Annotated in this window: 69 protein-coding genes, 1 rRNA gene and 1 other annotated feature (1 of these 71 cut by a window edge); of the genes, 2 read left to right on the top strand and 68 right to left on the bottom strand. The window is 50.5% G+C overall.

Annotated elements, in window-relative coordinates:
- Positions 1 to 161, top strand: partial view of a hypothetical protein gene (locus ABID47_RS33240; RefSeq protein ID WP_354503397.1) — the 3' portion only. It extends 73 nt beyond the left edge of the window; only the last 161 of its 234 coding nucleotides appear in the window; its start codon lies beyond the left edge, outside the window; the stop codon is at positions 159 to 161.
- A 111-nt stretch (positions 162 to 272) separates the two neighbouring features.
- Here the strand turns inward: ABID47_RS33240 and rpsI are convergent, their stop codons facing one another.
- The 59 genes from rpsI to ABID47_RS32945 form a co-directional block, all read right to left on the bottom strand.
- Complete coding sequence (rpsI, locus tag ABID47_RS33235; protein ID WP_076176762.1) at positions 273 to 665, bottom strand: 30S ribosomal protein S9; 393 nt, start codon at positions 663 to 665, stop codon at positions 273 to 275.
- Between the two features lie 19 nt (positions 666 to 684).
- The gene (gene rplM, locus ABID47_RS33230) at positions 685 to 1,122 is read right to left on the bottom strand and encodes a 50S ribosomal protein L13 (protein WP_076176761.1); all 438 of its coding nucleotides are present in this window, start codon (positions 1,120 to 1,122) and stop codon (positions 685 to 687) included.
- A gap of 135 nt (positions 1,123 to 1,257) precedes the next feature.
- Positions 1,258 to 2,082 (bottom strand): tRNA pseudouridine(38-40) synthase TruA, encoded by an 825-nt coding sequence (truA, locus tag ABID47_RS33225; RefSeq protein ID WP_354503393.1) that lies wholly within the window; start codon positions 2,080 to 2,082, stop codon positions 1,258 to 1,260.
- A gap of 260 nt (positions 2,083 to 2,342) precedes the next feature.
- Positions 2,343 to 2,708: a 50S ribosomal protein L17 gene (rplQ, locus tag ABID47_RS33220; RefSeq protein WP_076176759.1), complete on the bottom strand. Its 366-nt coding sequence runs from the start codon at positions 2,706 to 2,708 to the stop codon at positions 2,343 to 2,345.
- Between the two features lie 33 nt (positions 2,709 to 2,741).
- A complete protein-coding gene (locus tag ABID47_RS33215) occupies positions 2,742 to 3,686 on the bottom strand; it encodes a DNA-directed RNA polymerase subunit alpha (RefSeq protein ID WP_076176758.1) in 945 nt (314 codons plus the stop codon).
- A gap of 135 nt (positions 3,687 to 3,821) precedes the next feature.
- Positions 3,822 to 4,217, bottom strand: a complete 396-nt coding sequence (rpsK, locus tag ABID47_RS33210; RefSeq protein WP_009589209.1) for a 30S ribosomal protein S11 — start codon at positions 4,215 to 4,217, stop codon at positions 3,822 to 3,824.
- 19 nt (positions 4,218 to 4,236) lie between these two features.
- Complete coding sequence (gene rpsM / locus ABID47_RS33205) at positions 4,237 to 4,605, bottom strand: 30S ribosomal protein S13 (RefSeq protein WP_076176757.1); 369 nt, start codon at positions 4,603 to 4,605, stop codon at positions 4,237 to 4,239.
- Positions 4,606 to 4,626: 21 nt separating this feature from the next.
- Positions 4,627 to 4,740: a 50S ribosomal protein L36 gene (rpmJ, locus tag ABID47_RS33200; RefSeq protein ID WP_026688601.1), complete on the bottom strand. Its 114-nt coding sequence runs from the start codon at positions 4,738 to 4,740 to the stop codon at positions 4,627 to 4,629.
- Positions 4,741 to 4,895: 155 nt separating this feature from the next.
- A complete protein-coding gene (gene infA / locus ABID47_RS33195) occupies positions 4,896 to 5,111 on the bottom strand; it encodes a translation initiation factor IF-1 (protein WP_017692098.1) in 216 nt (71 codons plus the stop codon).
- A gap of 2 nt (positions 5,112 to 5,113) precedes the next feature.
- A complete protein-coding gene (locus ABID47_RS33190) occupies positions 5,114 to 5,422 on the bottom strand; it encodes a KOW domain-containing RNA-binding protein (protein ID WP_116234496.1) in 309 nt (102 codons plus the stop codon).
- A 10-nt stretch (positions 5,423 to 5,432) separates the two neighbouring features.
- Entirely contained in the window at positions 5,433 to 6,185 is a 753-nt protein-coding gene (gene map, locus ABID47_RS33185; RefSeq protein WP_094600163.1) for a type I methionyl aminopeptidase, read from the bottom strand.
- 5 nt (positions 6,186 to 6,190) lie between these two features.
- Positions 6,191 to 6,835 (bottom strand): adenylate kinase, encoded by a 645-nt coding sequence (locus tag ABID47_RS33180; RefSeq protein WP_354503387.1) that lies wholly within the window; start codon positions 6,833 to 6,835, stop codon positions 6,191 to 6,193.
- An 86-nt stretch (positions 6,836 to 6,921) separates the two neighbouring features.
- Complete coding sequence (secY, locus tag ABID47_RS33175) at positions 6,922 to 8,220, bottom strand: preprotein translocase subunit SecY (protein ID WP_354503386.1); 1,299 nt, start codon at positions 8,218 to 8,220, stop codon at positions 6,922 to 6,924.
- The gene (gene rplO, locus ABID47_RS33170; protein ID WP_076176752.1) at positions 8,220 to 8,660 is read right to left on the bottom strand and encodes a 50S ribosomal protein L15; all 441 of its coding nucleotides are present in this window, start codon (positions 8,658 to 8,660) and stop codon (positions 8,220 to 8,222) included. The genes secY and rplO overlap by 1 nt, the downstream gene beginning before the upstream one ends.
- 47 nt (positions 8,661 to 8,707) lie before the next feature.
- Positions 8,708 to 8,893 (bottom strand): 50S ribosomal protein L30, encoded by a 186-nt coding sequence (gene rpmD, locus ABID47_RS33165; protein WP_076176751.1) that lies wholly within the window; start codon positions 8,891 to 8,893, stop codon positions 8,708 to 8,710.
- Positions 8,894 to 8,905: 12 nt separating this feature from the next.
- Positions 8,906 to 9,403 carry a 30S ribosomal protein S5 gene (gene rpsE, locus ABID47_RS33160; protein WP_094600165.1) on the bottom strand — a complete coding sequence of 166 codons (498 nt, stop codon included), beginning with the start codon at positions 9,401 to 9,403 and terminating at the stop codon, positions 8,906 to 8,908.
- A gap of 26 nt (positions 9,404 to 9,429) precedes the next feature.
- Positions 9,430 to 9,798 carry a 50S ribosomal protein L18 gene (gene rplR / locus ABID47_RS33155; protein WP_076176749.1) on the bottom strand — a complete coding sequence of 123 codons (369 nt, stop codon included), beginning with the start codon at positions 9,796 to 9,798 and terminating at the stop codon, positions 9,430 to 9,432.
- Positions 9,799 to 9,882: 84 nt separating this feature from the next.
- Positions 9,883 to 10,425: a 50S ribosomal protein L6 gene (rplF, locus tag ABID47_RS33150; protein ID WP_076176748.1), complete on the bottom strand. Its 543-nt coding sequence runs from the start codon at positions 10,423 to 10,425 to the stop codon at positions 9,883 to 9,885.
- Between the two features lie 30 nt (positions 10,426 to 10,455).
- Positions 10,456 to 10,854, bottom strand: a complete 399-nt coding sequence (rpsH, locus tag ABID47_RS33145; protein WP_076176747.1) for a 30S ribosomal protein S8 — start codon at positions 10,852 to 10,854, stop codon at positions 10,456 to 10,458.
- A 33-nt stretch (positions 10,855 to 10,887) separates the two neighbouring features.
- Entirely contained in the window at positions 10,888 to 11,073 is a 186-nt protein-coding gene (locus ABID47_RS33140; RefSeq protein ID WP_074961883.1) for a type Z 30S ribosomal protein S14, read from the bottom strand.
- Between the two features lie 46 nt (positions 11,074 to 11,119).
- Complete coding sequence (gene rplE, locus ABID47_RS33135; RefSeq protein ID WP_076176746.1) at positions 11,120 to 11,662, bottom strand: 50S ribosomal protein L5; 543 nt, start codon at positions 11,660 to 11,662, stop codon at positions 11,120 to 11,122.
- Positions 11,663 to 11,693: 31 nt separating this feature from the next.
- Entirely contained in the window at positions 11,694 to 12,047 is a 354-nt protein-coding gene (rplX, locus tag ABID47_RS33130; RefSeq protein WP_076176745.1) for a 50S ribosomal protein L24, read from the bottom strand.
- A 76-nt stretch (positions 12,048 to 12,123) separates the two neighbouring features.
- The gene (rplN, locus tag ABID47_RS33125; protein ID WP_076176744.1) at positions 12,124 to 12,492 is read right to left on the bottom strand and encodes a 50S ribosomal protein L14; all 369 of its coding nucleotides are present in this window, start codon (positions 12,490 to 12,492) and stop codon (positions 12,124 to 12,126) included.
- A 36-nt stretch (positions 12,493 to 12,528) separates the two neighbouring features.
- Positions 12,529 to 12,795, bottom strand: a complete 267-nt coding sequence (rpsQ, locus tag ABID47_RS33120; protein WP_025336666.1) for a 30S ribosomal protein S17 — start codon at positions 12,793 to 12,795, stop codon at positions 12,529 to 12,531.
- A 44-nt stretch (positions 12,796 to 12,839) separates the two neighbouring features.
- Positions 12,840 to 13,037 (bottom strand): 50S ribosomal protein L29, encoded by a 198-nt coding sequence (gene rpmC, locus ABID47_RS33115; protein WP_076176743.1) that lies wholly within the window; start codon positions 13,035 to 13,037, stop codon positions 12,840 to 12,842.
- On the bottom strand, positions 13,027 to 13,461 hold the full coding sequence (gene rplP, locus ABID47_RS33110; RefSeq protein ID WP_076176742.1) for a 50S ribosomal protein L16: 435 nt from the start codon (positions 13,459 to 13,461) through the stop codon (positions 13,027 to 13,029). Before rplP ends, rpmC begins: the two co-directional genes overlap by 11 nt.
- A 2-nt stretch (positions 13,462 to 13,463) precedes the next feature.
- Positions 13,464 to 14,129 carry a 30S ribosomal protein S3 gene (gene rpsC, locus ABID47_RS33105; RefSeq protein ID WP_076176741.1) on the bottom strand — a complete coding sequence of 222 codons (666 nt, stop codon included), beginning with the start codon at positions 14,127 to 14,129 and terminating at the stop codon, positions 13,464 to 13,466.
- Positions 14,130 to 14,142: 13 nt separating this feature from the next.
- On the bottom strand, positions 14,143 to 14,475 hold the full coding sequence (rplV, locus tag ABID47_RS33100; protein ID WP_076176740.1) for a 50S ribosomal protein L22: 333 nt from the start codon (positions 14,473 to 14,475) through the stop codon (positions 14,143 to 14,145).
- Between the two features lie 35 nt (positions 14,476 to 14,510).
- Positions 14,511 to 14,789 (bottom strand): 30S ribosomal protein S19, encoded by a 279-nt coding sequence (gene rpsS / locus ABID47_RS33095; protein WP_076176739.1) that lies wholly within the window; start codon positions 14,787 to 14,789, stop codon positions 14,511 to 14,513.
- Between the two features lie 70 nt (positions 14,790 to 14,859).
- Positions 14,860 to 15,690: a 50S ribosomal protein L2 gene (gene rplB, locus ABID47_RS33090; protein WP_076176738.1), complete on the bottom strand. Its 831-nt coding sequence runs from the start codon at positions 15,688 to 15,690 to the stop codon at positions 14,860 to 14,862.
- Positions 15,691 to 15,702: 12 nt separating this feature from the next.
- Positions 15,703 to 15,996, bottom strand: coding sequence for a 50S ribosomal protein L23 (gene rplW / locus ABID47_RS33085; protein ID WP_076176737.1), 294 nt, complete (start codon positions 15,994 to 15,996; stop codon positions 15,703 to 15,705).
- Complete coding sequence (gene rplD, locus ABID47_RS33080; RefSeq protein WP_076176736.1) at positions 15,996 to 16,619, bottom strand: 50S ribosomal protein L4; 624 nt, start codon at positions 16,617 to 16,619, stop codon at positions 15,996 to 15,998. The genes rplW and rplD overlap by 1 nt, the downstream gene beginning before the upstream one ends.
- A 26-nt stretch (positions 16,620 to 16,645) precedes the next feature.
- Positions 16,646 to 17,269 (bottom strand): 50S ribosomal protein L3, encoded by a 624-nt coding sequence (rplC, locus tag ABID47_RS33075; RefSeq protein ID WP_076176735.1) that lies wholly within the window; start codon positions 17,267 to 17,269, stop codon positions 16,646 to 16,648.
- A 36-nt stretch (positions 17,270 to 17,305) separates the two neighbouring features.
- The gene (gene rpsJ, locus ABID47_RS33070; protein WP_005544556.1) at positions 17,306 to 17,614 is read right to left on the bottom strand and encodes a 30S ribosomal protein S10; all 309 of its coding nucleotides are present in this window, start codon (positions 17,612 to 17,614) and stop codon (positions 17,306 to 17,308) included.
- Positions 17,615 to 17,937: 323 nt separating this feature from the next.
- Positions 17,938 to 19,128 carry an elongation factor Tu gene (gene tuf / locus ABID47_RS33065; protein ID WP_116234493.1) on the bottom strand — a complete coding sequence of 397 codons (1,191 nt, stop codon included), beginning with the start codon at positions 19,126 to 19,128 and terminating at the stop codon, positions 17,938 to 17,940.
- A 119-nt stretch (positions 19,129 to 19,247) separates the two neighbouring features.
- Positions 19,248 to 21,329, bottom strand: a complete 2,082-nt coding sequence (gene fusA, locus ABID47_RS33060; RefSeq protein ID WP_354503375.1) for an elongation factor G — start codon at positions 21,327 to 21,329, stop codon at positions 19,248 to 19,250.
- Between the two features lie 48 nt (positions 21,330 to 21,377).
- Positions 21,378 to 21,848 carry a 30S ribosomal protein S7 gene (gene rpsG, locus ABID47_RS33055; RefSeq protein WP_076176732.1) on the bottom strand — a complete coding sequence of 157 codons (471 nt, stop codon included), beginning with the start codon at positions 21,846 to 21,848 and terminating at the stop codon, positions 21,378 to 21,380.
- Positions 21,849 to 21,892: 44 nt separating this feature from the next.
- Entirely contained in the window at positions 21,893 to 22,315 is a 423-nt protein-coding gene (rpsL, locus tag ABID47_RS33050) for a 30S ribosomal protein S12 (protein ID WP_076176731.1), read from the bottom strand.
- Between the two features lie 144 nt (positions 22,316 to 22,459).
- Positions 22,460 to 22,711, bottom strand: coding sequence for a ribosomal L7Ae/L30e/S12e/Gadd45 family protein (locus ABID47_RS33045; RefSeq protein ID WP_105441902.1), 252 nt, complete (start codon positions 22,709 to 22,711; stop codon positions 22,460 to 22,462).
- A 159-nt stretch (positions 22,712 to 22,870) separates the two neighbouring features.
- Complete coding sequence (gene rpoC / locus ABID47_RS33040; RefSeq protein WP_076176729.1) at positions 22,871 to 26,485, bottom strand: DNA-directed RNA polymerase subunit beta'; 3,615 nt, start codon at positions 26,483 to 26,485, stop codon at positions 22,871 to 22,873.
- An 82-nt stretch (positions 26,486 to 26,567) separates the two neighbouring features.
- The gene (gene rpoB / locus ABID47_RS33035) at positions 26,568 to 30,113 is read right to left on the bottom strand and encodes a DNA-directed RNA polymerase subunit beta (protein ID WP_354503371.1); all 3,546 of its coding nucleotides are present in this window, start codon (positions 30,111 to 30,113) and stop codon (positions 26,568 to 26,570) included.
- 357 nt (positions 30,114 to 30,470) lie between these two features.
- The gene (locus ABID47_RS33030; protein ID WP_105441904.1) at positions 30,471 to 31,076 is read right to left on the bottom strand and encodes a class I SAM-dependent methyltransferase; all 606 of its coding nucleotides are present in this window, start codon (positions 31,074 to 31,076) and stop codon (positions 30,471 to 30,473) included.
- 136 nt (positions 31,077 to 31,212) lie between these two features.
- The gene (rplL, locus tag ABID47_RS33025) at positions 31,213 to 31,578 is read right to left on the bottom strand and encodes a 50S ribosomal protein L7/L12 (protein WP_076176726.1); all 366 of its coding nucleotides are present in this window, start codon (positions 31,576 to 31,578) and stop codon (positions 31,213 to 31,215) included.
- Positions 31,579 to 31,643: 65 nt separating this feature from the next.
- Positions 31,644 to 32,147 (bottom strand): 50S ribosomal protein L10, encoded by a 504-nt coding sequence (gene rplJ / locus ABID47_RS33020; RefSeq protein WP_076176725.1) that lies wholly within the window; start codon positions 32,145 to 32,147, stop codon positions 31,644 to 31,646.
- A gap of 112 nt (positions 32,148 to 32,259) precedes the next feature.
- Positions 32,260 to 32,416, bottom strand: a sequence feature (ribosomal protein L10 leader region).
- Positions 32,417 to 32,488: 72 nt separating this feature from the next.
- Entirely contained in the window at positions 32,489 to 33,181 is a 693-nt protein-coding gene (gene rplA / locus ABID47_RS33015; protein ID WP_076176724.1) for a 50S ribosomal protein L1, read from the bottom strand.
- A gap of 83 nt (positions 33,182 to 33,264) precedes the next feature.
- Positions 33,265 to 33,690: a 50S ribosomal protein L11 gene (gene rplK, locus ABID47_RS33010; protein ID WP_076176723.1), complete on the bottom strand. Its 426-nt coding sequence runs from the start codon at positions 33,688 to 33,690 to the stop codon at positions 33,265 to 33,267.
- A gap of 66 nt (positions 33,691 to 33,756) precedes the next feature.
- The gene (nusG, locus tag ABID47_RS33005; RefSeq protein ID WP_076176722.1) at positions 33,757 to 34,290 is read right to left on the bottom strand and encodes a transcription termination/antitermination protein NusG; all 534 of its coding nucleotides are present in this window, start codon (positions 34,288 to 34,290) and stop codon (positions 33,757 to 33,759) included.
- Between the two features lie 22 nt (positions 34,291 to 34,312).
- Positions 34,313 to 34,501 (bottom strand): preprotein translocase subunit SecE, encoded by a 189-nt coding sequence (secE, locus tag ABID47_RS33000; RefSeq protein ID WP_076176721.1) that lies wholly within the window; start codon positions 34,499 to 34,501, stop codon positions 34,313 to 34,315.
- A gap of 21 nt (positions 34,502 to 34,522) precedes the next feature.
- Positions 34,523 to 34,672, bottom strand: coding sequence for a 50S ribosomal protein L33 (rpmG, locus tag ABID47_RS32995; protein WP_076176720.1), 150 nt, complete (start codon positions 34,670 to 34,672; stop codon positions 34,523 to 34,525).
- Positions 34,673 to 35,076: 404 nt separating this feature from the next.
- On the bottom strand, positions 35,077 to 35,721 hold the full coding sequence (gene sigH, locus ABID47_RS32990; RefSeq protein WP_076176719.1) for an RNA polymerase sporulation sigma factor SigH: 645 nt from the start codon (positions 35,719 to 35,721) through the stop codon (positions 35,077 to 35,079).
- A 161-nt stretch (positions 35,722 to 35,882) separates the two neighbouring features.
- The gene (locus ABID47_RS32985; RefSeq protein ID WP_076176718.1) at positions 35,883 to 36,404 is read right to left on the bottom strand and encodes an NYN domain-containing protein; all 522 of its coding nucleotides are present in this window, start codon (positions 36,402 to 36,404) and stop codon (positions 35,883 to 35,885) included.
- 5 nt (positions 36,405 to 36,409) lie between these two features.
- The gene (gene rlmB / locus ABID47_RS32980; protein WP_354503367.1) at positions 36,410 to 37,156 is read right to left on the bottom strand and encodes a 23S rRNA (guanosine(2251)-2'-O)-methyltransferase RlmB; all 747 of its coding nucleotides are present in this window, start codon (positions 37,154 to 37,156) and stop codon (positions 36,410 to 36,412) included.
- Positions 37,157 to 37,199: 43 nt separating this feature from the next.
- Complete coding sequence (locus ABID47_RS32975) at positions 37,200 to 37,664, bottom strand: Mini-ribonuclease 3 (RefSeq protein WP_251679237.1); 465 nt, start codon at positions 37,662 to 37,664, stop codon at positions 37,200 to 37,202.
- Entirely contained in the window at positions 37,661 to 39,067 is a 1,407-nt protein-coding gene (gene cysS, locus ABID47_RS32970; protein ID WP_116234486.1) for a cysteine--tRNA ligase, read from the bottom strand. Before cysS ends, ABID47_RS32975 begins: the two co-directional genes overlap by 4 nt.
- A 38-nt stretch (positions 39,068 to 39,105) precedes the next feature.
- Positions 39,106 to 39,786 (bottom strand): serine O-acetyltransferase, encoded by a 681-nt coding sequence (gene cysE, locus ABID47_RS32965; RefSeq protein WP_116234485.1) that lies wholly within the window; start codon positions 39,784 to 39,786, stop codon positions 39,106 to 39,108.
- A 601-nt stretch (positions 39,787 to 40,387) separates the two neighbouring features.
- Positions 40,388 to 41,848: a glutamate--tRNA ligase gene (gene gltX / locus ABID47_RS32960; RefSeq protein WP_354503363.1), complete on the bottom strand. Its 1,461-nt coding sequence runs from the start codon at positions 41,846 to 41,848 to the stop codon at positions 40,388 to 40,390.
- 75 nt (positions 41,849 to 41,923) lie between these two features.
- Positions 41,924 to 42,412 carry a 2-C-methyl-D-erythritol 2,4-cyclodiphosphate synthase gene (gene ispF, locus ABID47_RS32955; protein ID WP_105441910.1) on the bottom strand — a complete coding sequence of 163 codons (489 nt, stop codon included), beginning with the start codon at positions 42,410 to 42,412 and terminating at the stop codon, positions 41,924 to 41,926.
- Positions 42,409 to 43,119: a 2-C-methyl-D-erythritol 4-phosphate cytidylyltransferase gene (ispD, locus tag ABID47_RS32950; protein WP_374954596.1), complete on the bottom strand. Its 711-nt coding sequence runs from the start codon at positions 43,117 to 43,119 to the stop codon at positions 42,409 to 42,411. Before ispD ends, ispF begins: the two co-directional genes overlap by 4 nt.
- Before the next feature lie 54 nt (positions 43,120 to 43,173).
- Entirely contained in the window at positions 43,174 to 44,250 is a 1,077-nt protein-coding gene (locus tag ABID47_RS32945; protein WP_116234483.1) for a PIN/TRAM domain-containing protein, read from the bottom strand.
- A gap of 227 nt (positions 44,251 to 44,477) precedes the next feature.
- Here ABID47_RS32945 and ABID47_RS32940 point away from each other — a divergent pair, with 227 nt between their 5' ends.
- Positions 44,478 to 44,873, top strand: coding sequence for a nucleoside triphosphate pyrophosphohydrolase family protein (locus ABID47_RS32940; RefSeq protein ID WP_354503358.1), 396 nt, complete (start codon positions 44,478 to 44,480; stop codon positions 44,871 to 44,873).
- A 106-nt stretch (positions 44,874 to 44,979) separates the two neighbouring features.
- Here ABID47_RS32940 and pssA read toward each other — a convergent pair whose 3' ends face one another.
- The 9 genes from pssA to rrf form a co-directional block, all read right to left on the bottom strand.
- Positions 44,980 to 45,711 (bottom strand): CDP-diacylglycerol--serine O-phosphatidyltransferase, encoded by a 732-nt coding sequence (pssA, locus tag ABID47_RS32935; RefSeq protein ID WP_354503356.1) that lies wholly within the window; start codon positions 45,709 to 45,711, stop codon positions 44,980 to 44,982.
- Between the two features lie 54 nt (positions 45,712 to 45,765).
- A complete protein-coding gene (gene disA, locus ABID47_RS32930; RefSeq protein ID WP_076176708.1) occupies positions 45,766 to 46,842 on the bottom strand; it encodes a DNA integrity scanning diadenylate cyclase DisA in 1,077 nt (358 codons plus the stop codon).
- 13 nt (positions 46,843 to 46,855) lie between these two features.
- Positions 46,856 to 48,223 (bottom strand): DNA repair protein RadA, encoded by a 1,368-nt coding sequence (radA, locus tag ABID47_RS32925; RefSeq protein WP_089549786.1) that lies wholly within the window; start codon positions 48,221 to 48,223, stop codon positions 46,856 to 46,858.
- Between the two features lie 227 nt (positions 48,224 to 48,450).
- On the bottom strand, positions 48,451 to 50,901 hold the full coding sequence (clpC, locus tag ABID47_RS32920; RefSeq protein ID WP_354503352.1) for an ATP-dependent protease ATP-binding subunit ClpC: 2,451 nt from the start codon (positions 50,899 to 50,901) through the stop codon (positions 48,451 to 48,453).
- A gap of 77 nt (positions 50,902 to 50,978) precedes the next feature.
- The gene (locus tag ABID47_RS32915) at positions 50,979 to 52,037 is read right to left on the bottom strand and encodes a protein arginine kinase (RefSeq protein ID WP_116234482.1); all 1,059 of its coding nucleotides are present in this window, start codon (positions 52,035 to 52,037) and stop codon (positions 50,979 to 50,981) included.
- Between the two features lie 28 nt (positions 52,038 to 52,065).
- Positions 52,066 to 52,590, bottom strand: coding sequence for a UvrB/UvrC motif-containing protein (locus ABID47_RS32910; RefSeq protein WP_076176704.1), 525 nt, complete (start codon positions 52,588 to 52,590; stop codon positions 52,066 to 52,068).
- 29 nt (positions 52,591 to 52,619) lie between these two features.
- Positions 52,620 to 53,081, bottom strand: coding sequence for a CtsR family transcriptional regulator (locus tag ABID47_RS32905; protein WP_076176703.1), 462 nt, complete (start codon positions 53,079 to 53,081; stop codon positions 52,620 to 52,622).
- Positions 53,082 to 53,485: 404 nt separating this feature from the next.
- Positions 53,486 to 54,673, bottom strand: a complete 1,188-nt coding sequence (locus ABID47_RS32900) for a GNAT family N-acetyltransferase (RefSeq protein ID WP_354503349.1) — start codon at positions 54,671 to 54,673, stop codon at positions 53,486 to 53,488.
- A 383-nt stretch (positions 54,674 to 55,056) separates the two neighbouring features.
- Positions 55,057 to 55,147 (bottom strand): 5S ribosomal RNA (gene rrf / locus ABID47_RS32895); the annotation flags it as partial.

Below are 55,147 nucleotides of genomic sequence, written 5' to 3'. Positions count from 1 at the left end.
ATCAGTTCAATGTATGGTGGACGGACGGGAAAAATGATGATGGCCTGGACTACTGCAACATTCATGTGGAATGCGCCATCTGTCACAATGAGGTGTTTCACAAGTCGGCCGTGGGGGATATTCATAATTTGGACGACGCGATTAACGTGCTGAGCCAATAAAACGGCTGAGAGCACTTTAGGCGTAGCGGGATTGTGCATCCATACGTAAAGACAACAAAAAATCGCCCTAGACCAGTAATGGCCAGGGCGATTTGTACATAAAAGTAAATATTAACGTTTCGAGAACTGTGGCGCGCGACGAGCGGCTTTGAGACCGTATTTTTTACGTTCTTTCATCCGTGGGTCACGAGTCAGGAAGCCTGCTTTTTTCAGAGCTGGACGGTATTCCGGATCTGCTTTCAGCAGAGCGCGGGAGATCCCGTGGCGAATGGCTCCGGCTTGGCCGGAAATGCCGCCGCCGTTGGCAATAACGAGCACGTCGTATTGTCCCAGCGTTTCAGTCAAAGTCAGTGGTTGTTTTACGATCAGTTTGAGGGTTTCCAAACCGAAGTATTCGTTGATATCACGTTTATTGATGACAATGCGTCCTTCACCCGGTACAAGGCGAACACGAGCTACCGAATGTTTACGACGACCTGTCCCATAGTATTGTACTTGTGCCATGAAACTGTCCTCCTTTTAATTAGCCGCGAAGTTCGTAAACTTCTGGGTTTTGTGCTGCATGCGGATGTTCAGTACCTGCGTATACTTTCAGTCTCAGCTTCATTTTCTCGCCCATGCGAGTTTTAGGAAGCATACCGTGAACAGCGGATTCCAATACACGTTCTGGCTTACTGTTCAGCAGATCCTGAGCGTTTGTCACTTTCAAACCACCTGGATGCAGGGAGTGACGGTAGTATTTCTTGTTCTGAAGCTTCTTGCCTGTCAGGTGAACCTTCTCAGCGTTGATGATGACAACGAAGTCACCTGTGTCAACATGAGTGGTGAATTGAGGCTTATGTTTACCGCGGATCAGGGCCGCAGCTTCGCTCGCCAGACGTCCGAGCGTTTTGCCTTCGGCATCAATGATGTGCCATTTGCGCTCTACTTCATTTGGCTTGGCCATATAGGTCGTACGCATGAATAGTTCCTCCTTGGTTTCGTCCGAAAATCATTTATCTTCGTTCAATTGTCATTGTTAAAAAGTTAATTTTCATGTTAGGAATGTGAATCTCTTAACTGGGGCTGTGGGAAAGCCATTAAGAAAACACAACTTTTATTCTACAGTAAACCCAGGCAAATCGCAAGCTGATTTTAAATTATTTTCATCAGCCGCTTCATACTCGACGTTCCATAAAATCAGTCCCTTGGCGACGGCTGTAGGCCCCGCTTTGGACCGGTCTTTGGCTTCCAGGATCGCCGGCATATCTCCGGGCTTCTTGCGGCCTTTCCCGATCTCCAGCAGCGTCCCCACGATAATGCGGACCATATGCTGAAGAAAGCCGCTCCCTGTGACGTAGATATGGATTAGCCCCTGATCCCGAGTCCCTGGACGGCACATGGAATCATCTACCACGAGCTCGGCCTCATACAGTGTCCGGATATGGGAAGGCTTCGTAGAATGGCGCGAAGCAAAGGAAGTAAAGTCATGAGTCCCGATCAGATGCTTCAATCCTTCCGCCATTGCCGCAATGTCCAGCTTGACGGGATGATGGAATTGGGTTCGTCTCTGGAACAGATCCGGAAACTGGTTGGCATTGATGGTATACCGGTACGTCTTCCGTTTGGCCGACCTTCTGGAGTGGAACTCCAGCGGAACTTCCGCCGCCTCCCAGACGATAATGTCTTGGGGCAGCCTTGAGTTGAGGGCGATGCACCAGCGCTCGACGGGAATCTCGGAAGAAGTGATGAAGTTAAACACCTGGCCGCGAGCATGCACACCGGCGTCTGTTCGCCCGGAAGCATGGATCTTGACCTCTTCCCCTGTCAGCAGCTTGATCGCCTTCTCCAGGGCATCCTGGACCGTGCTGCCGTCCGGCTGGGTCTGGAATCCGCAGTAATCTGTACCGTCATAACTGACCTTCATGCATAGGTTGCGCATTTCTTAAACCTCCTGAATCCGATACCGCATGGTTTCCCGATGAACGGGGAATCCTATCCACTCGTACGTTTTTACACAAAAACGGCCCCACCGCGATATCACGGCGGAGCCGTTCCTGTATTCTGGCTCGGATGAACCGGCTGCTTCTTTTCAGAAAAAGAAGCTCCCTTCAGGAGCTCCTTAGACACGTCCCTAGAAGTGAAAAAAAGGGTTTGATCAGAATCATGGATTCCTTCCACCCTTTCCTCATCCTCATCAGTTTACGCGCGGTCAACCAGTTCCAAATAAACCATAGGCGCGGAATCACCGCGACGAGGTCCGAGCTTCAGGATACGTGTGTATCCGCCTGGACGCTCAGCGTAACGTGTAGCCAGCTCGCTGAACAGTTTTTGGATTGCATCTTGCTCCCCATCTACCGTTTCACGACGAACGAATGCTGCCACTTGGCGACGGGCATGAAGGTCACCCTTCTTTGCTTTCGTGATCAGCTTTTCAGCGATCGTGCGAACTTCTTTCGCTTTCGCTTCTGTCGTTTGGATACGCTCGTATAAGAACAGGTCGGTTACCAGGTCACGGAACAAAGCTTTACGTGCGCTGGAATCGCGGCCCAACTTTTGGTATGCCATGTTTTCCCCTCCTTCGCTAACAATCCTAAGATGCTATTCTTCTGTACGGAGTCCCAAACCGAGCTCTTCGAGCTTCTCTTGAACTTCCTCCAAAGATTTGCGGCCCAGGTTGCGGACTTTCATCATATCTTCTTCGGTTTTCGTGGTCAGCTCTTGCACCGTATTGATACCGGCACGTTTGAGACAGTTGTAAGAACGTACGGAGAGATCCAGCTCTTCGATTGTCATCTCAAGCACTTTTTCTTTTTTGTCTTCTTCTTTTTCGACCATGATTTCCGCATCTTTCGCTTCGTCCGTGAGACCCACGAACAGCATCAAATGCTCGGTCAAAATTTTGGCGCCGAGGCTAACCGCCTCTTCTGGTCTGATGCTGCCATCAGTCCATACTTCAAGCGTCAATTTGTCGTAGTTGGTCACTTGACCAACCCGCGTATTCTCCACGCCGTAATTCACGCGGCTAATCGGGGTATAGATAGAATCGACCGGGATGACGCCAATGGGTTGATCATCACGTTTATTCTTATCTGCTTGGACATAGCCACGACCGCGGTTAGCAAAAATACGCATATGGAGTCTCGATCCAGGACCCAGTGTGGCAATATGCAGGTCCGGATTAAGAATTTCCACATCGCTGTCCGCCCGGATGTCTCCTGCCGTCACGACCCCTTCGCCCTCAGCATCGATTTCGAACACTTTCTCTTCGTCCGAATGAATTTTCAGGGAAAGAGCCTTCAGGTTCAGAATAATTTCCGTTACGTCTTCCATGACGCCCGGAACCGTTGAGAATTCATGAAGCACACCGTCAATCTGAACAGATGTAACGGCCGCGCCAGGCAGCGAGGAGAGCAGAATCCGGCGAAGTGAATTCCCCAGAGTCGTTCCATATCCTCGTTCCAGCGGCTCTACCACAAATTTTCCATAGGCTCCGTCTTCACTGACGTCTACGGTCTCAATTTTCGGCTTTTCGATTTCAATCACGCAAGTACCCCTCCTTCAAACGTCGCTCCTATATGAAACTGTCACCTTGTTCAAGTGTATCCATGTAGTATGCCTAAACAACCATTATTAGCAGATTGTGCCGGTTTTATACCACATTCCCAGGTTGACTATCAATTAGACACGACGACGTTTTGGCGGGCGGCAACCGTTGTGAGGAATTGGAGTTACGTCTTTGATCAGGTTGACTTCCAGACCAGCAGCTTGCAAAGAACGAATCGCTGCTTCACGGCCTGCACCTGGACCTTTAACCATAACCTCAACTGCCTTCATACCATGTTCCATTGCAGCTTTGGCAGCTGTTTCAGCAGCCATTTGCGCAGCAAACGGAGTGGATTTACGGGAACCTTTGAATCCGAGGCCGCCGGAGCTTGCCCAAGAAATTGCGTTACCGTGAGGATCCGTGATCGTTACGATCGTATTGTTGAACGTGGAACGGATATGAGCCACGCCAGATTCAATATTTTTACGGTCACGACGTTTAGTACGTACGACTTTTTTCGGTTTAGCCATTGTCTTTTATCCCCCCTTATTATTTCTTCTTGTTCGCTACAGTACGACGAGGGCCTTTCCGTGTACGAGCATTGGTTTTAGTACGTTGTCCACGAACCGGCAGACCGCGGCGATGACGCACACCACGATAGCATCCGATTTCAACGAGACGCTTAATATTTAAGGAAATTTCACGACGCAGGTCACCTTCAACCTTAACCCCTTTGTCGATCGTTTCACGCAATTTGCTGACTTCATCTTCCGTCAAATCACGAACACGAGTGTCCGGATTGATGCCTGTTTCGCTCAGAATTTTCTGGGAAGTCGTTTTACCGATTCCGAAAATATAAGTCAAGGCGATCTCAACGCGTTTGTCACGTGGCAAATCCACACCAGCTATACGAGCCATTTTACGCTACACCCCCTTCTCTTAACCTTGTTTTTGTTTGTGCTTCGGATTTTCACAGATAACCATTACAGTACCTTTGCGACGAATGACTTTGCATTTTTCGCACATAGGCTTTACAGAAGGTCTTACCTTCATGTTCATTACCTCCCTAAAGTTTTGCCAAGCAAAACTCTCTTCGTAGGATGACTCGGAGTCAACCGGACCAGGTCCGGATAAAATGTTCACTACGTTAATTGCTGCAAACGGGATGTTTAACATCCTGAACGTTTCCCCTAAAGGAAACGGAATTGCTATTTACGATAAGTTATACGACCTTTGGTTAGATCATAAGGCGATAACTGAACGACCACTTTGTCGCCTGTCAGAATACGGATAAAGTGCATCCGCAGCTTACCGGAAACATGGGCAAGAATCTGATGACCGTTCTCCAGTTCGACCTTGAACGTTGCATTCGGCAATGGTTCAAGAACCGTGCCTTCCACTTCAATAACATCTTCTTTGGCCACAGTCAGTCTCCTTTCTCTTCAGCTTGGGATTCGGTGGACTTCATAAACTTCATCACTGCATAACGCAGCTTTCCGTTTGTGACCCGACCGCTTTCTTTTAAACTGTTAACAACCTCACTGCTGATAAACTTTTGGGGTTCCAGATGCAATAGATTCTTCTTCTTGCACTGGTCAAACTTTCGTTTGTCCCCGTCAGCTATATACACAAATCTGCTGTCAGCTATGGATACGACCACGGCGAGCTGTCCGGCATCCTTGCCTTTCAGGATCTTCACAATTTGACCGATTTGCGGGCTGCTTTGATTGCTCAAGAACGATCACCTACACATCCAGTTTTGTGAAAATCTCCATGCCGTCCGGCGTCACAGCCACCGTATGCTCGAAATGGGCACACAGGGAGCCGTCAACCGTAACGACCGTCCAGTTGTCTTCCAGCGTCTTAACATACCTTGATCCGGCATTGACCATCGGTTCGATCGCCAACACCATGCCGGGTTTAAGCCGAGGCCCTCGGTCCGGCGTGCCAAAGTTCGGAATTTGTGGTTCTTCATGCAGTTCTGCCCCAACACCGTGCCCGACATACTCCCGGACAACCGAGAAGCCGGCATCTTCAATCACGCGTTGAATGGCATGCGAGATCGTAAACAGGCGCACATCAGGTTTGACAAGCTCTAAGCCTGCATATAAAGACCTTTCGGTGACGTCCAGCAGACGCTGGGCTTCCTCCGAAATGCTCCCTACAGGATAGGTCCAAGCGGAGTCTCCATGGTAACCACGGTACTGCGCACCGATGTCTAGCGTAATAATGTCGCCTTCGTTTAATTTGCGTTTGCCGGGAAATCCGTGCACCAATTGATCATTGACTGAAGCGCAAATGCTGGCAGGAAAACCATTGTAGCCTTTAAAAGACGGCAGCGCATGTTGACTGCGAATATAGTGGTCTGCAATCCGATCAAGTTCTCCGGTAGTGATCCCCGGCTCGATGTGTTTGGCCATAAGGCGATGCGTTTCCGCAACGATCCGTCCGGCCTCCCTCATAAAGCCAAGTTCCGTTTCGGACTTACAAATGATCATTACAATTAACCTCGCAGTACCGATACGATTTCATCGGATACCGTACCGATTTCCTGATCCCCATCGATCTGACGCAAAAGACCTTTGTTCTCATAAAACGTAAGGAGCGGTGCTGTTTTGTTGATATATTCGTCCAGGCGGGTACCTACGCTCTCTTCGTTATCATCCGAGCGCTGATACAGTTCGCCTCCGCATTTATCACATACACCTTCCTGTTTTGGCGGGTTGAAAATCACATGATAAGTTGCACCGCAGTTCTTGCAGATCCGGCGTCCCGTAAGGCGCGCCATCAGCTTGCCGCGGTCCACTTTCAGGTTGATGACATGATCAAGCTTCGTGTTCAGTCTGCTAAGAATTTCATCCAGCGCTTCCGCTTGCGAAAGGGTTCTTGGAAAGCCGTCCAATAAAAAACCTTTTTCGCAATCGGACTGCTGCAGACGTTCTTCAACAATGCCGATCGTTACATCATCCGGTACCAGGAGTCCTTGGTCCATGTATTCTTTGGCTTTCTTCCCGATGGGAGTTCCCTGTTTAATCGCCAAACGAAATGCATCGCCTGTCGAAATATGGGGAATGCCGAATTCATTGACAATGACTTCCGCCTGTGTTCCCTTACCTGCCCCAGGAGGGCCCATGAATAGTATGTTCACGTTTCTCTCTCCCTCCAAACACTACCGTTACAAGAAACAACGCAATAAGCACCGGGAAGTTCAATGGACTTCACCGGGACCTATTACTATTTATTGATAAAGCCTTTGTAATGGCGCTTAATCAATTGACTTTCGATGGTCTTCATTGTATCCAATGCCACACCGATGACGATGAGCAGTGAAGTCCCCCCGATTTTCACCGAGTTCGGCAGACCGGCAAGCGTACCGAAACCAATCGGAAGCAGAGAAATAACGGCCAGGAAGATGGCGCCGGTCATCGTTAACCGGGACATTACGCGGGTCAGGTACTTCTCAGTCGCTTTACCAGGACGAATGCCAGGAATGTAGCCACCGTTTTTCTTCATGTTATCAGCCATTTGGTTTGGATTCATCTGCACGAATGTGTAGAAGAAAGTGAAACCAATGATCATCAGAACATACAGCACCATACCAAGAGGGTAATCATATCGCAGGTTTGTTTGGATCCATTGGGCCCAAGCATAGGTGTTAAAGAATCCTGCGATAATGGTAGGGAACTGCAGCAGGGATACGGCGAAGATGACTGGAATAACGCCCGCAGCATTGATCTTGAGCGGAATATGCGTATTCTGTCCACCGTACATTTTGTTGCCTACCACACGTTTTGCGTACTGCACAGGAATTTTACGAATCGCTTGCTGGATGTAAATGACACCCGCAATAATCGCCACGATCACAATAAGTATGATGATCGTCTTGAGTGTATTCATAAATACCTGACCATCTTGAATAAAGTTGGAACTCGCTGTTGAACGGATATACATCGGGATGTTAGCGACAATCCCTGCAAAAATCAGAATGGAAATACCATTACCGATTCCTTTTTCAGTAATTTGTTCACCAAGCCACATCAGGAAAGCTGTACCTGCAGTCAATACGATCGCAATGAGCAGGTAATCCACGAAGGTGGCGTTAGGAATCATTTGCGTACCGTACAACCGGTTAAAACCGATGGCCATCGCAAACGACTGAATCAGGCCCAATACTATCGTACCATAGCGTGTCAATTGCGCCGATTTCTTCTTCCCGTGCTCGCCTTGTTTAGCCCATTCGGCAAGTTTCGGGACGACATCCATCGACAACAACTGCACGATGATGGACGAGGTAATATACGGCACGATCCCGAGGGCAAAGATGGAGAACTGATGAAGCGCTCCTCCCGAGAACGTGTTTAAGAGACCAAACAACTCGCTACCTTGCTGATTCGTTTGCTCCAGGACCGTTTTATCAACGCCTGGAACAGGAACGAATGAACCGATACGGTAAATGATCAGTATAAACAAGGTGAACAAGATTCTCTTGCGTAGGTCCTCAACCCGCCATATATTCTTCAGGGTCTTAAACATTAGATCACCTCGGTTTTACCGCCGGCAGCCTCGATTTTCTCTACCGCAGATTGAGAGAACTTGTTTGCTTTTACAGTCAATTTTACGGTTACTTCGCCATTACCAAGAATTTTGATGCCGCTCTTCGTGTTTTTCACGACGCCGCTTTCCACCAAAAACTCAGGAGTTACTTCAGTACCCTCTGCAAAGCTGTTCAGTTCCTCGATGTTCACGATCGCATACTCTTTCCGCGTAGGATTTACAAATCCACGTTTCGGCAGACGACGATACAATGGGTTTTGCCCACCTTCGAAGCCAGGACGCACACCGCCGCCGGAACGAGCGTTTTGACCTTTGTGACCACGGCCAGATGTTTTACCAGTACCGCTACTTGTACCACGGCCAACACGTTTGCGTTCTTTGCGGGATCCAGCAGCTGAGGAAAGTTCGTGTAACTTCATCGTTCGTTGCACCTCCTTAATATTTCTAGGTTAATCTTGTTGCAAGATTAACCTTCAATTTCAGTAACAGATACCAAGTGGCTCACTTTGTTGATCATTCCGCGAATTGCAGGATTGTCGTTATGAACCACCGTCGAATTTAATTTACGCAAGCCGAGAGTTTTTACAGTCGTACGCTGAGTTTCAGGACGGCCGATCAAACTGCGGACGAGGGTAATTTGAAGTTTAGCCATGACATTCCCTCCTTAACCGAGCAGCTCTTCGACAGATTTGCCACGCAATTTGGCTACATCTTCAGCACGCTTCAGACGGGACAAGCCTTCCAAAGTCGCGTTGACCATGTTCATGGAGTTCGAAGAACCCAAAGATTTTGTCAAGATGTCACCTACACCTGCCAGCTCCAGTACAGCACGTACAGGACCGCCAGCGATAACTCCAGTACCTTCAGACGCTGGTTTCAAAAGAACGCGTCCAGCACCAAAGTGGCCAGTGACCAGGTGAGGAATTGTTGTTCCAACGAGAGGAACGTGAATCAGATTTTTCTTAGCATCTTCGATGCCTTTGCGGATGGCGTCAGGAACTTCGCCTGCTTTACCGATACCAGCACCAACCCAGCCTTTGCCGTCACCGACAACTACCAGCGCGCTGAAGCTGAAACGGCGTCCGCCTTTTACTACTTTAGCAACGCGGTTAATATTAACCACTCTTTCAGTCAGTTCCAAAGTGTTAGGATCTACACGCAAGTCGTTTACCTCCTTTTTAGAAATTCTTAGAATTCCAAGCCTGCTTCGCGAGCTGCGTCAGCCAGAGCTTGAATCCGTCCATGGTACAGGTATCCTCCGCGGTCGAATACGATCGAAGTATGACCTTTTTCTTTTGCACGCTTAGCAACGAGTTCGCCGACTTGACGAGCAGCCTCAACGCTGCCGCCGTTTTTCACGGAACCGCTAAGCTCTTTATCAACTGTAGACGCAGAAACGATGGTTACGCCAGCTACGTCGTCGATCAGTTGAGCGTAGATATGTTTAGAAGAACGGAATACGTTCAAACGTGGGCGTTCAGCAGTACCTTGGATCTTCTTGCGTACACGCAGATGACGTTTGAGACGAGCTTTGTTCTTATCCTCTTTTGTAATCATGTCTTCCCTTTCACTCCTTTCAGTTTTGCCATGACAGCTTCACTTTAAGACGCACGGGGTAAAGAAGGCTTAAGAAATAACTGCTTATTTCTTCTTACCTGCTTTACCTTCCTTACGGATAATGCGCTCACCTTCATACTTAATCCCTTTACCTTTGTAAGGCTCAGGCTCGCGAACGGAACGGATTTTAGCGGCGTATGCACCTACGCGCTCTTTATCGATACCGCGAACGATGATTTTCGTATTTGCAGGCACTTCGAACTCGATACCTGGTTCTGGAGTGATTTCAACCGGATGAGAGTAACCAACGTTCAGGACGATCTTATCTCCAGACTTGCTTGCACGATATCCGACCCCAACCAACTCCAGAGATTTCGAAAAGCCTTCAGTTACTCCGCTCACCATGTTGTTGACAACGCTGCGGGTCGTGCCGTGAAGCGAACGATGCGCTTTGTTGTCGGATGGGCGCTCAACGACGATTTCGTTGTTTTCTACCGTTACCTTCATGTCTTTATGAAGTTCACGAGTCAAAGATCCTTTCGGTCCTTTAACCGTAATAACGGAATTGTTCAGTGTGATATCCACACCGCTTGGTACTGCGATTGGTTTGCGACCAATACGGGACATGTGTTGCACCTCCTTGTTCTGTGACGTGTATTACCAAACGTAGCAGACAACTTCTCCGCCAGCTTTGGATTGACGAGCTTCTTTGTCGGTCATAACTCCCTTGGATGTGGAGATAATCGCAATACCCAAACCGCCGAGGACACGAGGAATTTCGTTGCTCTTCGTGTACACGCGCAGACCTGGTTTACTGATTCTCTTCAAACCGGAGATGACGCGTTCATTGTTGGCACCGTATTTCAGGAAAACACGGATAATCCCTTGTTTGTTGTCATCGATATATTCTGCATCACGGATGAAACCTTCACGCTTCAAAATGTCAGCGATTTGTTTTTTCATCGTCGAAGCAGGCATTTCAACCGTTTCGTGACGCACAGTGTTGGCGTTACGAATACGAGTCAGCATATCTGCAATTGGATCAGACATAGTCATTTTGTGTGAACCTCCTTCCCGATTGTAAACTTCTTACCAGCTTGCTTTTTTCACGCCAGGGATCTGGCCTTTATAAGCTAATTCACGGAAACAAATTCTGCAAATTTTGAACTTTTGCAGTACCGAATGTGGACGACCGCAACGTTCGCAGCGTGTATAAGCACGCACTTTATACTTAGGCGTACGTTGTTGTTTTACTTTCATCGAAGTTTTTGCCACTTAGCCTGACACCTCCTAAAAATTTTCGGAGAAATGGATTTGCGAATTACTTCGCAAAAGGCATTCCCAATTGAGCGAGCAGCTCGCGGGACTCTTCGTCAGTTTTAGCCGTCGTTACGATAACGATATCCATACCACGGACTTTATCAACTTTATCATACTCGATCTCAGGGAAGATCAGCTGTTCCTTGAGGCCAAGCGTGTAGTTGCCGCGTCCATCAAATGCTTTGGTAGACACGCCGTGGAAGTCACGGACACGTGGAAGAGTAACGTTGAACAATTTGTCCAGGAAGTAGTACATACGCTCTCCGCGCAGTGTTACCTTCACACCGATCGGCATATTCTCACGCAGTTTGAATCCGGCGATGGATTTTTTAGCACGAGTAATTACCGGCTTTTGACCAGCAATCAGCTGCATATCATTAACTGCGGCATCCAGTACTTTCGAGTTGGATACGGCATCACCCACACCCATGTTGATGACAACCTTCTCGATTTTAGGTACCTGCATTACCGTAGAATAACTGAACTTCTGCATCAAAGCAGGAGTAACTTCATTCAAAAAACGTTCTTTCATTCTTGCTGCCATGAATTATGAACCTCCTTTCTTAACGATTCGATTAGTCGATAACCTCTCCGGACTTCTTCGCAACACGGACCTTTTTACCGTTATCCAGCGTTTTGTAACCGATACGGGTTACTTTGCCGCTCTTCGGATCGATATGCATCACGTTGGATACATGGATCGGTGCTTCCTGCTCGATGATTCCGCCTTGAGGGTTGGATTGGTTCGGCTTTTGGTGTTTCTTCACCATGTTCACGCCTTCGACAAGCACACGGTTTTCACGAGGATACGCTGCGATGACACGGCCTTTTTTGCCTTTGTCTTTACCGCTGATGACCATAACCGTATCTTCTTTCTTCACGTGCAGTTTGTTGCTGTGCGATTCCAGAACCTTTTTCACTTTCGGCATTTTGTTACACCTCCTATGACTGCATGTCAGCGATTTATCGGGATCCCGTAACAGCTCACTGTCCGGGAATCAGCTATTAGATTACTTCCGGTGCCAAGGAAACGATTTTCATGAAATCTTTGTCGCGAAGTTCGCGAGCCACTGGTCCGAAAATACGAGTTCCGCGCGGGCTTTTGTCTTCTTTAACAACAACCGCTGCGTTTTCGTCAAAAGAGATGTAAGATCCGTCTTTGCGGCGTACAGAACGTTTCGTACGAACCACAACAGCTTTAACAACATCACCTTTTTTGACAACGCCGCCTGGTGTTGCTTGTTTGACGGAGCAAACGATCAAATCACCGATGGCTGCTGTACGACGTCCCGTACCACCCAGCACGCGGATACACATCAGTTCCTTCGCACCAGAGTTGTCAGCTACTTGAAGACGTGTAAATGGTTGAATCATTGAAATTTCCTCCTTTCGGAAAAACTAACTCTATCTTTAGATGATAACCGCTTTTTCAACGACTTCTACCAGTCTCCAACGTTTGTCTTTAGAGAGTGGACGAGTTTCCATGATTTTAACGGTATCTCCGATTTGTGCTGTGTTGTTCTCATCATGCGCTTTAAATTTCTTCGTGTATTTAATGCGCTTGTGGTAGAGATCATGCTTTTTGTAAGTTTCAACGGCTACAACAATGGTTTTATCCATTTTGTCACTGACAACTTTACCGATTTGCACTTTACGAGCATTGCGTTCTTCGCTCATAGTTAGCCTCCTTCCTGATTACAGACGAGCACGGCTGTGATCTATTAACTAATCCCAAGTTCTCTTTCACGGATGACGGTTTTAGCACGAGCTATTTCCTTGCGTACATCACGGATCCGAGTTGGGTTATCAAGCTGTCCGGTAGCCAATTGAAAACGGAGGTTAAAGAGTTCCTCTTTAAAGCCCGCAATCTTTTGCTCGATTTCTGCAGTGGTCAAGTTACGCAGATCATTAGCTTTCATTTGCTTCACCACCCAATTCTTCACGTTTCACAAACTTCGTTTTGATCGGCAGCTTGTGAGCGGCGAGACGCATCGCTTCGCGAGCGATTTCCTCAGACACGCCTCCAAGTTCAAACATAATCTTGCCTGGTTTGACAACTGCGACCCATTTCTCAACGTTACCTTTACCGCTACCCATACGAACCTCAAGAGGTTTTTGAGTGATCGGCTTGTCAGGGAAAATCTTAATCCATACTTTACCGCCACGCTTGATGTAACGAGTCATCGCAATACGCGCTGCTTCGATCTGACGGTTCGTGATCCAAGTCGGCTCCAGAGCTTGCAAACCGAATTCACCGAAGTTCAGTTCAGTTCCGCCTTTTGCCATACCCTTCATGTGACCGCGTTGTTGCTTGCGGTGTTTTACACGTTTTGGTACCAACATGATTAGTTGCCTCCTTCCTGAGCAGCTTGTTTCTTAGCCGTAGGAAGAACCTCTCCACGATAGATCCATACTTTTACGCCGAGACGGCCATAAGTTGTATGTGCCTCAGCCGTACCGTAGTCGATGTCAGCACGAAGCGTATGAAGTGGAACAGTTCCTTCACTGTAGCCTTCCGAACGAGCGATCTCGGCGCCGCCAAGACGTCCGCCCACTTGAGTTTTGATTCCTTTAGCGCCAGCACGCATCGTTCTTTGGATCGCTTGTTTCAATGCACGACGGAAAGAAACGCGGCGTTCCAATTGCTGAGCAATGCTTTCTGCAACCAGGACTGCGTCCAGGTCAGCTTGCTTAATTTCAGAGATGTTGATGTGAACTTTTTTACCGCCTGCAATTTTCGTAACTTGGCTGCGAAGTACTTCAACTTCGGAACCACCTTTACCGATAACCATGCCTGGTTTCGCAGTGTGGATAGTGACGTTCACACGATTTGCCGCTCTCTCGATCTCGATGCGAGAAACAGCAGAATCCTTCAATTTATTTTTCAGGTATTCACGGATTTTGACATCTTCCAGCAAAAGATTACCGAAATCTTTGCCAGCATACCATTTCGATTCCCAATCACGGATGATCCCGATACGGAGTCCGACTGGATTTACCTTTTGGCCCACACGTTATCCCTCCTTATTTTTCAGATACCACCAAAGTAATGTGGCTGGTGCGTTTATTGATCCGGCTCGCACGACCCATGGCGCGTGGACGGAATCTCTTCATTGTTGGGCCTTGGTTAACGAAAACCTGGCTCACAACCAAATTGTTAATATCCATCGAGTAGTTATGCTCAGCATTGGCGATCGCTGAGTTCAGCAGCTTCTCCACAACCAGGGAAGCCGATTTCGGAGTGTGGCGGAGAATGGCGATGGCCTCACCAACTTGCTTACCGCGGATCAAGTCAACAACGAGCTTGACTTTACGAGGAGCAATCCGAATAGATCTGGCATGTGCTTTTGCTTCCATTTGTTTTACCTCCTCTCAAACAAAGAGCTTCGAAATTATCTTCTTGTTTTCTTGTCATCGTCCGTATGACCCTTGTAGGTACGTGTTGGAGCGAATTCACCCAACTTGTGTCCTACCATGTCTTCCGTTACGTATACCGGAACGTGCTTGCGTCCGTCGTATACACCGAACGTGTGACCGATAAATTGTGGGAAAATCGTAGAGCGACGGGACCAAGTTTTGATAACCGCCTTCTTGTTCGATTCGTTCATCACTTCTACTTTTTTCAGCAGGTACCCGTCAATGAAAGGCCCTTTTTTCAAACTGCGACTCATCTATAAAATCCTCCCTTCATCCAATCTTCTCGTTACTTTCGGCACTTCACAAAGTCATGCACAGCGTGCATTATTTTGTGCGGCGGCGAACGATATATTTGTCAGAAGCTTTGCCTTTTTTACGCGTTTTGTAACCAAGGGTTGGTTTGCCCCATGGAGACATTGGCGATTTACGTCCGATTGGAGCGCGGCCTTCACCACCACCGTGAGGGTGATCGTTAGGGTTCATAACTACCCCGCGAACTTCAGGACGTTGTCCGAGCCAGCGGCTGCGGCCAGCTTTACCGATTTTAATCAGCTCGTGGTCTTCGTTACCAACGGAACCGATTGTAGCACGGCAAACTTTAAGCAGTCTGCGAACTTCGCCCGAAGACAAACGTACGGATACGTATTTATCTTCTTTACCAAGAAGCTGAGCTTCGGTACCGGCAGCGCGAACCAATTGTCCGCCTTTGCCAGGCTGCAGTTCGATGTTGTGGATAACAGTACCTACCGGAATGTTCTCCATTGGAAGTGCGTTACCGATTTTGATGTCGGCGTTTGGACCAGATTCAATTTTGTCTCCCACTTTCAGACCTTTAGGAGCGATGATGTAACGCTTCTCTCCGTCTGCATAGTGGATCAGAGCAATATTGGAAGTACGGTTCGGGTCATACTCGATCGTAGCAACGGTACCTGGTATGCCGTCTTTCGTACGTTTGAAGTCGATGATACGGTATTTACGTTTGTGTCCGCCGCCGTGGTGACGAACCGTAATTTTACCTTGGTTGTTGCGGCCAGCTGTTTTGCTGAGCGGTGCAAGCAACGATTTCTCCGGCTGATTTGTCGTGATCTCTTCAAAAGTAGACACGGACATGTTACGTCTAGCCGGGGATGTCGGCTTATACTTTTTAATAGGCACGTGATTTCCTCCTTACTCTACAGATTCAAAAAACTCGAGCGCTTTGCTGTCTTTGCTCAGCGTTACGATGGCTTTTTTCCACTCGGTTGTATAACCGTTGTAGCGGCCATAGCGTTTCGGCTTAGCAGGGACGCGCATTGTATTTACATTCGTTACTTTCACTTTAAAGATCGATTCAACAGCTTGTTTGATCTCGGTCTTGTTCGCACGGATATCCACTTCAAAGGCATACTTCAAGTCGCCCATGTATTCAGCCGTACGTTCAGTGATCACCGGACGTTTGATAATATCACGAGGATCTTTCATTACGCGAGCACCTCCTCTACCTTCTGAACTGCTTCTTTCGTAATGATCAGTTTGTCGTACAGAAGTACGTCAAGAACATTAATGCCGTCTGCTGCAACAAATTTCACGCCAGGAATATTCCGTGCGGAAAGAGCCACATTATCATCATAGCCAGGAGCTACGATCAGAGCCTTACGTTCTACTTTCAGATTGTTCAGGATCGCTGCAAATTCCTTTGTTTTAGGCGTATTCAGAGCGAGTTGGTCCAGAACGATCAGATTGTTAGCGATCACTTTGGAAGACAATGCAGATTTAATAGCCAGTCGACGAACTTTCTTAGGAAGCTTGAACGAGTAGCTGCGTGGTGTTGGACCGAATACAGTACCGCCGCCCTTCCATTGTGGTGAACGGATCGAACCTTGACGAGCACGGCCGGTTCCTTTTTGTTTCCAAGGCTTACGTCCGCCGCCGCGTACTTCAGAACGGCCCTTCACTTTGTGTGTACCACGACGCAAAGATGCTCTTTGCAGCAATACCGCTTGGTTCATCACGTGTACGTTCGGCTCTACGCCAAATACCGCATCGTTCAGTTCCAATTCTCCTACTTCGCTACCGCTGACATTAAACAGGGTTACTTTTGGCATTATGTGTTCCTCCTTTCCTTAGGTGATTATTTCTTCACCGTTTCGTTAATTTTAACGAAGCTGTTTTTAGGTCCAGGAATAGCACCTTTAACGAGCAATACGTTGCGTTCAACGTCAACTCTAACAACTTCAAGTTTTTGTACAGTTACCGTAGCATTACCCATGTGACCTGGCAGACGCTTTCCTTTAGGAACACGGTTAGCCTGGATCGAGCCCATGGAACCCGGTCTGCGATGGTAACGCGAGCCGTGAGCCATTGGTCCGCGGCTTTGTCCCCAACGTTTGATAACGCCTTGGAAGCCTTTACCTTTGGAAGTACCGGTTACGTCAACAAATTCGCCTTCTGCGAAGACATCCGCCTTCAGTTCTTGGCCAACCTCGAATGCTCCGAGGTCAACACCGCGAATTTCGCGAACGTAGCGCTTAGGTGCAGTGTTAGCTTTTTTAGCATGTCCTGCTTCGGGCTTGTTTGCACGCTTCTCCTTCTTATCGGCGAAACCGATTTGAATAGCTTCGTAGCCATCGTTCTCAAGATCTTTCTTTTGCAGAACAACACAAGGACCTGCTTCGATAACCGTCACAGGAATTACATTACCTTCTGGAGTAAATACTTGAGTCATTCCGAGTTTTTTTCCTAAGATACCTTTCATGTTGACACCTCTTTTCCCGTCTTAATTCATTTCGAATTACAATTTGATTTCGATATCTACACCGGACGGCAGGTCCAAGCGCATAAGAGCATCCACAGTTTGTGGAGTTGGGTTAACAATGTCGATCAGACGCTTGTGTGTGCGCATTTCGAATTGCTCCCGAGAATCCTTATACTTGTGTACCGCACGGAGAATAGTAATGATTTGTTTCTCTGTTGGAAGCGGAATCGGTCCAGATACACCAGCACCCGAACGTTTTGCAGTTTCAACGATTTTCTCAGCGGATTGATCAAGAATTCTGTGATCGTAAGCTTTCAAACGAATACGAATTTTTTGCTTTGCCATTTTAGTCCCTCCTTCTATCGCCCAATTTGGTATCGGACATACTCCGTGAAAATTTTCTAACCCACCGCTCCATGGCAAAGGGGCCGGGTGTGTCAGTAACCTCTCACATCATCGCAACGTCTCAGAACAACATTCACTATTATATATAAAGAATGGGCATAATGCAAGCTTTTAATGAAAAGGCGTTGTTGTTCTTTTCTTCCTATATATAAAGAAAGGAATCCTCCCGCCAGGAGAGGATTCCTCTGTATCTCTTGCGTTTACAACACAGCGTTACTCGTTCCAGCACATCGTTGCTATATAGAAGGCAATTTGCCTTTTAATTATTTGCTGATTGTTGCGATGGCACCAGCAGCTACTGTACGTCCACCTTCACGGATCGTGAACTTCGTTCCTTCTTCAATCGCGATTGGAGCGATCAGTTGAACGGATACAGTGATGTTGTCGCCAGGCATAACCATTTCAGTTCCTTCTGGAAGGTTAACCACACCAGTTACGTCCGTTGTACGGAAGTAGAACTGTGGACGGTATCCAGTGAAGAAAGGCTTATGACGGCCACCTTCTTCTTTAGTCAAAACGTATACTTGAGCAGTGAACTCAGTATGCGGTTTAACGGAAGCTGGTTTGCAAAGTACTTGACCGCGCTCGATTTGGTTACGGTCTACACCGCGAAGCAGGGCACCGATGTTGTCACCAGCTTGAGCGGAATCCAGCAATTTACGGAACATTTCAACGCCCGTAACGACGGATTTCTTAGTTTCTTCAGCGATACCAACGATTTCAACTTCGTCGCCCACTTTAACAGTTCCGCGTTCTACACGGCCTGTAGCAACCGTACCACGACCAGTGATGGAGAATACGTCCTCGACTGGCATAAGGAAAGGTTTGTCAGTGTCGCGCTCTGGAAGAGGGATGTACTCATCGATGATGTTGAACATTTCGATGATTTTTTGTGCCCACTCGCCTTCTGGGTTTTGCAGAGCTTCACGAGCAGAACCTTGGATGATTGGAGTGTCGTCGCCTGGGAACTCATATTCGTTCAGCAGGTCACGAACTTCCATTTCAACCAGTTCAAGAAGTTCAGCGTCTTCAACCATGTCGCATTTGTTCAGGAATACGACGATGTAAGGTACGCCTACCTGACGGGAGAGCAGGATGTGTTCGCGAGTTTGCGGCATTGGGCCGTCAGCTGCGGATACAACCAGGATCGCTCCGTCCATTTGAGCAGCACCAGTGATCATGTTTTTAACATAGTCGGCGTGACCTGGGCAGTCAACGTGTGCATAGTGACGGTTAGGTGTTTCGTATTCCACGTGTGCAGTGGAGATTGTGATACCGCGTTCGCGCTCTTCTGGAGCTTTGTCGATTTGATCGAATGCTACTGCAGCACCACCGTAAGTTTTGGACAATACAGTCGTGATAGCAGCAGTCAGAGTTGTTTTACCATGGTCGACGTGACCGATAGTACCGATGTTAACGTGCGGTTTAGTACGTTCAAACTTAGCCTTTGCCATTTGAACAATTCCTCCTTAAATGGATTGAATATAGGTTTTATGTTTGAACTGACCGGTGTTTATGCAAGCAGTTCTGGATGTAATCGTACCGGTCAGGGTTTAAAACTCAAAAGCAGAAATTACTCGTCAGAACCTTTGGACTTCGAAACGATTTCTTCAGCAATGTTCTTAGGAACTTCTTCGTAGTGGGAGAGTTCCATGGAGAACACGCCGCGCCCTTGGGTACCGGAACGAAGTGTCGTCGAGTATCCGAACATTTCGGAAAGAGGCACTTTCGCACGGATGATCTGAGCGCCGGAACGGTTATCCATACCTTCGATACGTCCACGGCGGGAGTTCAGCATTCCCATTACGTCGCCCATGTATTCTTCAGGCACCGTAACTTCGACTTTCATGATTGGCTCGAGCAGGACAGGTTTACACTTGTCTTTAGCCGCTTTAAGTGCCATGGAACCGGCAATCTTAAACGCCATCTCATTGGAGTCGACATCATGGTAGGAACCGTCTACGATTGTAGCTTTGATGTCTACAAGCGGGAAGCCGGCAAGAACACCATTCTTCATGGCTTCTTCGATACCATTCAGTGCAGGCTGAATGTATTCTCTTGGTACAGAGCCACCGACGATCTTGCTGTCAAACTGGCTGCCAGTACCTGCTTCGAGAGGTTCGAACTCAACCCAGACGTGACCGTATTGACCACGACCACCGGACTGACGAACGAATTTACCCTCAACGCGTGCAGCTTGACGGAAGGTTTCACGGTATGCAACCTGTGGTTTACCCACGTTGGTTTCTACCTTGAATTCACGACGCATACGGTCAATGATGATGTCGAGGTGAAGCTCACCCATACCAGCCAAGATTGTTTGGCCAGTTTCTTCATCTGTATGAGCACGCAGCGTAGGATCTTCTTCTGTCAATTTGCCCAAAGCAACGCCCATTTTATCTTGGTCGGCTTTGGTTTTAGGCTCAACTGCGATTTCGATAACCGGATCCGGGAAGTTCATGGATTCCAGGATAACCGGAGCTTTCTCGTCGCAGAGTGTGTCGCCCGTACCGGTATCTTTCAAGCCTACGGCAGCCGCGATGTCACCGGAGTAAACTTCGCTGATTTCTTGACGGCTGTTCGCGTGCATCTGAAGGATACGGCCGATACGTTCGCGTTTGCCTTTGGTAGCGTTCAATACGTAAGAACCGGATTGAAGGATACCAGAGTATACGCGGAAGAACGTCAATTTACCAACATAAGGGTCTGTCATGATTTTGAATGCCAGAGCCGCGAACGGTTCTTCATCGGAAGAATGACGCTCAACTTCCGAACCGTCTTCAAGGTGACCTTGAATCGCCGGCACGTCAACTGGAGCTGGCAGATAATCGATAACAGCGTCCAGCATCAGCTGAACCCCTTTGTTGCGGTACGAGGAACCGCAGATAACCGGGAAGATCTTAACTTCGCAAACCCCTTTACGGAGGGCTGCTTTCAGTTCCGGAACTGTGATTTCTTCACCTTCCAGATACTTCATTGTCAGGTCTTCGTCGAGTTCTGCGACTTTTTCGATCAGTTCAGCGCGAAGTTCTTCGACTTTGTCTTGGAACTCGGCCGGAATGTCGACCACCTCAATGTTTTGACCCAGGTCATCTTTGTACATGTGAGCTTTTTGCTCAACCAGGTCGATGATGCCTACGAAGTCGTTCTCTGCACCGATCGGCAATTGAATCGCTACTGCGTTCGCTTGCAGACGATCGCGCATGTCGTTAACGACGTTCAGATAGTCGGCACCGATAATATCCATTTTGTTTACATATGCGATCCGCGGAACGCCGTAGCGGTCAGCCTGTCTCCATACGGTTTCAGACTGAGGCTCAACGCCCTCTTTCGCACTGAAAACACCTACTGCCCCATCCAATACACGAAGGGAACGTTCAACTTCAACCGTGAAGTCAACGTGCCCTGGGGTGTCAATGATATTAACGCGGTGACCTTTCCACGAAGCGGTCGTCGCAGCGGAAGTAATCGTGATCCCGCGCTCCTGTTCCTGCTCCATCCAGTCCATTGTAGCCGCACCCTCGTGAACTTCACCGATTTTGTGCGTACGGCCTGTGTAGAACAAGATCCGCTCTGTGGTGGTCGTTTTACCAGCGTCAATATGCGCCATGATCCCGATGTTGCGTGTATTTTTCAAGGAGAACTCTCTTGCCATGAAAATAGTCTCCCTTCAAAATTGAAGTGTAATTTGTTGAGCCGAATCCTACCAGCGGTAGTGAGCAAACGCTTTGTTCGCTTCAGCCATTTTGTGAGTGTCCTCGCGTTTCTTAACGGAAGCGCCTGTGTTGTTGGAAGCGTCGATGATCTCAGCCGCCAAACGCTCTTCCATTGTCTTCTCACCGCGGTTGCGGGAGTAGTTCACGAGCCAACGTAATCCCAAAGACGTACGTCTTTCAGGTTTTACTTCAATCGGCACCTGGTAGTTGGCACCGCCGACACGGCGAGCCTTAACTTCCAGTACTGGCATGATATTTTTGATAGCTGCTTCAAACACTTCCATAGGATCTTTACCTGTACGTTCTTGAATCAGGTTGAACGAATTGTAAAGGATGCTTTGGGCAACACCTCTTTTACCATCCAGCATGATGCGGTTGATAAGGCGTGTAACCAGTTTGCTGTTGTACACCGGATCCGGCAATACGTCTCTCTTACTAACTGGACCTTTGCGTGGCATGGATATCCCCCTTTCTCAAGTCTTTGAATTCTTATAGAAATCAATTACGATTTTTTAGCTTTCGGACGTTTCGCGCCGTATTTGGAACGAGCTTGCATCCGGTTGTTCACACCTGCAGTATCAAGCGCACCGCGAACGATATGGTAACGTACACCTGGAAGGTCTTTTACCCGTCCACCGCGAACCAATACCACGCTGTGCTCTTGCAGGTTGTGTCCGATCCCCGGAATGTAAGCAGTCACCTCGATGCGGTTCGTCAAGCGAACACGGGCATATTTACGAAGCGCGGAGTTCGGTTTCTTCGGAGTCATTGTACCTACACGGGTGCAGACACCACGTTTTTGAGGAGCGCTAAGTCCTGTCTCTTCACGCTTCAGAGCGTTGTATCCTTTCTGCAATGCAGGGGACTTCGACTTGTAGATCTTAGCTTGACGTCCTTTGCGAACTAGCTGGTTAATTGTTGGCATGTTAGCCACCCCCTTCCCATAATACTTATCCTCATTACAAACCTCTTTTTAAGTCCACAGACCCAGGCGGTTCATAAAAGAACAAATGAAAAGTCTTTGCCGGAAGAACTCTGTTGATTTCCCCAACAAAAACGTTCCTTACAACTATGATTTAACGATAGCGGCCATCGCTGCGCCCACTTCAATTCCACATGCTTTACCCAATTGATGCATAGTATCCACATAGGTGATCTTCACTCCATGCTTAGTGCAAAGAGCTTCAACCTTTGAAACGAGCCGGTGTTCCGCATCTTCCGCCACAAACACTTCGGCGGCTTGGCCCAATTCTACGAGTTTCATCGTTTGTTTGGCACCGATCTTGACATGAGCATCCTGTAATCCTTTATCATTAGACATTTTGATATCCTCCAAAAGCACAGGGGTACTTAACTACTCACGCACCTTTGCTATATTAGCACTTGCATTAGGCGATGTCAAGAATGTTTCAGGAAAGTTTTCGCGGAAGCAGCCCTTTTTCATGCCGCCTCCGCGCAAAACCGCCTGTATAGCAGTCTATTACTCTACTGTTGCCGTTTCAAGCTCTTTGGAGTCTTGATCTTCGGCGTTCGGATCATCGAATTTGACGCTGCGGTAACGGTTCATACCGGTACCTGCAGGGATCAATTTACCGATGATGACATTTTCTTTCAGGCCGAGCAGCTGGTCAACCTTGCCTTTGATCGCCGCATCGGTAAGAACGCGGGTCGTCTCCTGGAAGGATGCCGCGGACAAGAAGGAATCGGTCTCCAGGGAAGCCTTGGTGATACCGAGCAGAACCGGTTTGGCCACCGCAGGCTCTTTTCCGGACAGGATTGCTTCTTTGTTCGCTGCTTCGTATTCATGAATGTCGGTGAATGATCCAGGAAGAAGCGGTGTATCTCCCGCATCGACGATACGGATTTTACGCAGCATCTGCTTGATCATTACTTCGACGTGCTTATCGTTGATTTCTACGCCCTGGTTACGGTATACGCGCTGTACTTCCTGCAGAATGTAGTTCTGCACGCCACGGATGCCTTTAATGCGCAGCATTTCTTTCGGGTCGATGGAACCGTCTGTCAGCTCGTCGCCGGCTTCGATTTCCTGACCTTCGCTTACGCGCAGACGGGAACCGTAGGTAACGGAGTACACTTTCGTTTCCGCTTCACCTTGGACTTCGATTTCACGACGGTCTTTCGCTTCGCGGATTTCCTTCACGACGCCGTCGATTTCACTGATGGTTGCTTGACCTTTCGGATTCCGGGCTTCGAAAAGCTCCTGAATACGCGGAAGACCTTGGGTAATATCGTCCCCTGCGACACCACCGGTATGGAACGTACGCATGGTAAGCTGGGTTCCTGGTTCACCGATGGATTGTGCCGCGATGATGCCGACAGCTTCCCCGATTTCCACGAATTTGCCTGTGGCCAGGTTGCGTCCGTAGCACTTCTTACATACACCGTGACGGGCACGGCAGCTGAGTACCGAACGGATTTGCAGTTTTGTTACGCCAGAGTTGACGATCAGGTTCGCTTTATCCGAATCGATCAGCTCGTTGCGGTTAACCAGAATTTCGTTGGTTTCCGGATGACGAACCGTCTCGAAGCAGTAGCGCCCTTCAATACGGTCATACAGATCCTCGATAACCTCTTTACCATCCTGAATCCGGCTGACGGTAAAGCCTTTATCGGTACCGCAGTCTTCTTCGCGGACGATTACGTCCTGGGCAACGTCTACCAGACGGCGTGTCAGGTAACCGGAGTCCGCTGTACGCAGCGCGGTATCCGCCAGACCTTTACGGGCACCGTGCGTCGACAGGAAGTACTCGAGGACGGTCAGGCCTTCACGGAAGTTGGATTTGATCGGGAGTTCGATAATCCGGCCGGATGGGTTCGCCATCAGACCCCGCATGCCGCCGAGCTGAGTAATCTGCGATTTGTTACCCCGTGCTTTGGAATCAACCATGAGCATGATGGAGTTAAAGCGGTCCATGGATTTCATCAGGATGTCCGTAATGTCATCCTTCGCCTTCGACCAAATATCGATAACGCGGTCGTACCGTTCTTCGTTCGTAATCAAGCCGCGGCGGTATTGGTTCGTAACGACTGCAACCTTCTCGTCGGATTCCTTCAGGATCGCCTGTTTCTCATCAGGAACGATAACGTCGGATACCGCAACGGTTACGCCGGCACGCGTCGAATACGTGAAGCCGAGCTGCTTGATTTTGTCCAGAATCACGGATGTTTCCGTTGTGTGGTAAATCTCGAAGCAGCGGGCAATGATTTGGCCCAGATACTCTTTACCAACAGCGCTGCTTATAGGCAGGTCGTACATGCGCTCGCGGATGTCCGCGCCTTTTTCATAGACGAAATATTTTTCCGGCGTTCCGTTGAACAGATTGTCGCGGGTTGCTTCGTTAATGTACGGGAAGCTGCTCGGAAAAATTTCGTTGAAAATGATGCGTCCGACGGTCGTCAAGAGCATTGCGTCCTGCTGCTTGTCGGTAAAGCTCGTTTTGCCGAGCGCTTTTACCGGAATGGCTACCCGTGCATGCAGACCTGCGGTTCCGCGTTGGTAAGCCGATACGGCTTCGTTCACGGAGCTCAGGATCATGCCGGAACCTTTCTCTTCCTTGTTGTCCATGGTCAGATAGAAAGATCCGAGAACCATATCCTGCGAAGGAGTTACGACCGGTTTACCGTCTTTAGGGTTCAAAATGTTGCCGGATGCCAGCATGAGGATACGGGCTTCAGCCTGTGCCTCTGCGGACAGCGGAACGTGAACCGCCATCTGGTCACCGTCGAAGTCGGCGTTGTAGGCCGTACATACGAGTGGATGCAGACGAATCGCGTGACCTTCCACCAGGATCGGTTCAAACGCCTGGATACCGAGACGGTGAAGCGTAGGGGCACGGTTCAGCAGAACCGGATGCTCTTTAATGACTTCTTCGAGAACGTCCCAGACTTCCGGACTTACGCGCTCAACCTTACGTTTGGCGCTCTTAATGTTGTGGGCGAGGCCCTTGTTTACAAGTTCTTTCATGACAAACGGCTTGAACAGTTCCAGCGCCATTTTCTTCGGCAGACCGCACTGATACATTTTCAGGTACGGACCAACGACGATAACGGAACGGCCGGAATAGTCAACGCGTTTACCGAGCAGGTTTTGCCGGAAACGTCCTTGCTTACCCTTCAGCATGTGGCTGAGGGATTTCAGCGGACGGTTGCCTGGTCCAGTAACCGGACGGCCGCGGCGGCCATTGTCGATCAGAGCGTCAACCGCTTCCTGCAGCATCCGTTTTTCGTTCTGAACGATGATGTCCGGAGCTCCCAGGTCAAGCAGACGCTTCAAGCGGTTGTTCCGGTTGATCACGCGGCGGTACAGGTCGTTCAGGTCAGACGTTGCAAAACGTCCGCCGTCCAGCTGTACCATCGGGCGCAGTTCCGGAGGGATAACCGGCAATACGTCCATGATCATCCACTCTGGCTTGTTGCCGGAGTTGCGGAAAGCCTCGATGACTTCCAGACGCTTGATCGCACGGTTACGGCGTTGGCCTTGAGCCGTGCGCAGCTCTTCCTTCAGAAACTCGAGTTCCTTTTCGATATCGAGATCCTGCAGCAGCTTCTTGATTGCTTCAGCACCCATGCCCGCTTGGAAACCATAGCCGTATTTTTCACGGTAGCTGCGGTATTCTTTCTCGGACAGAAGCTGTTTCTTCTCCAGAGGCGTATCTCCAGGGTCGGTTACTACATAAGATGCAAAGTAAATGATCTCTTCCAGAGATCTTGGCGACATATCCAAAGCGAGACCCATACGGCTCGGAATGCCTTTAAAGTACCAGATATGGGATACAGGAGCTGCCAGCTCAATATGGCCCATCCGTTCACGGCGCACCTTCGCGCGGGTAACTTCTACGCCGCAGCGATCGCAGACTACGCCTTTGTAACGGACACGCTTATATTTGCCGCAATGGCATTCCCAGTCTTTTTGCGGTCCAAAAATCCGTTCGCAGAACAGGCCTTCTTTCTCCGGTTTGAGCGTACGGTAATTGATGGTTTCCGGCTTTTTCACTTCTCCGCGGGACCATGAACGAATTTTTTCCGGGGATGCAAGCCCGATCTTCATGAATTCGAAATTGTTAACGTCCAACAAGGAGCAACCCTCCTTAACCTAGTCCTAATAATTTAACCGTGAATGAGGACGGACGGTATCCCCGCCCGCCTTCACACGGTCTTTATTCCACTCCGACTTCTTCGCCTTCCAGGTTGAGGCTCAGCTTATCGCCGGCTGCCTCGTCTTCATCATCGAGCTCTTTCATCTCGATCTCCTGCTCGTCACCGCTCAGGATCTTAACATCCATACCGAGGGATTGAAGCTCTTTGATCAGAACCTTGAACGATTCAGGAACACCCGGTTCCGGAACGTTCTCGCCTTTAACGATGGACTCGTAGGTTTTCACCCGGCCGACCACATCGTCGGATTTGACGGTCAGGATCTCTTGCAGTGTATATGCGGCGCCGTATGCTTCCAGCGCCCAAACTTCCATCTCACCGAAGCGCTGTCCGCCGAACTGGGCTTTACCACCCAGAGGCTGCTGCGTAACGAGCGAGTATGGTCCAGTTGAACGGGCATGGATTTTATCGTCAACCATGTGGGCCAGCTTGATCATGTGCATAACACCGACGGTAACTTCACGTTCGAACATCTCGCCCGTGCGGCCGTCGTACAGACGCGTCTTACCGTTGCGCTGCATGCCGGCTTCTTCCATGGTGTCAAATACGTCATATTCATTGGCACCGTCGAATACCGGCGTGGCCACGTGAATACCAAGACGCATGGCTGCAAAGCCCAAGTGGACTTCCAGAACCTGCCCGATGTTCATCCGGGAAGGTACCCCCAGCGGGTTCAGTACGACCTGTACAGGCGTACCGTCCGGCAGGAACGGCATATCTTCTTCCGGCAGGATACGGGCCACGACCCCTTTGTTACCGTGACGTCCGGCCATTTTGTCACCTTCAGAAATTTTACGCTTCTGAGCGATGTATACCCGAACCAGTTGGTTTACACCAGGAGGCAGCTCGTCGCCGTTCTCACGGGTAAACACTTTGACGTCCACGATAATCCCGTCACTACCATGCGGTACGCGCAGGGAGGTGTCGCGCACTTCACGCGCCTTCTCACCGAAGATGGCGTGCAGCAGGCGCTCTTCCGCCGTCAGCTCCGTTACGCCTTTCGGTGTAACTTTACCGACGAGAATGTCGCCGGCGCTGATTTCGGCACCGATCCGGATAATGCCGCGCTCGTCGAGGTTCTTAAGAGCTTCCTCGCCGACATTCGGAATATCGCGGGTAATTTCTTCCGGTCCGAGCTTGGTGTCGCGTGCTTCGGATTCGTATTCCTCGATATGAATCGAAGTGTACACATCTTCCTTCACCAGCTTCTCGCTAAGGAGGATGGCATCCTCGTAGTTATAACCTTCCCAGGTCATGAACGCTACGACAACGTTACGTCCAAGAGCCAACTCGCCCATTTCCGTCGAAGGTCCGTCCGCGAGGATGTCGCCCTTCTTGATGACGTCGCCTCTCTTCACGATCGGACGCTGGTTGATGCATGTGCCTTGGTTCGAACGCATAAATTTGTGTAATTTATGTTTAACGATGTCACCTTTGACTTCTTTGCCGTCCACGGTCTCGATGCGGCGCACCCAGATTTCGTTGGCGGAAGAACGTTCAACTATACCGTCATGTTTGGAAACGATACATACCCCGGAATCCTTTGCAGACTTGTGTTCCATCCCTGTACCAACCAGCGGAGCTTTAGGCACGAGAAGCGGCACAGCCTGACGCTGCATGTTCGATCCCATCAGGGCGCGGTTGGAGTCATCGTTCTCGAGGAACGGAATGAGCGCCGTTGCGACCGACACGACCTGTTTCGGCGACACGTCCATGTAATCCACGCGATCGCTCGGCATCGGCAAGATGTTGTCGGACTGCTTGTTGTAACGGACGATAACCATATCCTCCGCAAACGTGCCGTCTTCATTCAGCTTTGCATTTGCCTGTGCGACCACATAGTTGTCTTCCTCGTCGGCTGTCAGGTAGTCGATCTGATCGGTTACAACACCCGTCTTCGGATCGACCCAGCGGTACGGAGCTTCGATAAAGCCGTATTCGTTGATCCGTGCGAACGTAGACAAGGAGTTGATCAAGCCGATGTTCGGACCTTCCGGCGTCTCGATTGGACACATCCGGCCGTAGTGACTGTGATGGACGTCACGAACTTCAAAGCCCGCGCGCTCACGTGTCAAACCACCGGGTCCGAGTGCAGACAGACGGCGTTTGTGCGTCAGTTCAGCAAGCGGGTTGGTCTGGTCCATAAACTGGGACAGCTGGGAGCTTCCGAAGAACTCTTTGATCGACGCGATAACCGGACGAATGTTGATCAGGGCTTGCGGCGTGATGACATTCGCATCCTGGATGGACATTCTTTCGCGTACGACGCGTTCCATACGGGACAGACCGATACGGAACTGGTTCTGCAGCAGTTCACCGACCGAACGCAGACGACGGTTACCAAGGTGGTCAATATCGTCCGTGTCGCCGATGCCATGCAGCAGGTTAATAAAGTAGCTGATCGAGGAAATAATATCAGCAGGCGTAATATGTTTAACCGATTTATCAATATTCCCGTTTGCAATCACTTTGACGACCTTGCCGTCTTCGATCGGGGAGAATACGTCGATGCTCTGCATCGGAATGTCATCGGCATCAAGCACACCATTGGCAACATGGTACGTTTTGTGTCCGACATTCTTCTCCAGGTGCGGCAGGATTTCGTCAAGGAGACGGCGGTCCACCATTTGTCCGGCTTCAGCAATGATCTCACCGGTATCGGTATCGATCAGCGATTCAGCAAGACGCTGGTTGAACAGACGGTTCTTGATATGCAGCTTTTTATTGATTTTATAACGGCCGACATTGGCCAGATCATAACGCTTTGGATCAAAGAAGCGCGCTACCAGCAAGCTCTTCGCATTGTCGAGGGTAGGCGGCTCGCCCGGACGGAGGCGTTCGTAAATTTCGATGAGCGCTTTTTCCGTGGAATCGGTGTTGTCTTTGTCCAGCGTGTTGCGGATGTATTCGTCGTTGCCGAGCAGGTCCAAAATTTCGGCGTCGCTGCCGAAACCAAGCGCCCGCAGCAAAACGGTAACCGGGATTTTACGGGTACGGTCGATCCGGACATACATGATGTCTTTCGCATCCGTCTCCAGTTCAAGCCAGGCACCACGGTTTGGAATCACCGTTGCAGTGTAGGTTTTCTTACCGTTTTTATCGACTTTCGTGCTGAAATAGACGCTAGGAGAGCGTACCAACTGGCTGACAATGACCCGTTCTGCACCGTTGATAATAAATGTACCGGTCTCCGTCATCAGCGGGAAATCTCCCATGAATACTTCCTGTTCTTTGACTTCTCCGGTTTCTTTGTTGATGAGCCGTACTTTCACCCGAAGCGGTGCCGCATACGTCACGTCACGCTCTTTCGCGTCATCGACGGTGTATTTGGGTTCGCCCAGGCTGTAGTCGATGAACTCCAGCACCAAATTGCCCGTAAAATCCTGAATTGGCGAGATATCCTGGAACATTTCGCGCAATCCTTCCTCCAAAAACCATTCGTATGATTTCTGTTGGATTTCGATCAGGTTCGGAATCTCAAGTACTTCATTAATTCGTGCATAACTTCGCCGAGTGCGTCGACCATACTGAACAAGATGTCCTGCCAACTTTAACTCACCCCTCATGTCTACTCACTTTAAAAATTGATTGCGAACCTCTGTTTGGAACCTTATAATGGATTCATGCAGAGGATTCATCCACAAATAAAGAAAAGCCCTTACCCGAATGCTTTCGAACAAAGAGCAACTTATCCATGGTCTTGCCTTCTAAACATAGAAGTGACTTCATATCCAGTAGATTTGCCCAAAATGTACATATTATACGTGGACATGCCCTATTTTATGCATATCTCCGCATAAAAACTATTGACATTTCAGCCAACTAAAGACAAGAAGCCTATCCTAATACTGACATTTTATAATAATATCACACATGATTTTTCAAGTCAATAGTCCTATTGCATATTATTGAAAAGATTTTGTAGCCTTAAAAATCCGGTACCCTTTATCCTTGGTGACTTCTTCCACCTGTGCGAACAAGCTCTCCAGCTTCGCCTTTGCCGATGGTGCCCCCTGCTTCTTCTGAATCACGATCCACAAGGATCCTCCTTCACGAAGATGCTCATACGCCTGCTCGAAAATCCGATGCACCGTTTCCTTGCCGGCACGAATCGGCGGATTGGTCAGGATGACATCGAAAGCTTTCCCTTCTACCTGCTGCAGCAGATCGCTCTCCAGAATCGTCACGTTCGTAATTCCGTTCAGCCTGGCATTTTCCTTGGCGAGCTCCACTGCACGGCTGTTCACATCCAGCATCGTCACATGCCCATCCCCGGCCAGTCTTGCCGCCACCAGTCCGATAGGACCGTACCCGCAGCCCACATCCAGAACCTCGGCCCCCTGCGGAATATCCATCGCTTCGATCAGCACCTTGCTGCCAAAATCAATTCCCTTCTTGGAAAACACCCCGGCATCGCTCGTGAACTTGTAGACTGCACCCCGCAGTCGCTCTTCCAGACTCCGCCGGTCATGTCCGGCTTCGGGCTGGTTGGAATAGTAATGCTGTGACATGCTTTCCCTCCGAATCCTTGGTTTCATTACACAGGATCCCCTGGTTCCAGTCGTTTAGTCACAAGGGATACGGTTTTACAAAAACAAACCCCTTGAATGATCAAGGGGTTTGCTATGTGCTTCAACTGAGAAGGAATTACTTCACTTCTACAGTAGCGCCTGCTTCTTCCAATTTAGCTTTAACGGATTCAGCTTCTTCTTTACCCACTTTTTCTTTCAGTGGTTTTGGAGCGTTGTCAACGAGTTCTTTAGCTTCTTTCAAGCCAAGACCTGTGATTTCGCGAACGGCTTTGATAACGTTGATTTTGGAAGCACCAGCGTTAGCCAGGATTACGTCGAATTCAGTTTGCTCAGCAGCTTCAGCTGCGCCAGCGCCGCCACCAACTACAGCTACTGGAGCTGCAGCAGTTACGCCGAATTCTTCTTCGATTGCTTTAACCAGGTCGTTCAGTTCCAAAACAGTCATACCTTTGATTGATTCCAAGATTTGCTCTTTACTCATGGTTGAACCTCCATTTTATAATAAAATTATTTTTTGTTTGCTTTTAAGCTGTCAGAACGGGAAGCTTACGCTCCTTGTTCTTCTTTCTCAGCCACAGCCTTAACTGCAAGCGCGAAGTTGCGAACTGGAGCTTGAAGCACGCTGAGGAGCATGGAAAGGAGACCTTCGCGGGATGGCAGTTCTGCCAACGCCTTGATTTGGTCAACGCCGACTACACGGCCTTCAACCACGGCACCTTTCAGTTTCAAAGCTTCGTTCTTCTTAGCAAAATCGTTAAGGATTTTAGCTGGTGCTACGGCGTCTTCTGCACTGAATGCGATAGCTGTTGGACCGGTCAATACTTCGTCCAGTTCAGTCAGCTCAGCAGCGGCAGTCGCACGGCGCAGCAAAGTGTTCTTCAACACTTGGAATTCAACACCCGCTTCGCGAAGCTGCTTACGCAGTTCGGTAGCTTGGGCAACGTTCAATCCGCGGTAGTCGGCCACTACTGTCGTTGCACTTTCGCGCAATTTCGCAGTTACCGCATCTACAGCTTCTTGTTTCGCTTGAATCACTTTTGCGTTTGCCAATGTCTACACCTCCTGAAAGTTTCAATGACTGTCCAGCCGGACTTGCCGGCCGACAGTTCGATCTACGTCGGAGTCCGCTTCGAGTCTGAGTACTCTTGGCTTCACCGATTTCATAGGCAAGTAAAAAGCCTCCGTAGATTTACGAAGGCCTGATGAATGATGATTGTCCGGGCAAAGCGCAGGAAAATCATATATATTCTATCACAACACCTCGGTAGGAAATTAAGCCCTTAGGCACCTACTGTCTACGGTAAGCATATTCAACTTTAGTGGTCGGTCACAAGGACCTAAACAACAACTTTTATATAGTAACAGATAACTCGGAACGAGTCAACGATAACTTATTTAAAGGTTGCTGTATTCACGCGTGCGCTTGGTCCCATCGTCGAGGATACGGCGATCCCCTTCAGATAAACACCTTTTGCAGCAGCTGGTTTAGCACGGTTGAGTGCGTCGATGAGAGATTTGAGGTTCTCATTCAGTTTGGCCGCATCAAAGGATACTTTACCGATCGGTGCGTGAATTTGACCTGCTTTGTCCAGACGGTATTCGATTTTACCGGCTTTGATTTCTTGAACAGCCTTGGCAACATCGAACGTAACTGTTCCTGCTTTAGGGTTAGGCATAAGGCCTTTACCACCGAGCAGACGACCCAGTTTACCGACTTCGCTCATCATATCAGGTGTAGCGACGCAGACGTCGAATTCGAACCAGCCTTGTTGGATCTTGTTGATCATGTCTTGATCGCCAACAAAATCTGCGCCAGCCGCTTCCGCTTCCTTCGCTTTGTCACCTTTCGCAAATACCAATACGCGTTGTGTTTTACCCGTGCCATGAGGCAGGACAACGACACCACGAACGGCTTGGTCTTGTTTACGTGGGTCAACGCCCAAACGAACTGCAACTTCAACGGTTTCGTCGAACTTGGCAGTCGCAGCCTTTTTCACAAGCTCTACAGCTTCTGCTGGCTCGTATACTGCTTCGCTGTCGATCAGCTTGGCAGCTTCAACATACTTCTTACCATGTTTAGCCATGTTTGTTCCTCCTTTGTGGTTTTAGCGGATATTCCTCCCACATGTGCCGGCCTCATAGGCCGGGTGTCGCAAGAAAAACCGGATTAGTCTTCGATTGTGATACCCATGCTGCGTGCAGTACCTTCAACCATACGCATAGCTGCTTCAACGGAAGCTGCGTTCAGGTCAGGCATTTTTTGCTCAGCGATTTCACGGACAGTGCTGCGTTTAACGGTAGCGACTTTCTTCTTGTTAGGTTCGCCGGAACCCTTCTCGATTTTGGCAGCTACGCGAAGCAGAACTGCAGCCGGTGGAGTTTTGGTAATGAACGTAAAGGAACGATCCTCAAATACCGAAATTTCAACCGGAATGATCAGACCAGCTTGATCAGCGGTACGAGCGTTGAATTCTTTACAGAATGCCATGATGTTGACACCTGCTTGACCCAATGCTGGACCTACTGGCGGCGCCGGATTCGCTTTACCTGCAGGGATTTGCAGTTTAACAACCTTGATTACCTTCTTTGCCATGTAAGACACCTCCTTCAAAAGTGGTTAGCGGGCCTCGGGGCCCTCCCACAAGAAACCTGAAGAACTTTATATCTTCTCCACCTGAGTATAATCCAGCTCAAGCGGGGTTTCCCGTCCAAACATGTTGACGTGTACCTTCAGCTTGCTCTTGTCGACGAGAATTTCTTCTACCGAGCCAACAAAATTCGCAAAAGGACCAACTTTGATACGTACGGATTCTTTAATATCAAATTCGATCTTCGGCTTCGGCTCTTCCATACCCATATGCTTCAGAATCTGTTCCACTTCTTCCGGAAGCAAAGGCGTCGGCTTGGAACCCGAACCCGTCGAACCGACAAATCCCGTAACCCCTGGCGTATTGCGTACAACGTACCAGGAATCGTCAGTCTGGATCATTTCCACCAAGACATATCCGGGGTAAACCTTTCTCATGACGACCTTTTTCTTGCCGTCCTTGTTTACCACTTCTTCTTCCATCGGAACAAGAACGCGGAAAATCTTGTCTTCCATGCCCATGGACTCAACGCGTTTTTCCAAATTGGCTTTGACCTTATTCTCATACCCAGAGTAGGTATGAACTACGTACCATCTTTTTTCCATATCAAGCCACCCGGGACCCTTCTTAAATAATCGCTTCGATCACAGCGGAAATGCCGATATCTAGAACCCAAAAATAAATCGTGACGATCGCAATGGTGCCAAGTACGATAAGCGTGTAATTCGTCAACTCTTTACGATTAGGCCAGCGAACTTTTTTAAGTTCCGCCCAGCTTTCAGAGAAAAAGGAAAACAGAGACTTGAAACCTTTCACGCCGACTACACCTCCAAAAAACTATCTGGTTTCGCGATGAGGAGTTTGCTCGTTACAAAACTTGCAAAATTTCTTCATCTCCATGCGGTCGGGGTGATTTCGCTTGTTTTTGGTAGTCGTATAGTTTCTTTGTTTGCAATTCGTACAAGCCAAAGTGATAATTACCCGCATGCTGTGCACCTCCCGAAGACGTCCTTCTATTTCAGAAGAGTCAATATTGATCCCTAGTAGGAAACAGCCTAAACTTTTCATCGCTGAAAAGAAAAAAAACCGTTCCTGCGAAATGAACGATTAAGCTCGTGCCGAAGCCTTTGCTCTCTCATCCATTAAAACACGCGAATTTAGGCCTACCTAAAACACTTTATCACAAGGGTCAAACCATGTCAACGAAAGAATGGCCTTGTCAATACGCGTTTAAAAACCACGATTCCCTGTCGTTTCAAGCCTTTTTTCTCATCATAAGCCGCCTGCATTCATTTACCAGTATGATTCATTCGTCCAGAGGTTAAACCTCGGCACTTCCGGTGTGAATAAAAAAAGACTCCTTACGAGCCTTTCTTCACCTTAGCGTCTGTTCAATTGTCGCGAACTTCCAAATATCTCTCCAGCTTGCGCTTGACCCGCTGCAGAGCATTATCGATCGATTTCACATGCCGTTTCAAATCCACCGCAATTTCCTGATAGGAGCGGCCATCCAAATACAGCATCAGCACTTTGCGCTCCAAGTCGCTCAGAATCTCGGACATCTTGTCCTCGAGTCCGACGAACTCTTCCTGGTTAATAATCAGCTCTTCCGGATCGCATACCTGCGAGCCGCAAATCACGTCAAGCAACGTACGGTCGGAATCCTCATCATAGATAGGCTTGTCCAACGACACGTAAGAATTCAGCGGGATATGCTTCTGTCTCGTTGCGGTCTTGATCGCCGTAATGATCTGCCTCGTAATGCACAGCTCGGCAAAAGCCTTGAACGAGGACTGCTTGTCCCCTCTGAAATCACGGATCGATTTGTATAAACCGATCATGCCTTCCTGGATGATATCCTCGCGGTCGGCGCCGATCAGAAAATAAGATCTGGCTTTGGCCCGCACGAAATTCCGGTACTTGTTGATCAAGTACTCCAGCGCTTCACTGTCACCCTCACGGAAATATTCGACTACGTCCTCATCCGTCTTGTAATCATAATCAGATAACATTAACTCTTTAAGGTCGACGCTCACCAAGAAACCCCCCGGCTGCAACGCAAGGTACCCGTTACTCGTGAAATATACGAACAGTATAAATGATGCTCTCCAAGCCGTCAACCACGGATTATCCAAAAAAGAACAGCGATAGCAAAATTGTCAAGAGCTGCAAATTTGTCATTTCATACAAAAGTTGGCTATTCCCGCCGCCATCGTTCGAAGATTTCGCGGATGTCCGGCGACAGCTTGCTGTCCAGTGTATTGCGCGTCGATCTGGCCTGATCTTCCTTGATCCGCTTCTGGATCATCTGCTCGCTGTTCTCCACTTCGATCAGCAGCTCCCGGGCGGACAAGCGAAGCGCTCCCCGCGCGAAGATGACATGCTGTTCGATCAAATCGCTGGTCGCCACATAGATCTGCCTGCTTCGCCGGGTCAGCTCTCCAACAAGACGCTCAATGCATTCGTCCGCCGTCTCCTTCTCCTTCGTAAAGTACACCTGGACCTTGCTCTGCGAGAAGGATTTGCCCAACCCCGGCACCCGGTAGGCGTCAAATACCGCGATCACTTTTCTTCCGGAAAAGGCCTGATAATCGGCCAGCCTGGCCAGCAGCTCGTCCCTGGCCTCCTGCATGCTGATCTGCGACAGCTCTGCAAGGGACGGCCATCCGCCGATCATATTATAGCCATCGACCAGAAGCACATCGCGCAAAGCCGCCATTCCGGCTAACCTTGGGTGCGGCGCCGGCGCAGAACTTCGTACATCACGACTCCCGCGGCCACGGAAGCGTTAAGCGAGTTGATTTGACCTTTCATGGGGAGTTTCACCAAAACATCGCATTTTTCGCGGATCAGTCTGCCCATGCCTTTCCCTTCGTTACCGATGACCACGGCGACGGGGCCGTCAAACACATTCGTGTCGTACATCTCGGAGGAAGCCGACACGTCGGTACCAACGACCCAAATTCCTCTCTCTTTCAGCTCCTCAATGGTCTGCCCCAGGTTCGTTACGCGTGCTACCGGGACGTATTCGGCGGCGCCGGCGGACGTCTTGGACACGGTCGCGGTAACCTGCGCCGACCGGCGTTTCGGCACGATTACCCCATGAACGCCGGTGCAGTCCGCGGTCCGGAGAATGGAGCCGAGATTGTGCGGATCTTCGATCTCGTCCAACAGCAAGATGAATGGTGCCTCTCCCTTGGCTTCCGCTACCTGCAGGATGTCCTCCACTTCGGCATAGGCATAAGGCGCCGCCTGCGCGACTACCCCTTGATGCTGCATACCCGGCGCCATCTGGTCCAGCTTACGTTTGTCCACCTGCTGAATGACGACGCCAAGCTTTTTGGCCTCGAAAATGATCGGCTGCGTCAGATGCTTTTGGGCATTTTCCGCAATCCATATTTTATTGATCGTCCGCCCGGATCGAAGCGCTTCGGTGACCGAATGCTTCCCGGCAATGATTTCTTCCTCCATCGATTTTCCTCCTGATTCTTATTGCCTGTGATGGCCTGCCGTCTTATTTCTTCTTGGGCTGCTGCTCTATGAACTTGATCCCCGTGTCGATTAACTCCTGCATGCGCTCGAACTGCCCGGTATAGTACAAGTATCCGATCAGGGACTCGAACGCGGTGGCATGCCGGTATTCCAGCACGTCGGCATTTTTCGGAATGGTGCCCGACTTGGCGTTGCGACCTTGGCGGACCACGTCGCGTTCCTCTTCGGTCAGCATCTCCTCCAGCGCACCGACAATTCGGCTCTGGGCCTTGGCCGAGACAAGTCCGGTCGCCGAACGGTGCAGCTGATTGGGCCGCAGGTTCGTCTTGGAGATTAAATATTGGCGGATGGCCACCTCATAGATAGCATCGCCAATATAAGCCAAGACGATCGGCGGAATCAGTCGGGCCGGCTTGGATGGCGGGTAGCTGAACATCCAGCTTCCCGCTCTTTCCGGCAGCAGTTCGTTGCCGTCCACCCCGCTCATTTGCGGCGCCAGCGCATGCCCTGCGCTGTATCCTCCAGCAGAATTCCCTTGGCCGCCAGCTCGTCGCGGATTTCATCCGCGCGGCCCCAGTTTTTGTTCTTGCGGGCTTCGGCACGCTCGGCGATCAGCTGCTCCACTTCCTCGTCCAGAAGCTCGGCCTTTTCCTCGAAATAGAGCCGCAGCACCGCGTTCAATTCGTCAAAAGCCGCCAGCATCGCCTGCAGTTCCGCAGGGTTCGCCACAGGCTCTTGAAGCAGCAGGTTGGCTTCACTGACCCATTCGAATACGGAGGTAATCGCATCCGGCGTATTGAAATCATCGTTCATTTTTTCATAGTAGGAAGCCAGAATCGCATCCAGCTTCTGCTGCACGGATTCACGGACCGGACCGTTTCCGTCCGGAGCCACCGTATCCAGGCGGTGCTTCATATTCGTGACGGCGTTGGCAATCCGCTCCACGCTCTTCATCGCCTGATCCATCGTCTCGCTGTTGAAGTTGAGCGGGTTGCGGTAATGCGTGGACAGCATGAAGTAGCGGATCGCTTCTTTTTTATATTGGGCGCGCAGATCCTTGACCAAAATACCGTTTCCGAGCGATTTCGACATTTTCTCGTTATTGATCTTGATGTACCCGTTATGCATCCAGTAGTTGGCGAGCGGCTTACCGGTCAAAGCTTCCGACTGCGCAATTTCGCACTCGTGATGCGGGAACTGCAGGTCCTGTCCGCCTCCATGGATATCCAGGGTGTCGCCAAGGTAGCGGCGGGCCATGGCCGAGCATTCGATATGCCAGCCGGGGCGGCCGTCGCCCCAAGGGCTTGCCCAGTAAATCTCTCCCGGCTTCGCCGCCTTCCAAAGCACGAAGTCTTCCGGGCTTTCCTTCCGCTCGTCGACGCCGATCCGGATGCCGAACTGCAGCTCCTCCAGCTTCTGATGCGATAGCTTGCCGTAACCCGCAAACTTGCCGGTTCGGTAGAAGACGTCGCCCCCTTTTTCATAAGCGAAGCCTTCGTCTTCCAGCTCCTTGATAAAGGCGATGATATTATCCATGTTCTCCGTCACCCGCGGGTTGATCGTCGCCTTATGAATGCCCAGCCCGTCGAGGTCCTCGTAGTACGCTTTAATAAACGTATCGGCTACCACAGGCACAGTGCTGTTCATCTGTTCGGCCTTGCGGATCAGCTTGTCGTCCACGTCCGTGAAGTTCACCACATAATTGACTTCGTTGCCGATCTGCTCCAGATACGAGCGAACGACGTCGAAAAAGATCATCGGACGCGCATTCCCGATATGAATATAGTCGTATACGGTCGGACCGCACACGTACATGTTCACTTTTCCCGGCTGCTTCGCCACAAACTCTTCTTTCGCCCGGATCATCGTATTATAAATTTGAAGGGACATATCCACATTTCCTTTCATCCATGAAATTCGCTGCTTCTTTATTTCGAACGTGCTCCAGCCGGGGTTTCCTCCTGCTGCAGCCGGTTGTTTTCCGTTTGTAGTCTTTCCAATTCACCGCGAAGCTGTTCGATCTCCTGCTGCATGCTGCGCAGCGAATCGACGATCGGGTCAGGCAGCTGGTGGCTGAGACGGTCCACCCGGCGCCCATCCTGCTTCACGATTCTTCCAGGGATGCCCACCACCGTACTATTCGATGGGACTTCCTTCAGAACGACCGAGTTGGCTCCGATGTTGCACTGGTCCCCGACCGTAAACGACCCCAGCACTTTCGCGCCGGACGCAATGACGACATTGTTGCCGATGGTCGGATGGCGTTTGCCTTTTTCCTTCCCGGTGCCCCCGAGGGTAACGCCCTGGTAAATGACGACGTCGTCCCCGATCTCACAGGTCTCCCCGATGACCACGCCCATGCCATGGTCGATGAACAGGCGCTTGCCGATCTTCGCTCCGGGATGGATCTCGATCCCCGTCATGAAGCGGCTGACCTGGGAGATCACGCGCGCCAGCGTAAACCACCGGCGTTTGTACAGTGCATGCGCAACCCGATGAGCCCAGATGGCATGCAGTCCGGAATAGGTGAAAATGACCTCGAACAGACTTCTGGCCGCCGGATCATTCTCGAATACGGTTTGGATATCCGATTTCATGTGCTTGAACATATCCGTTCCCCTCTTTGCTTCTTCTGTTCTCCATCGTTATGTGGAGGCACAACCCCTTCTCGTCCTGACAACAAAAGCGATCATCGACGCTTGTTCATCGAAGCCCAACACGCCCAGCGAAGATTCTTTCAACAAAAAACGCCCCTGCAGCATCATGCTGCAGAGACGTTATACGCGCGGTCCCACTCTGCTTGGGCCTTGCTGCTGACGGGCCCGCCGGTAATTCCGGCAGACTGCATCGCAAACGAAAAGCCCCACTTTCTGTCCTCATAACGGCGGACGTCCGGCACAGTCTAACGGGGAGATCCTCCTCCGCTCATCCATGCAGCTCACAGGTGCATTTCCACTGCCGGCCAATAGGTGACTTCCAGCCTAAAGGAAAACTTGCGCCTCCCTTACGGTCACCCTCTCTGTCAATGGCGTGATCAATGTACTTCTCCTGATCTTCGCTGATCGCACATTGGATCATTCGGCACTCCCAGTAACAGCGGGGCCGAATTGATTTTGCTTGTAATTATAGCCGATAAGTCGTCTTACTGACAAGAAGTGTTTCAGGGAGCTTATGGGTTAGAATATGCTGTGATTACAAGAAAGAATCCACTTATGCTCCCTTAATTTGCGATTTCAGCCGCTCGATAACGCGTCCGCGGCCCAGCAGGAAGATCGTCTCGTTCAGATCGCGGCCATGCATCTGGCCGGTCAGCGCGACGCGAATTGGCATAAAGAGCTGCTTGCCTTTCACGCCGGTCTCCTTCTGCACCTCTTTGATAAGCGCGGCAATATGCGAAGCGGTATACTCCTCCGAAGCTTCGATCTTCGCCAGCAGCGCCGACAATACGGTAGGTACCTGCTCCTCAGCCAGTACTGGCAGGGCTTCCTGATCGATTTCCAGATGAGTGCGGAAGAACACCTCCGACAGATCGACAATATCCGATGCGGCTGTCATCTGCTCCTGATAGAGGGCGACCAGCTTGCGCGTCCATGCCTTCTGCTCCTCATCCAGTTCGGCCGGCAGGCGGCTCGCCCGCTGCAAGTGCGGAATCGCCAGCTCCGTAATCCGGTCGGTATCGGCATTCTTAATGTACGTATTGTTCAGGTGAGCCAGCTTGTTCTGATCGAACACGGCCGGGCTCTTCGACAGGCGGTCCGGATTGAAGATCTTGATCAGCTCTTCTCTGCTGTAAATCTCTTCTTCGCCTTCCGGAGACCAGCCCAGCAGGGCGATAAAATTCACCATCGCTTCCGGCAGGTAACCCAACTGGTCGTACTGCTCGATGAACTGGATGATCGATTCATCCCGCTTGCTGAGCTTCTTGTGATTCTCATTCACGATCAGCGTCATATGACCGAACTGCGGCGGCTCCCAGCCGAACGCCTCGTAGATCATCAGCTGGCGCGGCGTATTGGAAATATGATCTTCCCCGCGCAGGACGTGGGAAATTTCCATCAGATGGTCGTCGAGCACCACCGCAAAGTTGTAAGTCGGAATGCCGTCCTTTTTCACAATGACAAAGTCACCGGTGTCCTGGGTATTGAAAGAGATCGTTCCTTTGACCATATCGTTGAACGTGTACGTCTTATTGTCCGGTACCCGGAAGCGAATGCTGGCCACCCGGCCTTCCGCTTCGAATGCCTGGCACTGCTCAGGCGTCAAGTCACGGTGCTTGCCGGAATAGCGCGGCGTCTCGCCGCGGGCGATCTGCTCTTCCCGTTCCTTCTCTAGCTCTTCCTCGGTGCAATAGCAGCGGTAAGCCAAGCCGCGGTTCAGCAGGTCCTGCCAGTATTTCTTGTAAATGTCCAGACGTTCGGTTTGGCGGTAAGGGCCGTACGCCCCGCCCACATCAACGCTTTCGTCCCAGTCCATGCCAAGCCATTTCAAATACTTCAGCTGGCTTTCTTCGCCGCCTTCGATGTTCCGCTTCACGTCCGTATCTTCAATTCGGATAATAAACTCTCCGCCCTGATTGCGGGCATACAAATAGTTAAACAGCGCCGTTCTGGCATTGCCAATATGTAAATGTCCGGTTGGACTCGGTGCATAACGTACGCGCACTTTGCTCATCCTGATCCCCTCCGCCATATCATTGATCAATAAAGTCCGTTCAGAAATACTTTACCCTATTCCAGCTTAAATCCTTCAAGATGATAGCACATCTTGGATCAAGCATACAACCGATTGGGCTGCAATGCCTTCTCCCCGACCGGTGAATCCGAGCTGCTCCGTCGTAGTTGCCTTCACGTTGACCTGCGTCACGTCGGCATCCAGCGCCTTGGCGATGACTTCAGCCATCTGCGGAATATAAGGAGCCATCTTCGGACGCTGGGCGATAATGGTCGAATCGATGTTGCCCAGGCGGTACCCCCGCTCCTTGGCGAGGCCCCATACATGCAGCAGCAGCTTCAAACTGTCCGCGTCCTTGAATTCCGGATCCGTATCGGGAAAATGCTTGCCGATGTCCCCCAGCGCAAGCGCACCCAAAATCGCATCCGCAACGGCATGCAGCAGCACGTCCGCGTCGGAGTGTCCCAGCAGCCCCTTCTCGTACGGAATCGTGACTCCGCCAATGATGCACGGCCTGCCCTCCACCAGCTGGTGAACGTCAAACCCTTGTCCTACACGTATCATCCCTTTTTCTCTCCCTTGCGTTTCTGCATAAATGCGGCGTACTCCAAATCTTCCGGCGTCGTAATTTTTATATTCGTATAGCTGCCTTCCACAACCGCCACGGGAATGCCCAGCCGCTCCACGAGCATGGAGTCGTCGGTGCCGGCGAAGCCGTCCGCTGCGGCGCGTTCATGAGCCCTTTTCAAATCGGAAAGACGAAAAGCCTGTGGGGTGTGAATGGCCCACAGACTCCGGCGATCAGGGGTCGCCAGAATCGTCCCCGAATCGTTCACCTGCTTGATGGTATCCTTCACCGGCACCGCCAGCACGGCCGCTCCTTCCTGGAGTGCCTTCCGGTAGCATGCCTCAATGTGTTCAGGTTCCACGAACGGGCGAACCCCGTCATGAACCATTACCCATTCTGTGCCAATTTCCATCAAGCCGTTGTATACGGATTGTTGTCTTTCGCTTCCGCCGGCGATGACCTTGGTTACTTTACCAAGTCCGTAATCCTGGATCCACTGCTCGCAGCGCGGAATATCATCCGCACCGGTGACCAGCACCACTTCTTTCACCAGCGGCATTTGTTCAAAAATGTCCAGCGTATGCATAATGATGGGCTTGTCTTCAAGCATAAGATACTGCTTGCTTTCCTGCGTCCCCATCCGGGAGCCGCGGCCCGCGGATACCACAATGACGCCCACCTGATTCTCTGTGCCCAAGTCGATGCAAAGCCTCCTCAACAACTGACCGAAAAAGAGTATACCCCCATCATACCGCGTTTACTGGGCTTTTTCCAACAGTTTCGGTTTGGCAAAGATCATCCGCCCCGCGGAGGTCTGCAGCACGCTCGTTACCAGCACTTCCATCATATTGCCTATATAGTCGCGTCCGCCTTCAACCACAATCATGGTTCCGTCGTCGAGATAAGCCACTCCCTGGCCATGCTCTTTGCCGTCCTTGATCACCTGCACCATAATTTCTTCCCCCGGCAGGACGACCGGCTTCACGGCGTTGGCCAAATCGTTAATGTTCAGTACGGATACGCCTTGCAGCTCACATACCTTGTTCAGGTTAAAATCGTTGGTCACCACTTTGCCCTGCAGCACTTTGGCGAGCTTCACCAGCTTGCTGTCCACTTCGGAAATTTCTTCGAAATCCCCTTCATAGATCAGCACCCTGACGTCCAACTCCTTCTGGATCTTGTTCAAAATATCGAGTCCTCTGCGTCCGCGGTTGCGCTTCAAGAGGTCCGAGGAATCCGCGATATGCTGAAGCTCTTCCAGAACGAATTCGGGAATGACGATCGTTCCTTCGATAAAACCGGTTTTGCAGATGTCCGCGATCCGGCCGTCGATGATGACGCTCGTATCGAGAATTTTATGCTCCTCAATCCGGCGTTCCTCCGGCAGCTCGCCCCGGCTCCATTTGCCGGAAGTCCACAGGGAAGCGAGCTCCTCTTTCTTTTCCAAGCCAATCCGGAGTCCCATATAACCGCACACAAACGTCACGCCGACAGCCAGCAAATCCCCGGCATGTCCAATCCAGGCAAGGCTGGGGTAGATTAATAGAGCCAGCAGCAGTCCTCCGATCAGACCCGACGCTCCGGCCGCCAGTTCATTCATCGGCGTGTTCGAGAACGAAGCGATAAACGAATGCAGACGATACGATACAGCTTGAGCACACAGGGAACCAATCAACATAAATAAAATTGCGCCAACCACAGCGAACGTCAGGCTGCCCCACAGCGAATCATCAATTCCAATTCCAGGGAACGACCAGCCTGCTGCATGATGCAGCGAGTACCCGATCCATGCCCCGCATAATCCGGCAAATGCCGTGATCGATTTCCTCAGCATCAGTTCCCTCACCTCCTTAAATCCATATTTTTAATAGTTGCAGATTTCATTAGCAGTATGGTCCATTTTGCAGCAACCTAATCCTGTATATTCCAATTTTTATTGGACGGCTGAACCTTTCTTTTGTACCATCCTACAGAAGTCTCGTTTTTGGTTGAAAATGGGGAATTGACTGGAATATAATAAGTTCAATTCAAAAAACTAGAGGTTAGAGGTGAATAGGTTACATGGGCACACCAAGTTTACAAGACTTTCAAGATCAGGTTTCCGAACTGTTGCTCCGTCACCGCAGTCTGCTGGATGTATTGTCAAAGAATGGACAAAGCAGTGCCTCCGTTAACCGGTCCGTCGCCAAGGCGATTACGGATTGCGGTTGTATTGAACTTCATGCCACCAAACAAACCTTTGCTCCGGGACTGAACCTCGAGGAAGCCAAGGAAACGGTACGGACCCATGTCCAAGGGGAGCTGTGCGAGAACTGCCGCGAGGTGATCAGCACCGAGCTGGGGCGGAACCTGTTCTATATGTCGGCGCTGTGCAATCTGCTCGATATTAATATGGATGAAGTGGTCCAGAAGGAATCGCAGAAATGCTCTACCCTCGGTCTGTTTAACATGTCATAGACGAACAAGATTTTTTATACATCAAAAAAAGCATTTATCTCGCTGCTCCTGGCAGGAAATAAATGCTTTTTATTTTTGCATCCCGTTCTATTAAACAGGACGTCGTTTATGATGAGTGGTCGTTGAACACTTTATCGGACTGCTCGCGATGGCGGCGGCGTCTCCGCGACAACCTTCTCACGTTCTCCTTCACACCGTAAGCGGCATACAGCACCAGCGGCAGGAAAATCAGCTTGGAGAGCTGATCCGGGAACGTGATGGCGACCGCAACTCCGGCAAGGATGACGAACGGCGCGTACATCATCGCTTTCTTCGGAAAACCGATTTTCTTGAAGTTCGGATACCGGACCGTGCTGACCATCAGGTATGACAGCAGCAGCATGGCGATGATCATATAGGGGGCGGAAATATCATCACGGAACAAAGATAATGTAGCAAGCACACCGCCCGCTGCCGGTATAGGCAGACCTATAAAGTATCCCGGGCTGCCTGATTGGACGTTGAAGCGGGCAAGCCGAAGCGCCCCGCACATGGGAAATACGGCGGTTACCGTCCAGATCAGCGCATGATGCATATCGTGGAAACAAGAAATGTACATGATAAGAGCGGGTGCAACACCAAAGGAAATTACATCCGAGAGGGAGTCCAGTTCCTTGCCCAACTCACTCTGTGCATTGAGCGCCCGGGCCACCCGGCCGTCCAATCCGTCGAGAAGCATTGCAATGATAATCATGATGGCCGCCAAGCTCAGCTTGTTGTCGAGGGCCAGCATAATCCCTACCATTCCGAGAAACAAGTTACCCAAGGTACACATGTTCGGAATTGATTTCGTAAACATTTTCTCACCTCAAATATCGTAGTACCCCCATGTCATCCATTGATTGTATGGCATTTAAATTTGTCTGTCAATGAATACTTGTTCCTGCAAGCGTTTCAGTCCCTCTTTAATATTGCGGGCTCTGACTTCGCCAATTCCATCCACCTCATCCAATTCTTCGATCGTAGCCATCATGATATGCGGCAGCCGTTCAAAGCGTTCCACCAGGTTGTGAATGATGACGTTCGGCAGACGTGGAATTTTATTGAGGATCCGGTAACCACGGGGTGCTACAGACTCTTCTGAGGTTGCGGCCGACAACGGATATCCCAGCAGGCGTACGACATAGTGGATATCGAGCAGCTCGTCGTCGGTCGCCCGTTTCAGTCCGGCGATCATCTCGCGGATCTTCTCATCATTGTCGTCACGGGCATAGTCTTTGTACAGGAGCCAGGCTTCTTCCTCCATGTTGCTCACGAGCTCTTCCATCTGCATGCTGATCAGGCGTCCTTCGTTCCCCAGCTCGTTGATGTATCGCTTGATTTCCATCTTGATGCGCAGAACCATCTCCACACGCTGAATGACGTTGACCACTTCGGGAACGGTGACCAGCTCTTCGAATTCGGAAGCCGACAGGTTCGTCAGCGACTGATTCAGCACCGCCCGGTACTTCTCCAGCGTCTGGAGCGCCTGGTTGGCTTTGGTTAGAATGACGCCGATCTCTTTCAACGCGTAGCGGAGCGTCCCTTGGTACAAGGTAATGATGTTCCGGCGCTGGGAAATCGACACGACCAGCTTGCCGGTCTGTTTGGCGACCCGCTCGGCCGTCCGGTGCCGAATCCCCGTTTCGATCGAAGATATGGACGAGTCCGGAATCAGCTGGGTGTTGGCATACAGAATCCGCTTCAGGTCTTCGCTCAAAATGATGGCCCCGTCCATCTTGGCCAGCTCATATAAGTAGTTGGGTGAGAAATCGCAGTTGATGGAGAAGCCTCCGTCCACAACCTCCATCACTTCGGGACTGTAGCCGACTACCAGCAGTCCCCCGGTTTTGGCGCGCAGCACGTTTTCCAGGCCGTCGCGAAACGGCGTGCCGGGTGCCACGAGCTTCAATAAATCGTTCATTTTCTCCAATTGGCTCGGTTCTTTCATCTTCATTTGCCCCCTAATCTAACGCGACCGCTAGTGCATCTGCAACGGTACTCACTCCGATGATTTCAATACCTTTGGGGTGCCTCCATCCTTTCAAACTTTTCTCCGGTAAAATAATCCGCTTGAACCCCAGCTTCTCCGCTTCCCGGACGCGCTGTTCCACACGGGAGACGCCCCGGACTTCGCCGGTCAGCCCGACTTCGCCGAACATGACGTCATACGGCTTTGTCGGAATATCCCGAAAGCTGGAGGCGATGCTGACGGCGATGGCCAAATCGACCGCCGGTTCGTCCAGCTTGACGCCCCCCGCCACGTTCAGGTACGCATCCTGATTCTGCAGGAACATGCCCATCCGCTTCTCCAGCACCGCAATGATCAGTCCCATCCGGTGATGGTCGATCCCAGTGCACATGCGCCGGGGTGACGGAAAATGCGTGGAAGAGATCAAGGCCTGAAGCTCGACCAGGACGGGTCTGGTGCCCTCCATGCTGGCCACGACCGTGGATCCCGCCACGCCCAGCGGACGCTCGGACAGAAACAGCTCCGACGGGTTCCCTACTTCGACCAGCCCGACCTCATTCATCTCGAAAATGCCGATCTCATTAGTCGATCCAAAGCGGTTCTTAACGGCTCTTAACAGCCGGTAGGTATGATGACGCTCGCCTTCAAAATAAAGTACACAGTCCACCATATGCTCTAGCAGCCTCGGTCCGGCGATGGCCCCTTCCTTTGTAACATGCCCCACAAGGACGGTGGCGATGCCGAGCCCCTTGGCTACCCGCATAAACCGGGCCGTACATTCCCGGACCTGCGCCACGCTTCCCGGCGCGCTGGTCACCTCGGGAATGTAGACCGTCTGGATGGAGTCGATCACCAAAAACTGAGGCTTTACACTCTCTATCGCCTCTTCGATCAGATCCATATTGGTCTCGCACAGAACGTACAGTTCCGGCGAGAGGGCACCGAGGCGATCCGCCCGGAGCTTGGTCTGACGGACCGATTCCTCACCGGACACGTACAGCACGCGCAGGCCGGACTGCGTCAGAGCGTGCGACGTTTGCAGGAGCAGGGTCGACTTGCCGATGCCGGGGTCGCCCCCGACGAGAATGAGCGATCCGGGAACGATCCCGCCGCCTAGAACACGGTTGAGCTCGCCGATCCCGGTCAGCACCCTAGCTTCCTGGCTGCTCTCTATATTTATGATCGAAAGCGGCTTTTCTTTACTATGAAAAAGCGGGGAATTCATCCCCTGCGTCTTGATGATGCTTTCCGTTTCTTCTACCATCGAGTTCCAGGCCTGGCAGCCCGGACACTTCCCGTACCACTTGGCAGCTTCATAGCCGCACTCGGTACAGTAAAATTTCGTTTTCGATTTGGCCATGCTCTCTCCTTTGCTGCCGCCAATTTGTCTAATTATGTCGTTACCTCAGAATTTTGGCATTATTTTAAGTTTACCATTTATTAAGATTTATCGTAAAGTCTATCCAAAAACTTTACATTGATTTATCACAGGGAAACAAACAGAAAAGGGACCGACCCGCCGGGTCCATAAAAACCGGCGGGGCAATCCCTTGTTGTTTCAGGCTTCGTATGAAGTCACCGGCTCATTTACGACTGTGTATTGGCCGATACATTTTCGTTTTTGCTGACCGTCAGCGCGCCGTTCTCTTCATCGATGATCAGCGAGTCGCCTTTGGACACATGGCCCGTGAGCAATTCTTCCGACAGACGGTCCTCGATATGCTTCTGGATCGCCCGGCGTAGCGGACGGGCACCGAATGCCGGGTCGTAGCCTTCTTTGGCGAGGAATGCCTTGGCTTTATCCGTCAGAGTAAAGTCGACATTGAAATCGCGCAGGCGTTTACGCAGCTCTTCGGTCATCGTCGTCACGATTTCGGCGATGTGCTTCTCTTCGAGTGAGTGGAAGACGATGATTTCGTCGATCCGGTTCAGGAACTCCGGACGGAAGCTCTTCTTCAGCTCTCCCATCACTTTATCCTTCATGTTGTTGTAATCGGCCCCGGCGTCAGCAGCTGCCGTGAAGCCCATCGTGGAGTTCCGCTTGATCGCTTCCGCACCGACGTTGGAGGTCAGAATGATCAGCGTGTTGCGGAAGTCCACCACGCGGCCCTTGGAGTCGGTCAGACGGCCGTCCTCCAGCACTTGAAGCAGAATGTTGAACACTTCAGGGTGCGCCTTCTCGATTTCGTCCAGCAGAACGACCGAGTACGGCTTGCGGCGTACTTTTTCGGTCAGCTGGCCGCCTTCGTCATAGCCGACGTATCCCGGAGGCGCTCCGACCAGTCTGGACGTGGAGTGTTTCTCCATGTACTCGGACATGTCGATGCGGACTACCGCATTTTCGTCGCCGAACATCGCTTCGGCCAGAGCACGGGCCAGCTCGGTTTTACCGACACCCGTAGGTCCAAGGAAGATGAACGATCCAATCGGACGCTTCGGATCCTTCAGACCGGCACGGGAACGTCTTACCGCGCGGCTGACCGCCTTGACGGCTTCTTCCTGGCCGATAACACGTTCGTGCAGGATTGTCTCCATATTCAGCAGGCGTTCCGTTTCTTCTTCCTTCAGCTTGCTGACCGGAATGCCGGTCCAGCTGGCCACAACCTGGGCGATATCCTCAGGCGTCACTTCGGAGTCCGTACGGCCCTGTTTTTCTTTCCATTGGTTCTTTGTAACGTCCAGCTCTTCGCGGATCTTCTGCTCCGTATCGCGAAGGGCTGCCGCTTTCTCGAATTCCTGGCTTTGCACGGCCGAATCTTTTTCCTTGCGGATATCTTCAAGCCGGCTTTCCAGTTCCTTCAGATTCGGCGGAATGGTGTACGTGTGAAGCCTTACTTTGGAGCCCGCCTCGTCGATCAGGTCGATCGCTTTATCCGGCAGGAACCGGTCGGAAATGTAGCGGTCCGACAGCTTCACGGCTTCCACGATCGCTTCATCCGTAATTTTCACGCGGTGATGTGCTTCGTAGCGGTCGCGCAGGCCGAACAGAATTTGAATCGCTTCTTCCGGAGACGGCTGATCCACCGTGATCGGTTGGAAACGGCGCTCCAGAGCGGCGTCTTTCTCGATATATTTGCGGTACTCATCCAGCGTGGTGGCACCGATGCACTGCAGCTCGCCGCGGGCAAGCGACGGCTTCAGAATGTTGGATGCGTCGATGGCGCCTTCCGCGCCGCCGGCACCGATCAGCGTATGCAGCTCGTCGATAAAGAGGATGATGTTGCCCGCTTGGCGGATCTCATCCATGATTTTCTTCAAGCGGTCCTCGAACTCGCCACGGTATTTCGTACCGGCTACAACCGATCCCATGTCCAGTGTCATGACGCGTTTGTCACGCAGCGTTTCCGGGATTTCGTTGTTGATGATCTTTTGCGCCAGGCCTTCGGCGATGGCGGTTTTACCAACCCCCGGCTCACCGATCAGCACCGGATTGTTTTTGGTCCGGCGGCTGAGGACCTGAATAACTCTTTCGATTTCGTTGCTGCGGCCGATGACCGGATCCAGGTTGCCTTCCTTGGCAATCGCAGTCAAGTCACGGGCCAGGCTGTCGAGCGTCGGCGTGCTGACGTTGGATTGGTTGCCGTGATGGCTGGATACAGCCTCGCTGCTGCCCAGCAGCTGCAGCACTTGCTGGCGTGCCTTATTCAGGCTGATGCCGAGATTATTCAACACACGGGCGGCCACGCCTTCGCCTTCGCGAATGAGGCCGAGCAGGATGTGCTCTGTGCCCACATACGTATGACCCAGTTTGCGCGCTTCGTCCATGGACAGCTCAATTACCTTTTTGGCGCGAGGGGTATAAGCGATATTCGTCGGCTGTTCCTGCCCCCGTCCGATGAGCGTCTCCACTTCATCCTGGATTTTTTCAAGGCCAAGTCCGAGTCCGATTAAAGCTTTAGCGGCTATGCCGTCCCCTTCCCGGATCAGTCCGAGCAAAATATGCTCCGTACCAATGTTGTTATGCCCTAAACGAACCGCTTCCTCTTGTGCCAATGCGAGCACCTTCTGCGCACGTTCCGTAAATCTTCCGAACATCATATCTCCTGCACCTCCATGAGTTTTATCATCGCTTCTCCACTTGCTTCCTTCATCGTAAAGCTGTATATCATAAAGGCTCAGCGCTTTCCGAGGGTTTCCCGGATGAGCTTCGCCCGGTAAATATCGCGTTCTTCGGTGTTCATCTCGTGACCGTAGGTTTTCTGCAGGAAGCCCGGCTGGGTCATCACATTCAGTTCATTCATCACCGAAATAGACGGTCCCTCAAGAATCCCGAGGTCAACTCCAAGGCGCACGTCGGAGAGACGCTGCCCTGCCTCTTTCGAATCCATCACTTCCGCGTAGGATAAAATCCCATAGGACCGTTTGATGCGGTCGGTAATGCGGAGTCTGGAATCGTTCATAAGCCGCGTGCGTGCATTTTTCTCATGCTCGATAATCTGCAGCACGACGCTGTGGAGGTTGTCGATGATTTCATTCTCGGTCTGTCCCAAGGTAATCTGATTCGAGATTTGGAACAGGTTACCTATTGCTTCGCTGCCTTCCCCATAAATTCCTCTAACGGTGAGCCCAACTTGTGAAACGGCGGATAAAATCCGGTTGATCTGCTGGGTCATCACCAGCGCCGGGAGGTGCATCATGACCGAAGCCCGCAGGCCTGTGCCCACATTGGTTGGACAGCTGGTCAAGTACCCGTGCTTATCGTCAAAGGCGTAATCAATGTATTCCTCAAATTTATCGTCAATGCTCGAGGCCTTCTCCCAGGCTTGGCGGATTTGAAAACCGGGGTATAGACATTGAATGCGAAGATGGTCCTCTTCGTTAATCATAATGCTGACCGATTCGTCCTCACTGAGGATCACCGCGCCGTTCTGGGATTCATTCGCCAAATTAGGGCTGATCAAATGCTTCTCTACCAGCACCCTTTTGTCCAGCGGATCGATGTGGTCGAGCTCCACGGTATAAAAAGTTCCAAAAGACTGAAGGTGATCACTGGGAATACCCGTCAGACGTTTGAGCACTTCCTCCGACTGCTGGCGGGTGGCCAATAGCGGAAAAGGAAGATGCTGCAGGTTGCGCGCAACCCGAACCCGGCTGCTGATGACGATTTCGGAAGCATCGGCCTGGCCGCGCATCCAATCGCTCAGCGCTTTCTCGGTAAACCGGAGATTTGGCATCACGCATTCCTCCTCCTTCGAGTGAACTTTACTGTTCCGACAATTCTTTCTCAAGCTTACGGATCTGGTCGCGCAGCTTCGCAGCCTCTTCGAACTCCTCTTCGTGAATACGCTGCTGAAGCTCGAGCTTCAAGCCGTCGATTTTCCGTTTGGCTTGAATTTTGCTGCCGCCTCTCTTGGGCAGCTTGCCGACATGTACGGTACTGCCGTGAACTCTTTTGAGCAGAGGGTCCAGGCGGTTGCCAAAGTACTTATAACAGGAGCTGCAGCCGAACCGGCCGATCTTGCTGAACTGCGAGTACGTCATCCCGCACTCTTCGCATCTCAGCGATTGAGCAGCCTTGGCGCTGCTTGCTGCCCCCTTGCCGGCCATGTCAATGTCCATGAGACCAGACAGCAGGCTGTGTATAGAAAATCCGCCAGAGGTTCCGGGGATCATTTCCCCTTTCTCCCGGGCACAGGATTCGCAAAAATGAAACTCCGTCTTCTCACCATTCACAATCTTGGTAAAATGGAGAGTCGCCGGTCTCTTACCACATTCTTGGCAAAGCATACCGATGTACCTCCTTTTTCTCCGTAAGCCTATTTGCCTAACAAAGAAATCAGCATCGCCTTCATCAGCCGAGCACGTATCTCATCCCGGTAAGGAAGCTTGATCATCAGGCACTCTCTGGATATCGCGGCGCGCATAATGCTCGCTTCGCGTTTGCTAAGGATTCGTGCCTCCTCCAACTGATAGATCAGCCCTTCGGCCACGTTCTGATCGATGCGTTCCCCAATCGTTTGGTGGAGATGCGTATGAAGCGCCGAGTATTGCGGGAGTTCAATCCGTTGAATCCGGATGTACCCTCCGCCACCGCGCTTGCTTTCCACAAGATAACCTTTTTCCAGCGTGAATCGTGTACTGATCACATAGTTGATCTGGGATGGAACGCATGAGAACTGATCAGCCAGATCGTTGCGCTGAATTTCAATCATTCCTTCGGGACTATCATGCAGAATACCCTTCAGATATTGTTCAATAATATCAGAGATATTACGCATTGTTCATCCTCCATTACGTTAAAACGTCAAGACCTTCATGGTCATTCGTTAGTCCGTTCGCATACCCAAACCATCTCCTTTAAACTTAACCAATGGTCGTGGGCTCGAATCTGGATCTTAACCCGGTGAATATGTTATAACTGATCTAAACCTTGCGCATTCACTATTGTGAGTTCAACCGTAAACAAACATACATTTGAATTTACGTTGACTTTGACTTTCTTTGATCTAAATTATAACATATTCTCACGTTTTGCCAAGAGGGTGTATCTTCATTTTTGACGTTCTCCTTCTTTTTATACCGCACCGATACGAAATAACCCCCTGCAACGTATGCAGAGGGCTATTACTCTGACCGGATCCCTGCTCAATAGAATTGTATAGCAAGGTATTTTATTCCATATTTAAAAGAAGTCCATAAACAAGGTCTGTCGGGCCGGGATCCGCGCTTCCAGGATGCTCACTGCCTTCGCACTGCCTGCAATTCGTCCGGATTGGTATAGTTCAGCCGGCCGTTTGAACCCCGTCAGCAGGACGGTCAGTGCCTGGATGTCGCAGCTAAGGACCTCTTCCTGCTGTTCTTGAGATGTATCCAGGGGAGAGACCGATGCGGTTCCGTCCGATGAGAACGACCAGCTCCAAACGCCTTCATTCCAAGGTGCATACATATCCGTCAGCTGAATAGTTAGACGCTCGGATCCCCCCTCGCCGGAGGCTGTAAAAGGATAAGCTTCGACGAGTTTCTTCATATTTACGACACGGGCCATCCCATATGGGATAATCTCCTGGTTAATCCGCGGATCGGCCAAATGATATGTAAGACTGTCATCCATCGGCACAAAATTGACGATTACCTGCGTCACCATTGAATCGTGATTGGCGATATAAGTCCATAGCGCACGGCGTGCCTCATCCGTGACATAAACGAGTTCATCGATGGTAAACTCCTTGTTTTCCACCTTATAAAGAACATATCCCTCCGGCGCACCTGAAGCCGAATAATATACCGCGGTATGCCCATCTTCATTCAGTACCGAACGGGTCCACCATTCACGCGTCCGAACCATTAATCCATTATAACGTTTGGAAAATGCAGCATAAACCGTATCCAGAACATCCACGTCTTTGATATCTCGCCGAATCGCACCTTCCGTGATGACCTTTGCCGGCAATTTATCGGTGGCAATGACATATTTCTTGTACTCACTGAACATTTCCCAGCCGTATTTCCGGTAAAACGGGTAGGAAAAAGGATGCAGCATGGAAAAGACCTGCCCATTCTCATTCATCTGCTGCAGCGCGTGCGTCAACAGATGCTTAATATAACCCTGCCTTCGGTTCTCCGGCCATGTGGAAACGCTCGCAATCCCGCCCATAGGAAAACTCTCACCTTGAACCGATACCGTAAACGGGATTAACACCAGCTTAGCCGCCAGTTGCTCATCTTCGTCAAAAATGCCCCACACCTGCTCAGGTTTAAATCGTTCTTTGGCCAGCTGCTTTCGCTCGGGAGTCATCTTGTATTGAAAAGCATATTCGCTTAGCCGAGTGCTTTGCTCAAATTCATCTTCCCGTAAATTCCGGATTTCCATGCTTCCACCTCGCCTATTAAGGATGTGCCTGCGAATTCAGTCAAGGTATCATCGTCCTGACAATCATTGAATTCAAAGACGAGTATGGCAAAACCTGTGTGCAAAGTCAATCCATCCTGCAATCTATCCCGTTTACCTGGGGACAACTTATATAAAGATAGGATCTTTTCGTGATTATTCAAGCTCATCTGTGGGTTATGGGGATCATTTTGTGTATTTGTGGATGGTTTTTTGGCGAAACGGGGAGTCAAAAACGTTATCTGTGCATAATTCAGATGAAGAAATGTTAAAAACAATTGAGCCTGTGGATGAAAAAAGCCCCTTATCAACAGGAGCGGGGGGAACAAAAAAACCACTGTCGATGTTATCAACAGTGGTTCTTCGCTTGGCAACGTCCTACTCTCCCAGGACCCTTCGGTCCAAGTACCATCGGCGCTGGAGGGCTTAACGGTCGTGTTCGGGATGGGTACGCGT

Source organism: Paenibacillus favisporus (genome assembly GCF_040545415.1).
Taxonomy (GTDB): domain Bacteria; phylum Bacillota; class Bacilli; order Paenibacillales; family Paenibacillaceae; genus Paenibacillus_AQ; species Paenibacillus_AQ favisporus.
Note: the sequence above shows the minus strand (reverse complement) of the source record. Positions and strands in the feature narration are given on the sequence as shown.

What these genes read in the sequence shown, in the direction of transcription:
- gltX (WP_354503363.1), bottom strand. Translation starts at nt 41,848, where the DNA reads ATGAGCAAAGTGCGCGTACGTTATGCACCGAGTCCAACCGGACATTTA.
- tuf (WP_116234493.1), bottom strand. Translation starts at nt 19,128, where the DNA reads ATGGCAAAGGCTAAGTTTGAACGTACTAAACCGCACGTTAACATCGGT.
- rpmD (WP_076176751.1), bottom strand. Translation starts at nt 8,893, where the DNA reads ATGGCTAAACTTCAAATTACCCTCGTCCGCAGTTTGATCGGCCGTCCT.
- rpmJ (WP_026688601.1), bottom strand. Translation starts at nt 4,740, where the DNA reads ATGAAGGTAAGACCTTCTGTAAAGCCTATGTGCGAAAAATGCAAAGTC.
- ispF (WP_105441910.1), bottom strand. Translation starts at nt 42,412, where the DNA reads ATGATACGTGTAGGACAAGGGTTTGACGTTCACCAGCTGGTGGAGGGC.
- ABID47_RS32975 (WP_251679237.1), bottom strand. Translation starts at nt 37,664, where the DNA reads ATGAGCGGGGTGGACGGCAACGAACTGCTGCCGGAAAGAGCGGGAAGC.
- nusG (WP_076176722.1), bottom strand. Translation starts at nt 34,290, where the DNA reads ATGGAAAAAAGATGGTACGTAGTTCATACCTACTCTGGGTATGAGAAT.
- rpmG (WP_076176720.1), bottom strand. Translation starts at nt 34,672, where the DNA reads ATGCGGGTAATTATCACTTTGGCTTGTACGAATTGCAAACAAAGAAAC.
- rpsH (WP_076176747.1), bottom strand. Translation starts at nt 10,854, where the DNA reads ATGACTATGTCTGATCCAATTGCAGATATGCTGACTCGTATTCGTAAC.
- rplV (WP_076176740.1), bottom strand. Translation starts at nt 14,475, where the DNA reads ATGGAAGCAAAAGCACATGCCAGATCTATTCGGATTGCTCCTCGTAAA.
- rplF (WP_076176748.1), bottom strand. Translation starts at nt 10,425, where the DNA reads ATGTCCCGTATTGGTCGCAAACCAATCGCAGTACCAAGCGGTGTGGAT.
- ABID47_RS32905 (WP_076176703.1), bottom strand. Translation starts at nt 53,081, where the DNA reads ATGCGTAATATCTCTGATATTATTGAACAATATCTGAAGGGTATTCTG.
- radA (WP_089549786.1), bottom strand. Translation starts at nt 48,223, where the DNA reads ATGGCCAAATCGAAAACGAAATTTTACTGTACCGAGTGCGGCTATGAA.
- rplX (WP_076176745.1), bottom strand. Translation starts at nt 12,047, where the DNA reads ATGCCGAAAGTGAAAAAGGTTCTGGAATCGCACAGCAACAAACTGCAC.
- rpsJ (WP_005544556.1), bottom strand. Translation starts at nt 17,614, where the DNA reads ATGGCAAAGCAAAAAATTCGTATTCGTTTGAAAGCTTACGATCACAGA.
- map (WP_094600163.1), bottom strand. Translation starts at nt 6,185, where the DNA reads ATGATCATTTGTAAGTCCGAAACGGAACTTGGCTTTATGAGGGAGGCC.
- rpmC (WP_076176743.1), bottom strand. Translation starts at nt 13,037, where the DNA reads ATGAAAGCTAATGATCTGCGTAACTTGACCACTGCAGAAATCGAGCAA.
- rlmB (WP_354503367.1), bottom strand. Translation starts at nt 37,156, where the DNA reads ATGGAGGAAGAAATCATTGCCGGGAAGCATTCGGTCACCGAAGCGCTT.
- rpsQ (WP_025336666.1), bottom strand. Translation starts at nt 12,795, where the DNA reads ATGAGCGAAGAACGCAATGCTCGTAAAGTGCAAATCGGTAAAGTTGTC.
- ABID47_RS33045 (WP_105441902.1), bottom strand. Translation starts at nt 22,711, where the DNA reads ATGTCTAATGATAAAGGATTACAGGATGCTCATGTCAAGATCGGTGCC.
- rpsK (WP_009589209.1), bottom strand. Translation starts at nt 4,217, where the DNA reads ATGGCTAAACCGAAAAAAGTCGTACGTACTAAACGTCGTGACCGTAAA.
- rplM (WP_076176761.1), bottom strand. Translation starts at nt 1,122, where the DNA reads ATGCGTACGACCTATATGGCCAAGCCAAATGAAGTAGAGCGCAAATGG.
- rpsM (WP_076176757.1), bottom strand. Translation starts at nt 4,605, where the DNA reads ATGGCTCGTATAGCTGGTGTGGATTTGCCACGTGACAAACGCGTTGAG.
- rplA (WP_076176724.1), bottom strand. Translation starts at nt 33,181, where the DNA reads ATGGCTAAACATGGTAAGAAGTATGTTGAAGCTGCCAAGCTGATCGAC.
- rplC (WP_076176735.1), bottom strand. Translation starts at nt 17,269, where the DNA reads ATGAAAGGTATCTTAGGAAAAAAACTCGGAATGACTCAAGTATTTACT.
- rplP (WP_076176742.1), bottom strand. Translation starts at nt 13,461, where the DNA reads ATGTTGGTACCAAAACGTGTAAAACACCGCAAGCAACAACGCGGTCAC.
- rpsS (WP_076176739.1), bottom strand. Translation starts at nt 14,789, where the DNA reads ATGAGTCGCAGTTTGAAAAAAGGGCCTTTCATTGACGGGTACCTGCTG.
- rplD (WP_076176736.1), bottom strand. Translation starts at nt 16,619, where the DNA reads ATGCCAAAAGTAACCCTGTTTAATGTCAGCGGTAGCGAAGTAGGAGAA.
- rplR (WP_076176749.1), bottom strand. Translation starts at nt 9,798, where the DNA reads ATGATTACAAAAGAGGATAAGAACAAAGCTCGTCTCAAACGTCATCTG.
- rplQ (WP_076176759.1), bottom strand. Translation starts at nt 2,708, where the DNA reads ATGGCATACCAAAAGTTGGGCCGCGATTCCAGCGCACGTAAAGCTTTG.
- ABID47_RS32915 (WP_116234482.1), bottom strand. Translation starts at nt 52,037, where the DNA reads ATGCCAAATCTCCGGTTTACCGAGAAAGCGCTGAGCGATTGGATGCGC.
- cysE (WP_116234485.1), bottom strand. Translation starts at nt 39,786, where the DNA reads ATGTTCAAGCACATGAAATCGGATATCCAAACCGTATTCGAGAATGAT.
- rplE (WP_076176746.1), bottom strand. Translation starts at nt 11,662, where the DNA reads ATGGCAGCAAGAATGAAAGAACGTTTTTTGAATGAAGTTACTCCTGCT.
- ABID47_RS32900 (WP_354503349.1), bottom strand. Translation starts at nt 54,673, where the DNA reads ATGGAAATCCGGAATTTACGGGAAGATGAATTTGAGCAAAGCACTCGG.
- ABID47_RS33030 (WP_105441904.1), bottom strand. Translation starts at nt 31,076, where the DNA reads ATGTCACAGCATTACTATTCCAACCAGCCCGAAGCCGGACATGACCGG.
- ABID47_RS32985 (WP_076176718.1), bottom strand. Translation starts at nt 36,404, where the DNA reads ATGGCGGCTTTGCGCGATGTGCTTCTGGTCGATGGCTATAATATGATC.
- ABID47_RS32945 (WP_116234483.1), bottom strand. Translation starts at nt 44,250, where the DNA reads ATGCTGAGGAAATCGATCACGGCATTTGCCGGATTATGCGGGGCATGG.
- rplW (WP_076176737.1), bottom strand. Translation starts at nt 15,996, where the DNA reads ATGAAAGATCCTCGTGATATTATCAAACGTCCGGTGATCACTGAACGT.
- cysS (WP_116234486.1), bottom strand. Translation starts at nt 39,067, where the DNA reads ATGTCCCTTCAAATTTATAATACGATGATCCGGGCGAAAGAAGAGTTT.
- rpsI (WP_076176762.1), bottom strand. Translation starts at nt 665, where the DNA reads ATGGCACAAGTACAATACTATGGGACAGGTCGTCGTAAACATTCGGTA.
- rpsG (WP_076176732.1), bottom strand. Translation starts at nt 21,848, where the DNA reads ATGCCACGCAAAGGTCCAGTTAGTAAGAGAGACGTATTGCCGGATCCG.
- ABID47_RS32940 (WP_354503358.1), top strand. Translation starts at nt 44,478, where the DNA reads ATGGGCACACCAAGTTTACAAGACTTTCAAGATCAGGTTTCCGAACTG.
- secY (WP_354503386.1), bottom strand. Translation starts at nt 8,220, where the DNA reads ATGTTTAAGACCCTGAAGAATATATGGCGGGTTGAGGACCTACGCAAG.
- truA (WP_354503393.1), bottom strand. Translation starts at nt 2,082, where the DNA reads ATGCGCAACCTATGCATGAAGGTCAGTTATGACGGTACAGATTACTGC.
- ABID47_RS32910 (WP_076176704.1), bottom strand. Translation starts at nt 52,590, where the DNA reads ATGCTTTGCCAAGAATGTGGTAAGAGACCGGCGACTCTCCATTTTACC.
- rplL (WP_076176726.1), bottom strand. Translation starts at nt 31,578, where the DNA reads ATGAGTAAAGAGCAAATCTTGGAATCAATCAAAGGTATGACTGTTTTG.
- clpC (WP_354503352.1), bottom strand. Translation starts at nt 50,901, where the DNA reads ATGATGTTCGGAAGATTTACGGAACGTGCGCAGAAGGTGCTCGCATTG.
- rplK (WP_076176723.1), bottom strand. Translation starts at nt 33,690, where the DNA reads ATGGCAAAGAAGGTAATCAAGGTTGTTAAACTGCAAATCCCTGCAGGT.
- pssA (WP_354503356.1), bottom strand. Translation starts at nt 45,711, where the DNA reads ATGTTTACGAAATCAATTCCGAACATGTGTACCTTGGGTAACTTGTTT.
- rpsL (WP_076176731.1), bottom strand. Translation starts at nt 22,315, where the DNA reads ATGCCAACAATTAACCAGCTAGTTCGCAAAGGACGTCAAGCTAAGATC.
- disA (WP_076176708.1), bottom strand. Translation starts at nt 46,842, where the DNA reads ATGAAAGAACCGAGCCAATTGGAGAAAATGAACGATTTATTGAAGCTC.
- rplO (WP_076176752.1), bottom strand. Translation starts at nt 8,660, where the DNA reads ATGAAGTTACACGAACTTTCCTCAGCTGCTGGATCCCGCAAAGAACGC.
- rplN (WP_076176744.1), bottom strand. Translation starts at nt 12,492, where the DNA reads ATGATTCAACCATTTACACGTCTTCAAGTAGCTGACAACTCTGGTGCG.
- fusA (WP_354503375.1), bottom strand. Translation starts at nt 21,329, where the DNA reads ATGGCAAGAGAGTTCTCCTTGAAAAATACACGCAACATCGGGATCATG.